The sequence below is a fragment of the Flavobacterium pectinovorum genome (genome assembly GCF_900142715.1).
Taxonomy (GTDB): Bacteria; Bacteroidota; Bacteroidia; order Flavobacteriales; family Flavobacteriaceae; genus Flavobacterium; species Flavobacterium pectinovorum.
The window spans coordinates 461076-518746 of record NZ_FRBX01000002.1 but is presented as its reverse complement, the minus strand read 5'-3'; the positions used below and the strand labels follow the sequence as shown (position 1 = coordinate 518746).

47 protein-coding genes (2 of these 47 cut by a window edge) are annotated in these 57671 nt (G+C 34.0%); 33 read left to right on the top strand and 14 right to left on the bottom strand.

What is annotated here, in order from left to right; all coding sequences use genetic code 11:
* The 3 genes from BUE22_RS08795 to BUE22_RS08785 form a co-directional block, all read right to left on the bottom strand.
* Positions 1 to 616, bottom strand: partial view of a S41 family peptidase gene (locus BUE22_RS08795; RefSeq protein WP_073394616.1) — the 5' end (the start) only. It extends 1043 nt beyond the left edge of the window; only the first 616 of its 1659 coding nucleotides appear in the window; it begins with the start codon at positions 614 to 616; the stop codon falls past the left edge of the window.
* A 121-nt stretch (positions 617 to 737) separates the two neighbouring features.
* Complete coding sequence (locus BUE22_RS08790; protein WP_073394615.1) at positions 738 to 1457, bottom strand: hypothetical protein; 720 nt, start codon at positions 1455 to 1457, stop codon at positions 738 to 740.
* A 2-nt stretch (positions 1458 to 1459) separates the two neighbouring features.
* Positions 1460 to 2044, bottom strand: a complete 585-nt coding sequence (locus BUE22_RS08785; protein ID WP_042563286.1) for an RNA polymerase sigma factor — start codon at positions 2042 to 2044, stop codon at positions 1460 to 1462.
* 129 nt (positions 2045 to 2173) lie between these two features.
* Here BUE22_RS08785 and BUE22_RS08780 point away from each other — a divergent pair, with 129 nt between their 5' ends.
* From BUE22_RS08780 to BUE22_RS08750, 7 genes are all read left to right on the top strand, one after another.
* Positions 2174 to 2473 (top strand): hypothetical protein, encoded by a 300-nt coding sequence (locus BUE22_RS08780; RefSeq protein WP_073394614.1) that lies wholly within the window; start codon positions 2174 to 2176, stop codon positions 2471 to 2473.
* Positions 2474 to 2539: 66 nt separating this feature from the next.
* Positions 2540 to 3124: a hypothetical protein gene (locus BUE22_RS08775; RefSeq protein WP_073394613.1), complete on the top strand. Its 585-nt coding sequence runs from the start codon at positions 2540 to 2542 to the stop codon at positions 3122 to 3124.
* 170 nt (positions 3125 to 3294) lie between these two features.
* On the top strand, positions 3295 to 4284 hold the full coding sequence (locus BUE22_RS08770; RefSeq protein ID WP_073394612.1) for a hypothetical protein: 990 nt from the start codon (positions 3295 to 3297) through the stop codon (positions 4282 to 4284).
* Between the two features lie 186 nt (positions 4285 to 4470).
* Positions 4471 to 6423 carry a PKD domain-containing protein gene (locus tag BUE22_RS08765; protein WP_073394611.1) on the top strand — a complete coding sequence of 651 codons (1953 nt, stop codon included), beginning with the start codon at positions 4471 to 4473 and terminating at the stop codon, positions 6421 to 6423.
* A gap of 141 nt (positions 6424 to 6564) precedes the next feature.
* Entirely contained in the window at positions 6565 to 9231 is a 2667-nt protein-coding gene (locus BUE22_RS08760; protein ID WP_073394610.1) for a CHAT domain-containing protein, read from the top strand.
* Positions 9183 to 9620, top strand: coding sequence for a retropepsin-like aspartic protease (locus BUE22_RS08755; protein ID WP_073394609.1), 438 nt, complete (start codon positions 9183 to 9185; stop codon positions 9618 to 9620). Before BUE22_RS08760 ends, BUE22_RS08755 begins: the two co-directional genes overlap by 49 nt.
* A gap of 129 nt (positions 9621 to 9749) precedes the next feature.
* On the top strand, positions 9750 to 15173 hold the full coding sequence (locus BUE22_RS08750) for a T9SS type A sorting domain-containing protein (RefSeq protein WP_073394608.1): 5424 nt from the start codon (positions 9750 to 9752) through the stop codon (positions 15171 to 15173).
* 172 nt (positions 15174 to 15345) lie between these two features.
* On the opposite strand, the gene BUE22_RS08745 is transcribed toward BUE22_RS08750, so the two are convergent.
* The 5 genes from BUE22_RS08745 to BUE22_RS08725 form a co-directional block, all read right to left on the bottom strand.
* Complete coding sequence (locus BUE22_RS08745; protein WP_073394607.1) at positions 15346 to 18522, bottom strand: efflux RND transporter permease subunit; 3177 nt, start codon at positions 18520 to 18522, stop codon at positions 15346 to 15348.
* Between the two features lie 71 nt (positions 18523 to 18593).
* Positions 18594 to 19661, bottom strand: coding sequence for an efflux RND transporter periplasmic adaptor subunit (locus BUE22_RS08740; protein WP_042563277.1), 1068 nt, complete (start codon positions 19659 to 19661; stop codon positions 18594 to 18596).
* 9 nt (positions 19662 to 19670) lie between these two features.
* Positions 19671 to 21005 carry a TolC family protein gene (locus BUE22_RS08735; protein ID WP_042563276.1) on the bottom strand — a complete coding sequence of 445 codons (1335 nt, stop codon included), beginning with the start codon at positions 21003 to 21005 and terminating at the stop codon, positions 19671 to 19673.
* A 10-nt stretch (positions 21006 to 21015) separates the two neighbouring features.
* Entirely contained in the window at positions 21016 to 21615 is a 600-nt protein-coding gene (locus BUE22_RS08730; RefSeq protein WP_073394606.1) for a TetR/AcrR family transcriptional regulator, read from the bottom strand.
* A 106-nt stretch (positions 21616 to 21721) separates the two neighbouring features.
* A complete protein-coding gene (locus BUE22_RS08725; RefSeq protein WP_042563274.1) occupies positions 21722 to 22243 on the bottom strand; it encodes a YceI family protein in 522 nt (173 codons plus the stop codon).
* 269 nt (positions 22244 to 22512) lie between these two features.
* Between BUE22_RS08725 and BUE22_RS08720 the strand changes: the two genes are divergently transcribed.
* Complete coding sequence (locus BUE22_RS08720; protein WP_073394605.1) at positions 22513 to 23487, top strand: polyprenyl synthetase family protein; 975 nt, start codon at positions 22513 to 22515, stop codon at positions 23485 to 23487.
* A 152-nt stretch (positions 23488 to 23639) separates the two neighbouring features.
* On the opposite strand, the gene BUE22_RS08715 is transcribed toward BUE22_RS08720, so the two are convergent.
* The 3 genes from BUE22_RS08715 to BUE22_RS08705 all read right to left on the bottom strand — a co-directional run bounded on the left by BUE22_RS08715 (position 23640) and on the right by BUE22_RS08705 (position 29441).
* Complete coding sequence (locus BUE22_RS08715) at positions 23640 to 25508, bottom strand: alpha,alpha-trehalase (RefSeq protein ID WP_073394604.1); 1869 nt, start codon at positions 25506 to 25508, stop codon at positions 23640 to 23642.
* Positions 25498 to 26718, bottom strand: a complete 1221-nt coding sequence (locus BUE22_RS08710) for an MFS transporter (protein WP_073394603.1) — start codon at positions 26716 to 26718, stop codon at positions 25498 to 25500. The genes BUE22_RS08715 and BUE22_RS08710 overlap by 11 nt, the downstream gene beginning before the upstream one ends.
* Before the next feature lie 83 nt (positions 26719 to 26801).
* Complete coding sequence (locus tag BUE22_RS08705; RefSeq protein ID WP_073394602.1) at positions 26802 to 29441, bottom strand: TonB-dependent receptor; 2640 nt, start codon at positions 29439 to 29441, stop codon at positions 26802 to 26804.
* A 165-nt stretch (positions 29442 to 29606) separates the two neighbouring features.
* Here BUE22_RS08705 and BUE22_RS08700 point away from each other — a divergent pair, with 165 nt between their 5' ends.
* Both BUE22_RS08700 and BUE22_RS08695 read left to right on the top strand, forming a co-directional pair.
* Positions 29607 to 30632 (top strand): LacI family DNA-binding transcriptional regulator, encoded by a 1026-nt coding sequence (locus tag BUE22_RS08700; protein WP_073394601.1) that lies wholly within the window; start codon positions 29607 to 29609, stop codon positions 30630 to 30632.
* Positions 30633 to 30673: 41 nt separating this feature from the next.
* Complete coding sequence (locus BUE22_RS08695) at positions 30674 to 31027, top strand: hypothetical protein (RefSeq protein WP_073394600.1); 354 nt, start codon at positions 30674 to 30676, stop codon at positions 31025 to 31027.
* Between the two features lie 109 nt (positions 31028 to 31136).
* Here BUE22_RS08695 and BUE22_RS08690 read toward each other — a convergent pair whose 3' ends face one another.
* Entirely contained in the window at positions 31137 to 31688 is a 552-nt protein-coding gene (locus BUE22_RS08690; protein WP_073394599.1) for a hypothetical protein, read from the bottom strand.
* A gap of 117 nt (positions 31689 to 31805) precedes the next feature.
* Between BUE22_RS08690 and BUE22_RS08685 the strand changes: the two genes are divergently transcribed.
* From BUE22_RS08685 to BUE22_RS08660, 6 genes are all read left to right on the top strand, one after another.
* Positions 31806 to 34580 (top strand): 2-oxoglutarate dehydrogenase E1 component, encoded by a 2775-nt coding sequence (locus BUE22_RS08685; RefSeq protein WP_073394598.1) that lies wholly within the window; start codon positions 31806 to 31808, stop codon positions 34578 to 34580.
* A gap of 83 nt (positions 34581 to 34663) precedes the next feature.
* Positions 34664 to 35905, top strand: a complete 1242-nt coding sequence (gene odhB / locus BUE22_RS08680) for a 2-oxoglutarate dehydrogenase complex dihydrolipoyllysine-residue succinyltransferase (RefSeq protein WP_073394597.1) — start codon at positions 34664 to 34666, stop codon at positions 35903 to 35905.
* Positions 35906 to 36097: 192 nt separating this feature from the next.
* A complete protein-coding gene (locus BUE22_RS08675) occupies positions 36098 to 36430 on the top strand; it encodes a hypothetical protein (RefSeq protein WP_073394596.1) in 333 nt (110 codons plus the stop codon).
* 15 nt (positions 36431 to 36445) lie between these two features.
* Positions 36446 to 36748, top strand: a complete 303-nt coding sequence (locus BUE22_RS08670; protein ID WP_042563263.1) for a hypothetical protein — start codon at positions 36446 to 36448, stop codon at positions 36746 to 36748.
* A 1-nt stretch (position 36749) separates the two neighbouring features.
* Positions 36750 to 38303 (top strand): PepSY-associated TM helix domain-containing protein, encoded by a 1554-nt coding sequence (locus tag BUE22_RS08665; RefSeq protein WP_073394595.1) that lies wholly within the window; start codon positions 36750 to 36752, stop codon positions 38301 to 38303.
* A gap of 62 nt (positions 38304 to 38365) precedes the next feature.
* Positions 38366 to 39481, top strand: a complete 1116-nt coding sequence (locus BUE22_RS08660) for a PepSY-associated TM helix domain-containing protein (RefSeq protein ID WP_073394594.1) — start codon at positions 38366 to 38368, stop codon at positions 39479 to 39481.
* Between the two features lie 294 nt (positions 39482 to 39775).
* Here BUE22_RS08660 and BUE22_RS08655 read toward each other — a convergent pair whose 3' ends face one another.
* On the bottom strand, positions 39776 to 40123 hold the full coding sequence (locus tag BUE22_RS08655; RefSeq protein WP_073394593.1) for a toxin-antitoxin system YwqK family antitoxin: 348 nt from the start codon (positions 40121 to 40123) through the stop codon (positions 39776 to 39778).
* 209 nt (positions 40124 to 40332) lie between these two features.
* A complete protein-coding gene (locus BUE22_RS08650; RefSeq protein ID WP_073394592.1) occupies positions 40333 to 41328 on the bottom strand; it encodes a TlpA family protein disulfide reductase in 996 nt (331 codons plus the stop codon).
* A 157-nt stretch (positions 41329 to 41485) separates the two neighbouring features.
* Between BUE22_RS08650 and aspS the strand changes: the two genes are divergently transcribed.
* From aspS to BUE22_RS08565, 17 genes are all read left to right on the top strand, one after another.
* Positions 41486 to 43237: an aspartate--tRNA ligase gene (gene aspS / locus BUE22_RS08645; RefSeq protein WP_073394591.1), complete on the top strand. Its 1752-nt coding sequence runs from the start codon at positions 41486 to 41488 to the stop codon at positions 43235 to 43237.
* Between the two features lie 361 nt (positions 43238 to 43598).
* Positions 43599 to 43793, top strand: coding sequence for a cold-shock protein (locus BUE22_RS08640; RefSeq protein WP_007137066.1), 195 nt, complete (start codon positions 43599 to 43601; stop codon positions 43791 to 43793).
* A 244-nt stretch (positions 43794 to 44037) separates the two neighbouring features.
* The gene (locus BUE22_RS08635) at positions 44038 to 44403 is read left to right on the top strand and encodes an NADH-quinone oxidoreductase subunit A (RefSeq protein WP_042563257.1); all 366 of its coding nucleotides are present in this window, start codon (positions 44038 to 44040) and stop codon (positions 44401 to 44403) included.
* 154 nt (positions 44404 to 44557) lie between these two features.
* Positions 44558 to 45106 (top strand): NADH-quinone oxidoreductase subunit B, encoded by a 549-nt coding sequence (locus BUE22_RS08630; RefSeq protein WP_042563256.1) that lies wholly within the window; start codon positions 44558 to 44560, stop codon positions 45104 to 45106.
* A gap of 1 nt (position 45107) precedes the next feature.
* Complete coding sequence (locus BUE22_RS08625; RefSeq protein ID WP_042563255.1) at positions 45108 to 45629, top strand: NADH-quinone oxidoreductase subunit C; 522 nt, start codon at positions 45108 to 45110, stop codon at positions 45627 to 45629.
* Positions 45630 to 45654: 25 nt separating this feature from the next.
* Positions 45655 to 46893: an NADH-quinone oxidoreductase subunit D gene (locus BUE22_RS08620; protein WP_042563254.1), complete on the top strand. Its 1239-nt coding sequence runs from the start codon at positions 45655 to 45657 to the stop codon at positions 46891 to 46893.
* 75 nt (positions 46894 to 46968) lie between these two features.
* Positions 46969 to 47499, top strand: a complete 531-nt coding sequence (locus BUE22_RS08615) for a complex I 24 kDa subunit family protein (RefSeq protein WP_026982598.1) — start codon at positions 46969 to 46971, stop codon at positions 47497 to 47499.
* A 1-nt stretch (position 47500) separates the two neighbouring features.
* Positions 47501 to 48871, top strand: a complete 1371-nt coding sequence (gene nuoF, locus BUE22_RS08610) for an NADH-quinone oxidoreductase subunit NuoF (RefSeq protein WP_073394590.1) — start codon at positions 47501 to 47503, stop codon at positions 48869 to 48871.
* A 93-nt stretch (positions 48872 to 48964) separates the two neighbouring features.
* A complete protein-coding gene (locus BUE22_RS08605) occupies positions 48965 to 49996 on the top strand; it encodes an NADH-quinone oxidoreductase subunit G (RefSeq protein ID WP_042563252.1) in 1032 nt (343 codons plus the stop codon).
* Positions 49996 to 51054: an NADH-quinone oxidoreductase subunit NuoH gene (gene nuoH / locus BUE22_RS08600; RefSeq protein WP_207384878.1), complete on the top strand. Its 1059-nt coding sequence runs from the start codon at positions 49996 to 49998 to the stop codon at positions 51052 to 51054. Before BUE22_RS08605 ends, nuoH begins: the two co-directional genes overlap by 1 nt.
* A gap of 88 nt (positions 51055 to 51142) precedes the next feature.
* The gene (locus tag BUE22_RS08595; protein WP_042563251.1) at positions 51143 to 51688 is read left to right on the top strand and encodes a NuoI/complex I 23 kDa subunit family protein; all 546 of its coding nucleotides are present in this window, start codon (positions 51143 to 51145) and stop codon (positions 51686 to 51688) included.
* Complete coding sequence (locus BUE22_RS08590) at positions 51689 to 52228, top strand: NADH-quinone oxidoreductase subunit J family protein (protein ID WP_042563250.1); 540 nt, start codon at positions 51689 to 51691, stop codon at positions 52226 to 52228. It begins immediately after the preceding gene.
* On the top strand, positions 52228 to 52548 hold the full coding sequence (nuoK, locus tag BUE22_RS08585) for an NADH-quinone oxidoreductase subunit NuoK (protein ID WP_026982591.1): 321 nt from the start codon (positions 52228 to 52230) through the stop codon (positions 52546 to 52548). The genes BUE22_RS08590 and nuoK overlap by 1 nt, the downstream gene beginning before the upstream one ends.
* 6 nt (positions 52549 to 52554) lie before the next feature.
* On the top strand, positions 52555 to 54438 hold the full coding sequence (gene nuoL / locus BUE22_RS08580) for an NADH-quinone oxidoreductase subunit L (RefSeq protein WP_073395022.1): 1884 nt from the start codon (positions 52555 to 52557) through the stop codon (positions 54436 to 54438).
* Positions 54439 to 54448: 10 nt separating this feature from the next.
* Entirely contained in the window at positions 54449 to 55888 is a 1440-nt protein-coding gene (locus BUE22_RS08575; RefSeq protein ID WP_073394589.1) for a complex I subunit 4 family protein, read from the top strand.
* Positions 55889 to 55952: 64 nt separating this feature from the next.
* Positions 55953 to 57344, top strand: coding sequence for an NADH-quinone oxidoreductase subunit N (locus BUE22_RS08570; RefSeq protein WP_073394588.1), 1392 nt, complete (start codon positions 55953 to 55955; stop codon positions 57342 to 57344).
* 163 nt (positions 57345 to 57507) lie between these two features.
* Positions 57508 to 57671 carry the start of a Bax inhibitor-1/YccA family protein gene (locus BUE22_RS08565; RefSeq protein WP_042563247.1) on the top strand. 610 nt of this gene lie beyond the right edge of the window, so 164 of the gene's 774 nt are visible here — the first part of the coding sequence; the start codon lies at positions 57508 to 57510; its stop codon lies beyond the right edge, outside the window.

The window sequence follows — 57671 nt, the reverse complement described above, 5'->3', positions numbered from 1 at the left end:
GATTCTCTGCTTTAATTACAAGCGGTATTGTTTTTTCTAAAGTGATATCCCATTTCTGATCCATTAAATATTTATCCGGAAAAAAATATTCAACCAGATTCCAATACATAAATACCAATCGAAGTTTTGAATTCTTATTTGTAAAATCCGGATGTTTATTGCTTTCATTTTTCAAGCCAACATTCCCACCTCCTACTAAGCTGTAAACATAAAACTGTTCTCCCTGAAATCTGTTCTCTTCAATAAATTTCAATTTCTTTGAAAGTTTTTTAGAAAACAGCTTGTTATTAAACCAGCTTAAATCGAAGTTTTTATCAAAATATTCAACATCTTTTGGAGTCGCAATTGGTGCTATTTCTTTTATCTGACCCAAAGCGTCAATCCAGTTTTCAAGGACTAATGAAAATTCTTCTTTTGTTTGTGCTTTATCAATTTTAGGTAAAATATCCAAAAGCTGATTATCCCAATTAAATGCTCCGCTGGCTACTTGTGGATGATAATATTTTAAGAACCCCCAAACTTTGCAGGTTGCAGCTAATTTTTCGGTTTCGGTAATTTTAGCACCGAAGATGATTTGAGAAAGAAAAAGAAGAAATAATAACGTAATTTTTTTCATTCGTTAATTTGGATTAAAATTATAAAGGTTTCGTGGTAAATTCTTAATAAAAAAAATCGAATTTAGATATTAAAATCTAAATTCGATTACGGGTTTACGTAAAGAGACAAAAGTTTATAATTTATTCCAATTCTCTCAACAAAATCTGAACTTCTACATAATCTTCATAATCCTCAGGAATTGTAAGCAGGATTTCTCTACAAGCGTTGTAGTTTTTTTGTTTTAATTTAACTAAAGCCAAATTCCACGTTGCTTTATCTTTATAGACCGAAGTTCCTGATTTTAGTTGATTAAAAACATTTTGGGCTTTTATGATTTGATTGTCTTGTAATAATGATACTCCGTAAAAATATTGAATTTCCGGTGTATGATTTTCTTTCAAAATAGATTCAAAAAGCGGAATTGCTTTTTTATATTCCTTTGAATTAAATGCTGTTTCTGCTTGTTTTAGCGTTGCCTCAACATTGCCTCTTTCTGTAAAATAAGCCGATTCCGGATGATTAAAATCTTCAAAAGACGGTTTTTGACTATAATTATAAAAAAATAATCCCATCAAAATTACGGCAGCTGCCGCAGCACCATAATACCAAGGTTTTAGTGCAATTACTTTTGGTTTATTGAAATGTTTATCTGAAACTTTTATTAGATTTTCTTTGAAAGCTTCTCTTTCCTGTTCATATCCAAATTTAGTTTCCAGCTGAAGATGTACGTTCTTAAAAGTTTCAAATTCGGCGGCAAATTCGGGATCTTCTGCCAATTGTTTTTCAAAACTATTTTTCTCTTCAACAGTCATTTCATCCTGAAGATATTGATCGAATGTTATGTAACGTTCTTCGTTCATGACTAATTATTTTTTAGCGATTTAAAGTTGTTGTTTTCCTGAATCCATTGTGTTAACTGGCCAATGCACAACGATTTTTTCTTGCGAACATAACCGTATGTTACATTGAGTTTTTCGGCGACTTCTTCCATCGACTTAATAGTAAAACTCAACTTTAATAATTCCTGACATTTGTCTCCCAATTTTAGAAACATAGCGTCAAAAAGCTGTTGTTTTTCATTAAATTGTTCGGTTTGTTCTACCAATTCCACTCCGCATTCATTTATAGATCCCACATCTTCATGAATTGTTACCCCTTTATTAGATGTTTTTTTCAATTCGTTGAGCCATTTTCTTTTGCATAACAAGAAAAAGTAAGCATCAAAAGGACAAGTGAGTTCCAGCGTTTTGTTTTTTGCCTGATTAAAAAGCAAAATCATGATTTCCTGAACCACATCCTGAGCATGATCCTGATCTCCGGAATTGTTCTTTATATAAAAGACAACCTTGGGAACGAACTTTTTATAAATCTCCTGAATGATTGCCGAGTTATTAGCCGCAAGTCCTTCGATATATTTTTGATCGGGATGAATTTTGATTTTGCCCATAAAAACAACTTTTAAATAGCTAATGTAAAAATAATCTCAAAATAAATTCTCAATAATGGGGTAACAATTATAAAATCAAGTTGATATAGCAATATAAAACTCTTTTAAAACAATTAAAAATTAAAAGAAATGGAAAGTTACCAATTAATAAATCAAAAAAATCTGGATCAATTTCATAAAACCCTTTCTTCTAAAATCAGAAACGGTTTTGTGATTATCGAGCATAACGAAAAATTGCCTTATGCCGTTTTATCCAAAGAAAAAAAAGAAATCAATCATCCGTTTCATTTCTTCCTTACCGTTATCACATTCGGGTTTTGGACTATCATCTGGATCTATTTAATCGTTTCGCTTTCGCGGAAGAAAGACATACTCATCGCACTTGATGAAGACGGAAATTTATTTGAAGAAAAATGTCTTTCGAAATAAATCAAAAATTTAGGGTAACAATTTTTCATCAAAAAACATCTATTACTAAACATAAAATTAGAAATCATGAAAACAATTAAAACTTTGATATTTTGTTTTGCGGCAACTTTAATAAGCAGCTGTGATAACGACAACAACCCAACAAATAATGTATGTGATACAACTTATGTTTCTACATTAATTACAAATGCTTTTACAGCTGCAAATGGCTATAACGACCTTACAACAATGGATTTGGAAACGCATGAATATACGATCCAGATTAACGCCAATGGAGAAATTTGCAGCGTAGGATATCAAAATCCATCCACTTACACCGGCGGTTACACTATGGAGGTCATCAATACAACGGCCAATACAAGTTATAGCGGAGTACATACTTTTTCGCAAACTACTTTAGATTACCAGTCAATAACACCTGTATTAGTAAACTCCGGCGATATTATTACCGTTAAAAGAACCATTCTGCCAGGATATACCGCGCTTAACCAAACCGTAGGGCGCTTATTGAGAAAATCAAATAATACACCCGTTCCCTATCCTGTTACTCAAGGAAATGCAGTCTTTTTAAGTTCCAACTTTTATGGTGCCGGAGGTCCTGCTCCCGATTTTGCACAACCCTATATTGCATTGGGTTTTAAAGTAAATTAAAATTTAGGGTAACAATTTAAACTCTCAATTGATATATCTACAGAAAATAAATTTTAAAAATAAGGGTAACAATATCAAACCTTAATTGATATAAGAATATAAAAACTATAATTAACCAGAATCTGAAACCACTTGAAATAATCAGGGCAGATTTATAAAAATTAGAAATCATGAACACAAATTTTAAAAAATTAGGACTTTTATGCTTAGCACTATTTTCATTTGTAAGTTGCGACAATAACAGCGACGGCGAAGATAATATTGTTCTTCCGCCAACTTCTGGAGCTTTTAAAAGTATTAGCGAAAAAGGGGTTAAAAGAAATACACAAAATTTTACTGCAACTGCCGGAAATGGCTTGATTACACTAACTTCTGCAAAAGGAGTTAAATTAAACATTAACGGAGACTGTTTAACCAAAAACGGAAATGCGGTAACCGGAACTATTGAAATTGAATATATCGAACTTTTTGACAAAGGAAATATGCTGGTAACCAATAAACCAACAATGGGAGTTACAGCCGACGGAAAGAAAAACTTATTAATTTCCGGTGGAGAATTCTTTATCAAAGCTACACAGGGCGGAGTTGAACTACAAACATCTTGCTCAATGAATTTGATTGTTCCGACTGCTTTAACTGACGGACTTGATAATGCAATGACATTATGGAACGGTGCAATTGACGACAACGGAGAATTGGCCTGGAGAGAAAACAAACCAAACGCTGACGGAAATGGCGGAGGAAAAGGAGGCGTGCAAGGCGAAGGTGCAAATTATTATGTAACATTTGGTAATTTTGGATGGACAAATGTAGACCGTTTTTATAGCGATCCGAGACCTAAAACAACACTCCTTGTTGATGTTCCAGAAGGTTACGACAACGAAAATAGTGCTGTTTATCTTTCTTATGATGGTGAAGGAACAAATGCACTTGCAAAATTGGATACTTATACTCCACAAGGATTGTTTAGCGAACATTACGGACAAATTCCGATTGGTTTGGCTTGTCACGTGATTTTTGTAACCGAAGATAATGGTCAATGGCGATATGCAATTAAAGCGGTAACCGTTGCCGCAAACGACATTTATACTTTCACACTTTCCGAAACAACCGTTGGTACCGAAGCGCAATTGGTAGCCGCAATCAATGCTATTCAGTAAGTTAGAAAATACTTTTTAAGAAAAAGTGGTGATTTGCTCATCACTTTTTTTTACATTTAATCCAGTTTTAAAATTAACTCTGATGATTTTCAGAAGCTAATCCTGCTATTCGTTTCAATCTTTTCCTGACTAAAGAAGCCAGAAAAAGGATTTCCACTACTATCAGGGCTAAAAAATTACCTAGTTATGAAACCACTATCATCTATTCTCTTTATTCTTTTTTCTATAATCTCTTTCTCGCAAACCAAAGTAAAAGACACCATAACCCGAAGAGCCAATATTGGTTTTATCCAAAACGGAAACGCCGTTACTTATAAACCCGAAACACCGCCATTGATTCCTATTGCGGGCGCACCAAAACCAAGTTATTCTTATTTATGGGAACTTGGCGACGGTCATTATAGTAAAGAAGCCGAACCTAAACATGTCTATAAAAATAAAGGAACATACACCACAAGACTTGCCGTAACCAACAATTACGACAACGGAAAACCTCCGGCAACACGACCTAAAAAAGTGGCTGTAAACGACATTACAGATACCAATTATAAAGACATTGCATCTATCGCAGACCAAAACGGATTTGCCATTATCAAAAACTGCGACCCAATTCCAGAACAGGAAATGGTAGTTGTGGTTGGTTATCAAAACCTGGAGAATTATGTATCGGGCGGAAAGCTATATTTGTTTTATAATGAGAAACAATTCAAGAACAATAATTTTGAATTGGTCGATTTTAGAACTTATGCAAACGAACGCGAAGTAAAAGAAAACACCATCGCTTCTGTCGACGATCTTGATGATTCTAAAAATTATCTGGCTTGCGCCGAAAACATTCAGAATCTTAAAAAATACCGAAATACAACTTCTGAAGAAGATCTTGACGCTTCATTATTAGACGCGAATAAAACGTATAACAATGTTTCGGTTTTAGAATTTGATGATCAAAATCCCGGTGAAACGCACAATGTTTTTTATACTTTTAAAACGACTCCGGAAATGATTAAAGATACGAGCGCAACAGTTACAATGCGTGGAATTTTTGTTCCGAATCGAAGTTATAAAAACCATAAAATAAAGAATCTGGAAATGGAAATCGTAACTTCTCACGATCCAAACAAAATGGGCTCAAACGGAAGTTTTATGAATTACAGATTGGTTCGTTTTAAAAGAGTGAACTTTAAAACCCGTTTTCAAAACAACGGCGAAGGTCCGGCGAGAATGATTCGCTTAGAAACTGATATTCCGGATATGTTCGATAAAAAGACTTTTCAGATCGAAGACATGTATCCAAAGTGTCCGATTTGTCCAAAAGATGAGGTTCCAACTGTTAGTTGCCTTGATACAATTATCAAACAAAAACAGATTTTCTTTACTTTCAAAAACATTTATTTACCCGGAAGCGAACAGAAAAATGTACATGAAAAAGATTCTACAAAAGGTTTTGTAAAATATTCGATGAAGTTTGCGGAAGACTTTCACAAAGTAAAAACCCGAAGCAGAACGGCTATTATTTTCGACAAAAATGAACCTATAATTACCAATTACGCCACTACCCGGTTTTTACCTGGGATTTCGGTTGGCGCAAAAGCAGGTTATAATCTCTATCCTGATCTGGAAAAATCGACGAGTTATTTTGTGGGCGCAACGATTTCTCCTTTTAAATCGTATCGTTTTTATTGGCAGGCTGAATGGCTCAATGCTTTAAACAAATACGATAATGCTATTAATGTCGTCGATCAGATAAACACAAACGCAAACGGAGTGAGACAATTGGTGCGCACAACCACCACAGCAGAAAACAAGAATGTGAATTGGGAAGTTCCTGTTTTAATTCGGTACAACATCAATAATTATATCGGAATTGGTGCGGGAATTCAGGCCAATATAAATGTCTCTGAAGAACAAAATCAAAACATAAAAATCGAAACTTACGAAGGCGATAAAGAAAACTTTTTAATCAGTACAACGACAACATCCAATACGGTAAAAAACTCCTTTGCTGATTTTAAAACTGGATTATTATTTGATTTAACAGCTGGTTTTGCCAGAATCGGACCGAGTTTTGGTGCGCGTTACGTCATCAACTTTGAGCAAGGTTTTAATTATTTTCAGCTTTATGGAATTTGGAAGTTTTAGGAAGTTATTCCTCAGAGATTCACAAAGGTTTTTCGCAGAGATGCGCGGAGATTATTAAATAAATAGCCACGAATTCACGAATTTTCTTCATTAAAAAGAAGAAGAATAATTCGTGAATTCGTGGCGAAAAATTTTAAACAAATGACAAAACTGTATTGCTATATTTTTATGTTCTCAACTCTAATTTTATTTGGGCAGAAAACTGTTTCCCAAGAAGATAAAATATACAATTCAATTGATGTTTTTGTTGCAAATCCTTCCGCGAAAGCGTTACAAAATTTAACTAATACTGAAACTGAGTTTTGGAGAAATCCTAAACCTAAAACCAAAGATGAATTACTGGCAATTGTGGTTTTAAACTGCAACAAAGCGTATTATGAAAATCAATTCGGTCAAACCGAAAAGGCGATTTCGAGTTACGAAAAAGCCTGGCAAATTTATCAGAAAAACAAACTTTCTAATTACGATATTATAGAATTTTGCCTCAAACCTTTGGGCAATTTATATACGGTTCTGGGCGATTATGATAGTGCAGAAAATACGATAAAGCAATATTTTTTTATCATCAATACTTCGAAAAATTATCCTGACGCGGAGAAACAAAAATTTGCGGCGATTTTAAATTTATCGAATGTTTATCAGAGCTCCGGAAAGATTTCTTTGGCGATCGAATTATTAGAGAGTACTTTGAAAACTGAGCAATTATCGAATGTTCAAAAAGGAATTTTACTGAATAATCTTGGGAATAATTATATATTGAGTTCGGCCGGAAATTTAATGCATCCGGAAATTTATCGAAAAGCTGAAAATACTTTTGAGTTGGCGGTTCATTATCTGAAAAATGAAAAAGAGCAATCAGAAACTTTATCTAATTCTTATCGAAATCTGGCAACTCTTAATAGGCAAAGACAACAATTTGAAGTCGCCGATTCGTATTTAGCAAAAGCTGAAAAGCTGTTTTTTCAAACTCAAAACCAACAGCCCCGAAAAGTAGCAAAACTCTATTATGAAAAAGCTTTATTGCTTTTTGATGAGCAAAAATATGATGAAAGTGAGAAACAGATTTCTGCAGTTTTTAAAATTCTAATTCCCAACTATTCTTCAAAAAACATTTTTCCCAATCAAAATCAATTGTATGCTGAAACGGTTTTAATTGATGTTTTAGATTTACAAGCAGAAATTTTATTCAAACAAAATCATCCAAAAAAGGCTCTTGACGCCTTTAAACTTTCTTTTTATATCGAAGATCTTTTGATGAATGGATTAATTTATGAAAATTCTAAAATTATAACTCAAATCAGAGCGCGCAATCGTACCGAGAAATGTCTTTTGATTTATGATCGATTGTATCAGGAAGACAGTAAAATACAATATTTAAACGACGCTTTTCAATTGGCCGAAAAAACAAAATCCGGAATTTTAAAAGGTTATCGTTCAAATATTAAAGACGCTTCCGCAAAAGAAAAACAAATTATACAGCAATTTCAGAATGTCAATAACACTATTATAAAAGAACAGCAAAAAGGCGATTTAGCCAATATTTCAAAAATAAATCAGCTTATAAAAAAGCAAAATGAATTGATGCTTTTGCTGAAAAATATTCAATCTGAAAACCCGGATTATATTCCTGAAAATATTGATTTAAAAGGATTGTTTTCAAAATTGGAGAAAGACAAAGCCGTTTTGGTTTATTATTTTATCGGAAATGAAAATTTGTTTTATTTCACTTTACAAAACAACAGAATCAATTTTAGACATATTTATACCGCACACAGATCTATGATTGAAATTGTAAAATTTATTGATTATTTCAGTTCTGCAGGCGCGATTACAAATGATATTTCGGGATATAATTATTATGGAAAAAGAGTTTATGATTTGTTGAAATTACCTTCAAATGTCATCTATAAAAACCTCATCATTGTTCCTGACGGAATTTTGAATTTTCTTCCTTTTGAAGCTTTGATCACCACAGAATCAAAAACAACAAATTTTGCCAAAATGCATTATTTATTAAATGATTTTAAGATTGGTTATAATACTTCGGCGAGTTTTTATTTGAATTCAAAACCCATTTCAAACTCAGAAAAAACGGTTTTAGGGATTTTTCCAATTTTTGAAAAGACGGCTTATGAATTGAGTTATTCTAAGAAAGAATTAGAATCTATACAATCGAATTTCAAAGGAAAATATTTAGAGAATTCAACCGCTAATTTTTCTAATTTTAAAAAAAACGCAAACCAATATTCGATTTTGCACTTAAGTACACACGCTTCTTCGGGCGATATTGAAACTCCGGCCAGCATTAAATTTTATGATCAGGAAATATTGTATTCTGAGTTGTATAATCTCAATATAAATCCGGATTTAGTGGTTTTAAGTGCCTGCGAAACGGGAATAGGAAAACTCTATAAAGCCGAAGGCGCAATGAGCGTTGCAAGAGGTTTTCAGTTTGCGGGCGCGCAGAATTTATTGTTTTCGTTATGGAAAGTCAACGATTATACAACGTCGGTTTTTATGGCAGATTTTTATAAAAATATTAAAAAAGATGTTTCTTATTTTGAAGCTAATGCCAATGCAAAACGTGATTTTTTAAACGATAAATCGATTCCGAATGCGAAGAAATCGCCTTATTATTGGAGTTCTTTTGTGTATTATGGTTCTATTTCTGCAGAAGAAAAATCAGGCAATTATATCTTTTACATCATTAGTTTATTGACGGTAATTGGCTTATTTTTGATTTTCAATCATTACCAAAAATGGAAAATCTTCACGCGGTTCTCAAAAAAGAGAAATACAAAAAAATAAAATTCAAAGTTACTAAAACGCAGCATCTTCTAATAAAAGCCAAAATAAATGGTGTCTCAGGAAATTTTATTTTAGATACCGGAGCTTCGAACACCTGCATTGGTTTTGAAAGTATGGAACGTTTTGAAATTTCATCAAAAAAATCAAAAACAAAAGCTTCAGGGGCCGGCGGAACAGGAATGAAAACGGAAGTTTCTGCCCATAATAATTTACAAATCGGAAGCTGGAAAAACACCAATTTTGGTTTGGTAATTTTTGATCTATCGCATGTCAATGAAGCTCTGGAAGCTTATAAAGCAAAGGCTGTTCACGGCATTATTGGTGCTGATGTTCTACTTGAAGGCAAGGCGATTATCGATTATTTTAATCATTATTTGTATTTGAAATAAAATTCATTTTTTTAAATTCCAAATTCCAATTTTGGAAAAGTTCCGTTAGGATTTGGAATTTTATTTATTGGATTCTTTTGTATGTTTTTTGTATATATTTGTTAAAAACAAATTAACAAACCTATACGTATGAAAAGAACTCTACTTTTTTTTCTTTTACTATTTACCACTATTTTTTATGCTCAGGTTAGCAATATTGAGCATTGCTCAGGAAAAACTGCTTTTAATTTAAAAGAACGAGAATCTCTTTTGATTGGAAATTTAAATCCGGCAGAGACTACAGTTAGCTATCACCTAAGTCTTGCAAGTGCAACTAATAATGTAAATCCAGTGTTTGATCCTACTTACTATGTTGTTACATCTTCTTCGACAACAATTTATGCGAGAATTAACAATAATGGAAATATTACCACTAATTATTTTAATCTTATTATACATCCGGACTTCTATGTATCTCCATCGCTCAAGCCAATTGCGTGCAATGGCCGTACTGCAGATTTAACTCTTAAACCTTCGGGCGGAAGTGGTTCCTACAAATATTCTATGAATGGGAGTGAATTTGGCAGTAATAATGTTTTTTTGGGTCTGCTGCCGGGAACTAAGGATATTCAAGTAATTGACAATGTTACGGGCTGTATGGCAACGCTAACTTACAAAATAACAGAACCGGCTGTTATTACCGCTAATGCAGTTGTAAATAAAAATACTATTACGGTCACCGCTGCCGGAGGAACACCGCCTTATCAATATTCTATAGACGGTGATTATTATAAATCCAGTAATGTTTTTACTAATGTAAGTCCAGGAAACTATAATATTATAGTAATAGATGCACCGGCATGCAGAGTAGTTGTACCGGCTACTATACAACCTCCTTTAAGTTCGACTGCTACTATAACGAAACAATTGGATTGTCTAAGTACTGGTACTGCTTCAATCATGGTTAATGGTGTGGGAGGACAAACTCCTTATACCTACTCTTTAAATGGAGGACCTTATCAAACAAGTAATATTTACAATGATTTAGTTGCTGGTACGTATACTGTAACTGTAAAAGATGCTGAAAATACGATTTCAAGTGTGTCTTCAATTACAATACAGCCTATTTCACCTATTGTAATTACAACGTATAATACAACAGTAAGTTGTAACGGATCTAGTGATGGAGCAACAGAAATAAGAGCAGCTGGTGGCGTAGCTCCTTATTCTTATTCTATAAATAATGGTCCTTTTAAAACCAGCAACATTATCGAGAATTTATCTGCTTCAGCGTATAGTATAACTGTAAAAGATGCCACGGGTTGTTTAGCCACATCTTCTTTCACAATGTCTCAGCCGGAGCCTCTTTCAATTACTGAAAATATTGTAAAATCAGGCGTTAATAATGACGGATCAATTACTGTTACTGCTTCGGGAGGAAGTAATTCTTATATTTATTCTCTTAAGGATGATATTGGAAATGTTATCAGACCGCAGCAAGTTTCTAATGTTTTTTCCGGTCTTCCGGTAGGATCCTATCAGATCGAAGTTGTAGACTTTCGTGGATGTTTTTTATCAAAAAATGTTACTATTGCGCCAGTATCAACACTTGCTGCCAATGTAACTGTTGGTAATATAACATGCACCAGTACAAAAGGTTCAATTAGTATTACCGCGACTGGAGGAGTTGCTCCGTATCAATATTCAATAAATAATGGGGCTAACTATTCTTTGTCAAATGTGTTTAATAATTTGGCTATTAGCAGTTATACCATTAAAGTTAAAGATGCAGAAAATACTATTATCACTACTACTGCAGCCGTTACTCAGACAACTTTACTGACCGTTTCGGCCAAAACAGAGGCTGCTTCTATAGCTTGTAATGGAGATAAAACAGGTTTTATTACTGTTACAGCAACTGGCGGTTTACAGCCTTATACATACTCTATTGACGGTACGACATTTCAATCATCAAGATCTTTTTTAAATCTGGGAGCACGAGGGTATAATGTTATGGTAAAAGATGCAAATGAATGTTTGGCAGTGACTTCGATTTCGGTTACAGAGCGACCTCGTTTATCTGCTACTGCAGAAATTATTAATGATCAGAATATAGTCGTTACTCCAACTGGCGGAACTACTTTATATACATTTTATCTTGAAAATACTACAACAGGAATTGAATCCGGACCCGAAGAAACTGGTACATTTACTAAGCTGCCTGTTGGAATTTATACTGTAAAAGTTCTTGATTCTAATGGTTGTGAATATGATATACCAGGAATAAATATAAAAGCTCCGTCATCAAATGCATTATCTGCTGTTTCGGTTGTAAGTCAGGGAGGATGTACATTCAACGGAAGAATAACTGTAGATGCCATGGGAGGTAAACAACCTTATGAATATTCTATAGATAATGGTCTGAATTATCGTTCATCAAATGTTTTTACTAATCTTTACCCAAATATTTATACTGTAAAAGTTCGTGATGCTGAACTTAATACGACCACGCATACAGCTAGAATAAAACAAGCATACGCTCCTTCAATTGACGCTGTTGTAACTAATGTAAGTTGTAAAGGAAATAGTAACGGTTCGATTAGAGTCATTGCTAATGGCGGCGCTGGTCCTTACCAATTTTCGTTAAACGGAGGAACTTATTACTATGATAAGCCTACATTTAACAATTTAGCGGCCGGTACTTATACTATAAGTGTACGAGATAATAATATTTGTGAAAGTAAACTAACGGTCGAAGTAACAGAACCTGAAATTTTAGCCGCTACTGCTAAACCTAGCGCTAATCAGGGAATTGTTGCTAATGTAACCGGGGGAACGGCTCCATATTCTTATACCTTGGAAAACGAAAATGGCACAATAGCAGCTCCGGCGCAAAGCAATAATAGTTTTACAAATTTACCAATTGGTCTTTATAAATTAAAGATTATAGATGCTAATGCTTGCAGTACATCAGTATCTAATATAAATGTTATAGCATCAACACCACTGAATGTTACGGCTGTTCCAACTAATGTAACTTGTAGCGGTCCTGGAACAGTAACTTTTAATGCAGCGGGAGGTATTGCGCCTTATCAATATTCAGTAGATAATGGAGTAAGTTATTCTCTATCCAGCATATTTACTAATTTAGCTTCCGGAACTTATTCTTTAAAAGCTAAAGATGCACTAAATACTGTTATCGATCTTACTGTAGATATTGCTCAGACTACCTCTTTAAAAGTTTCAGCCCAAATTTTAACTCCTATCAATTGTAATGGAGATGATAGTGGTTTAATCTATTGTACAGCAACAGGCGGCTCAAATTTATACCAGTATTCTATTGACGGAAACAATTTTCAGTCCAGCAGATATTTTACTAGTCTTAAAGCTGGTACTTATACAATTACTGTAAAAGATGGGAGTGGATGTTTAGCTGTGTCTTCACCAATTACATTTTCAGCACCACCTGTTTTGTCTGCCACTGCAGTTGTCAATAAACAGAGTATCTTTATTACGTCTACCGGCGGAAGTACAAATTATGCCTACTACCTTGAAAATGATGCTACAGGAATTAAATTAGGACCTATACAGAATGGGAAATTTACGGCATTAGCTGCCGGAACTTATACTGCAATAGCTTATGATTCTAATGGCTGCACTTTTAATATATCAGGATTAAAAATTGAACCTGCATCAACAGCATTAGCTATAGTTGCAGTTGGAACTGATATTGCTTGTAGCGAGTATAATATTGGAAGAGTAGTAATAACAGCCACAGGAGGTGTACCGCCTTATCAATATTCACTAAATAATGGCGACACTTATTCGTCATCAAATCTTTTTGTTGGCTTGCCTGCTTATACTTATCCAGTAACAGTTCGAGATGCTGATCTTAATATAGTTAATGATGTAGTTACTATAAAAAATATATCATCTGTTGTTAGTGCCACTGCCGTTGTTACTAATGTAAGTTGTCAAGGTAACCAAGATGGGGCTATTGAATTAATATCAACGGGAGGATATGCCCCTTACAGTTATACAATAAATGGTCAGATACACGGTGGAGTAAATAAATTTTACGACTTAGGTGCGGGGATTTATCCAATTATAGTAAGCGATAAATATGGTTGTCAATATACATTAACGGTTGAGGTAAAAGAGCCATCACCTATAAACATTTCTACAAAAATTGGTACTGATCAAAGTTTAATCGCTTACGTTGTGGGAGGAACTGCACCATATTCGTATTCGCTAACAGACAAAAACGGAGTAACAGCTCCGGCTCAAACCAATAATACCTTTACTAATATACCGGTAGGTGTTTATACTTTGAAAATTATAGATGCAAATGGATGTGGCGTATCATTTACTGGTGTAAAGATTCTTGCGGCAGAACCACTTTCTGCAATAGCAACTATAAATCAGCCAACTTGTGATAAGCCTACGGGAAAAATAACTGCAACTGCAAGAGGGGGTTCCGGAGGATATCAATACTCTATAGACAACGGACTTCATTATTCTACTGCAAATGTTTTTGCTAATTTACAACCTGGCGCGTACAATATTAGCGTTAAGGATTCTAAAAATACTTTATATACTTCGACCGCAATAATCACTGCAATAAATCCATTACATTTTAATGCAACGATTACTTCTTTACCGTCTTGTACAGATTACGGAGTAATAACCTGTATTGCAACTGGCGGTAAGGCGCCGTATGTTTACTCATTAAATGGAGGTGCATATTCGTCTACACCTACTTTTAATGTATATGGTGGTGTTTATACTTTAACCGTAAAAGACAGTAATGGATGTATTGAAACTTTGTCAATTACAGTAGATTCACCTTTGCAACTGGTTGCCAATTTCATTATAGAAAATCAAACCCTAACAATTAATACAATTGGAGGATCAGGTGAAATCGTGTATTCACTTTCACCTAATTTAGATAAGTTTTCATCACAAAACGTTTTTAGCGATTTAGTACCGGGAAATTACACAGCGATTGTTCGCGATGCAAATGGATGCTCTCTAATTTATAATTTAGTAATTGATCCTCCGGCTCCTCTTATAAATGGCGAAAACCAAGTTACAGTCGAATTTAAAGCCGGACAAACTTTAGCTGATCTTGTTGTTGAAGGTCAAAATATAAAATGGTACAGTAATTCAAATAACGTTGCTAAAAAGACAAATAAATCAAGTGAAGCAACTTTACCACTAACAACTTTATTGGTTGACGGAACTATTTATTATGCTTCGCAAACCATAAACGGAATTGAAAGTACAAAGCGTTTATCTGTTACGGCAAAATTAAATGGTTCACTTTCTACGCCTGATTTTACTTTACCTGATTTCACTTATTATCCAAATCCGGTGCAGCATACTTTAAGTATTCATAATACTTCTAACATTGATGAGGTTGAGATATTCTCTGTTGCAGGAAAATTTATTTTAAGTAATAAAGTAAATAGTGATCATTCTGAAATTGATTTATCTAATGTTTCTTCCGGAGTTTATTTCTTAAAAGTAAAAGCGGAAGGACAGACGAAGACAATCAAAATTGTGAAGAAATAAAGGTTGTTAAATTCCAATAAAAGAAATTCCAAAATCCAATTTAGGAACTTCTTATAAATCAAAAATCCCAAACTCCTTATTAGAGTTTGGGATTTTTTGTTTGTATAAAATTCAATTTCCTTTTTGGAATTTGGAATTTCTCCCGAGGCTTCGGGATTGAGATTTTTAAATCTTAATGCGTATGTTTAGGATTAAAACCGTCTTCGCTTAATTCAGTGTGCACATAATCGGCAACCATTTCTGCTTCATAATCGATTTTTTCTCCTTTGCTAACTTTGGCAATGATTTTTTCCATGATGTTATAAATAACCGGAACTACAATCAAGGTTAGGAATAAAGAAGAAATTAATCCTCCGATAATTACCCAAGCCAATCCGTTTTTCCACTCAGCTCCTGCTCCAGATGCCAATGCAATTGGGAACATACCAAATACCATCGCAATTGTTGTCATCAAGATCGGACGTAAACGAGCGTGATTCGCCTGAATTAACGCCGTTCTGATTGATTCACCTGCTGCTCTTCTTTGGTTGGTATAATCGACAAGCATAATCGCGTTCTTACACACCAGACCAATCAACATGATGATACCCAAAATCGTAAAGATATTTAATGAGTTATTGGTCAAAGCCAATGCCAACATCGCACCAATAAACGAAAGCGGAATTGCAAACAATACTACAAACGGGTGAGCAAAACTGTCATACAAACTCACCATTACAAGGTAAACCAAGATAATAGCGGCTAATAAAGCGATTCCTAAAGTACCAAAACCTTCCGATTGGTTCTCTTGGTCACCACCCCAGATATAGTTTACACCTGTTGGTTTTTTAAGCTTATCTAATTTTGCCTGCCATTGTGTTACAATTGTTCCTGAAGGAACCCCAACGTTTTGTCCTTTTACAGTTACCGAAGCAGATTTGTCTCTACGCTCTAACTGGCTAGGTCCTGATCCTTCTGTAATATCAGCAAATTGAGATAACTTAATTTGTTGTCCTGCAGAATTGATGAAAATCAAATTACTAACGTCAGTAATACTTTTTCTGTCAAATGCATTATATCTAATGTTGATATCATATTCATATTCTCCGGCTCTGTATTTACCGTCTGTATTTCCACTAAAAGCAGTTTGCATTGTTAAACCAACCGTTTGAAGTGTTAATCCTAAAGCTGCCATTTTATCACGATCAACTTTAACATTTACCTCTGGATTTCCGTCTTCAACAGTTAATTTAATCTCTGTTGTTCCAGGAATTGTACGTAATTCAGCTTCAGCTAATTTAGCAAATGCCATAGCGCTTTCTGTAGATGGACCTGTTACAATCAATCCTAAAGTAGCATCCTCAGCAGTTCCTAAGATACCTACAGGAACCGTTTTTACTTTTGCCCCAACTAATACTTTTTCAAGCTTACGTTTAATTTTTGCAGCATAAACGTTGGCGTCATCGGTACGATCTTTTTGCTCGATCATTTTTACGTCGATCTCTGCTTTGTAAGCCGTAGCCTGAGATGCACCAAAACCTTCACTGGTTTGCCCTACAGTTGTAATCTGACTGTGAACATATTCCTGAGATTTCAAATAAGCTTCTGCTTTTTGCGTCATGAAGTTGGTTTGTTCTAATGAAGCATCTTTCGGCATTTCGATTTGAACTAAAAACTCACCACTATCAGAAGATGCAAAGAATTCTCCTCCAATGAAACCTCCACCCATTAATCCAATTGTTGATCCGAAGAACAATACAAGAACAACTAAAATGGTTTTAATATAATGATCTAAACACCAAGTTAATAAATCAGAAACCCAGTTTGTAAAACGAGTTAAATAACTTTCGAAACCAAGAATAATTCTTCCAAATAAATTCTTTCCTTCAATATGCTCTAATTTACCATAACGAGATGATAACCAAGGGATAATTGTAAATGAAGCTAAAAGTGACAGTAAAGTTGAAATAATTACGGTAACACAAAATTGTGTAATAATATTAGAAACCAAACCAGAACTCATTGCAATTGGCAAGAATACCACAACAATTACTAGTGTAATCGAAGTTACAGTTCCACCAATTTCTGCAGTTCCGTCGTAAGATGCACGAATTCTGCCTTTACCCATTTCCATATGTCGATAAATATTCTCGAGGACCACAATCGCGTCATCGACCAGAATACCTACAACAAGAGATAATCCTAATAAACTCATTAAGTTTAATGTATATCCCATTAAATAAATACCAATAAACGTAGCGATCAACGATGCCGGAATCGAAACCATTACGATCAATGAGTTTCTAATACTGTGCAAAAAGAACAACATTACAAAAGCTACCAGAACTACTGCAATTAATAAATCGTGAACTACAGAATCTGCAGCTTCAAGAGTAAAGATTGTACTATCTTTTGCTACTTCTAATTTTAATTGATTTGCTTTATAATCATTTTCAAGAATAGCAATTGTTTTTAATAATTGCTCACTTACCGCTACTGCATTTGCATCAGATTGTTTTACGATTTGTAAAACAATAGCACTTTTTTGATCTACACGTGATATTTTTTCTGCTACTTTTTGAGTATCCTGAACATCGGCAATATCACCTAAACGAACCTGAATTCCGTTTTGAGAAGAAACTACCAGGTTTCTTAATTCCTGAACACTTTTATATTTACCAGCTAAACGAATTAATATTTTTTGATTACGTGTTTGGATATTTCCTGTTGGGAAATCTAAATTCGAAGTCAAAATATTTTGCTGAACCTGTGGAACAGATAATCCGTAACCCTGCATTTTAACAGCATCAAGATTTACCTGAATTTCACGCTCTGAACCACCAATAATATTTACCTGGGCAACACCTTGTACACGAGATAAAATAGGCGCAATTTTTTTGTCAATTAAGTCATAAAATTCAGCTTCGTCCATTTTACCATTAGCACCAAGTGTCATAATTGGTAAATCACTTAGGGAGAATTTTGTCAGCGAAGGTGTTTCTGCATCATCCGGTAAATCACTAATAATGGCATTGATTTTACGCTGTGCATCATTCAAAGAAAAATCGACCTTTGCGTTTGATGTTAATGTAATCGATACAATAGATAAACTTTCGTATGACTTTGAGTCGATTTTTTTGACATTCTCTAAGGATGCGATCGCATCTTCAATTTTCTTGGTTACTGTGTTTTCTACCTCACTTGGAGAAGCTCCCGGATAAATTGTAGAAATTGTAATAACGTTTTGTTCAAATTTTGGGATCAGCTCATAACCTAATTGGCTGTAACTGAACAATCCACCAAGTGTTAGAATTGTAAACAATACAATTACCAACGACGGACGTTTTATGGATATTTCGGCTAATTTCATATTTTTTGCTTTAGGCTGTAGGCTTTAGGCAATAAGCTTAATGCTTACGGCCTATAGCTTATCGCTTTAAATTATTTAATAATTTCTACTGTATTACCGTCTTGTAAGTTAATTTGACCTGTAGTAATTACAGTTTCTCCGTCAGATAATCCATTGATAACTTCTACTTTATCACCTAAAATTCTTCCAGCAGTTACTTTTCTTAATTTTGCAATACCATTTTCAACTACAAAAATCTCGTTGCTGCTCACACTTCCTACGAATGCATTTCTAGGTACAACCATCAAATTTTGTTTTTGTTGGTTTGATGCAAAAATTGCAGTTCCGTACATACCTGCTTTCAGGTCGTTATTTGAGTTGTTTGTAATTTCAATTTCAACAGGAAAGTTCAAAGACTCATCTGCTTTTGAAGCTATAAAAGTAATTTTCCCAGAAAAAGTTTTATCAGGATAAACACTTGCAGTTACTTTAATTTGGTTTCCTAATTTTAAACTGGCAACCTGATTTTCGTTTACTGTAACAACTAGTTTTAATTTCGAAACATTTACGATATCAAATAAAGCTGTTGCTGGCGTTGCTGCTAAAATAGATCCCGGCTCAATATATTTTTTATTGATAAATCCGCTTATTGGCGCTTTAACTTTTGTGTCTCCAACATTAATGTTTGCTTGTGTTAAGCTAGACTGTGCATTTGTTAAAGCTAACTTAGCCTGATCTAATTGTTGTTTTGTAACACCACCTGTTTTAAAAGCATTTTCATATCTTTCATAATCAGATTTTGCATTTTGGTAAACTGCCTGCGCTTGTTGTGCACTAACATTAATTACATCACCTCTAACTGTCAATAAAGTTTGACCTACTCTTACATAATCACCTTCTTTAGCTAAAACGCTGATTACTTTTCCGGATTTTTCAGCAGAGAAAGTTAATTCCTGAATTGGTTGAAAATTTCCATTTGCAACGAAATCCAAAGAAACTTCTTCTGTTTTTACAGGAGAAACTTTAACCGAAACTGCAGCATTTTTCTCTGCTACGATATCTGTTTTTGCTTTGTTCTCCTTCTTATTATTATTTAAGACATATCCAATCACACCCAGTGCTGCGATTATGATTACGATTGTTATAATAGTTTTCTTCATTGTAATTAGTTATTTAATAAGAGTTTTTAGTTCGCCTTTTGATTTGATTAGTGCTATTTCGGCAATTTTATAATTTAAAACTGCTCTGGTATAATTATTTTGAGCTTCAAGTGATGCATTTTCTGCATCTAATAAATCTGTTAAAGATGCCAGTCCCTGAAGATAATTGTTTTTTGTATTGCTTAGAATCTCTGATGCCAATTGCATATTTTCTTTTTGATTCTGAATAGTCACAATGTTATTCTCGATGTCAGCCATTGCATTTCTATAGTCTAAATCAAGAGAAAGTTTTGTGTCTTTAATATCTTCTTGTAAAGATCTGATTTCTACATCGGCTTGTCTTACTTTAGCACGAGTTCCGAAACCTGTAAAAATTGGCACATGTAAGTTTAATCCAATTGCTGAGTAATCAGACCAGTAAACTCCGTCTTTTGGTTTTGCAAACCAAGGCATTTCAGGCCCCTGACCAATGTAATTGTAACCTGCCGTTAATGAAAGCGTAGGATAATATCCAGCTTCAACAGCTTTTTTATTGTATACTAAAAGCTCTTCTTGTTTTTTCAAAAGCAGATATTCTGTTCTGTTTTCAACTGTTGGCTGTTCTGTTAATGCTGCAGGAACTACTTCAAATTCTTCTTTTGGCATATCAATTTGAGTCTCAATAGGCATTCCCATATAAAACTTTAAAGCATTTTCCTGTAAAGTAATTTGATTTTTAATTTGCTGACGCTCTGTATCTATATTTGACATTTTCACAACGATACGGTCTAAGTCAATTTTTTTAGCTAAACCATTATCAAACTGCCCTTTTACGATATCACGAACTTTTGTTGTGTTTACATAATTACTGTCTAAAAGAATCAATCTTTCTTTTTGTACATAAACAGAATAATAGTTATTTGCAACTCTTTCAATAACCTGCTCTTCTGTTAACTGATTGTTTATTTGATAAAACTCACGTGTTGATTTTGCTGCTCTTAATCCTGTAAAAACAGATTGATCAAAGATTGTCTGAGTTAAAGAAAGTCCTGCTGTCGACGTCCATTTTTGACCAAATGCAGCCTGAATTGTAGTTCCCGGCGCACCAAATCCTGCTCCGTCAATAACTGTCGTCTGAATTACGGGATTGTAAGTTAAATTTCCGTTTGCAGAAATTTGAGGCAATGCTCGTGAACGTACTTCCTGAATTTGATACTCACTGTTTTCAACCTGTAGTTTAGCCTTTTTAGCATCCGCTTTGTTTTGAAGCGCATACGTAAGAGCATCTCTTAAGGTTAATGTTTGGACTTGTGCGTTGGCAGCCAAGCCAATTGTACACAAAAATATAAGAATTATTCGTTTCATAGATTGATGATTAAGTAATAATTTTTTTAAGTTGTTTTTCTAATTCTAGTATTCCATCTGGTGTTGCCATTGCTCTGGTGTGATATTCCAAAGCTTCTAATTCTATTTCCTGAGCCTCTCTTTCAGAAATTGTATTTTCGTTAATGTGAAAAATTAAAGTGTAATAAAATTTCACATAAACCTCAATATTTATATCCGGGCGATAAAGTTTCTCGCTAATTCCTTTTTTAATATTTTCTCTAAAATACTGTGTACATTGCTCTATTTCGTGAGACAATACATTTTGATATATTTCGGGATAATGTTTTTTTAACTGATAAATAGGCGAAGTATCCATATTATTTTTAAACATGTCTCTGAACATTTCTCTGATCTCAAAATTTTCCATAATTGCATTGTAATTTTTAGCCACAATAGAATCAATTATTTCGTGTACTTGTCTGTGAACCATCGAGGTACTTTCTTCAATTAAAACCTCTTTGTTACAAAAATATTTGTAAATCGTTTTTTTTGAAATACACATTTCACCTGCAATATCATCCATCGTAACACTTTTAAAGCCTAACTTTAAAAATAAATCGCTTGCTTTTGCTATGATTTTTTCTTTCATCTTAATTTTCAAATTGCCTTACAAATATAATTCGGAAACTTTTTTAAAAAAAATAGTTTCCAATATTTTGTAATAATTTTACATTAACTTATTCATCAAATAAGAATTATATACTAAATTCCAGATTAGCGATCAGCTTAATATCTTTTCCAAGTGCCAATCCACCATTATGATTGTATGAATTATAATCCAGACCAAAATCCTGACGTTTGATATCGCCTTTAATTTCAAAAGCAACTTTTCTTTCTCCGTTATAAGAATTGATTCCAATAAATTCTGCATCAAGTTCTACAACTTTGGTTACGTCTTTTATAGTTAAATCACCTTTAAAGAAATTGATATTATTATTTACTTTTTGAAATGAAGTCGATTTAAAACTAATAATTGGATGTTCGTTTACATTAAACAAATCATTCAGTTGCAAGTGAGTATCAATTTGCTGAAAACTATCTGCCTTGTTATTTATATCTAACGAAAATTCAACCGAAGCATCTTCAATTTCATTGTCTTCAATATTTACATAACCATCGAATTTATTTTCAGTTCCTCCTAAATAAGCAAGTATAGAATGTCTCATTTTAATTAAAACATCTGATTGGCTAGAATTTATGGTCCATGTTGTTTTCATAATTATCTGATTTAATGAGTTTATAATTTACTCAAACCCGCCATGGAAACTTTTCAAGTGTTGTAAGTTTCCATTTTGAAAGTGCAAATATAAACAGGAAACTTTAAACACCAAGAAAGTTTCCAAGTTTTTTCAAAAATATTTTTAACACATTAAAAATGAGCGGCTTTAATACCCATTTTTATGGAAACTAAATTCCTTTTAAATTTTTAAAATTATAATTCACATTTGAATCGTATCTTTGAGGCTCGTTAATCAGAATTTCATTTATGCACGATATTAGTCAGTACCAGGATTTTTTTATTACTTATTTAGAAAGCCAGAGCATTACCAAAGAACCCCAAAACCTTTACGAACCTATTGAATACATTTTAGGTCTTGGCGGAAAACGCATGCGTCCTGTACTAACCTTAATGGCGGCAGAAGTATTTAATACTGATTACAAAATCGCACTTCCCGCGGCAATGGCGGTTGAGGTTTTTCATAATTTCTCGCTGGTTCACGATGACATTATGGATGATGCGCCTTTAAGAAGAGGTAAAGTAACCGTACACGAAAAATGGAATATTAATACCGGGATTTTATCCGGAGATGCCATGCTTATCCTGGCATATCAGTATTTTGAACAATACGAACCAACCGTTTTTAGGGATTTGGCAAAATTATTTAGCAAAACAGCTCTTGAAGTTTGCGAAGGACAGCAATGGGATGTTGATTTTGAAGAAAGAAACAATGTAACAATTCCCGAATATCTAAAAATGATCGAATATAAAACAGCGGTTTTAGTTGCCGCAGCCATGAAAATGGGTGCGATTGTAGCTAAAACTTCTGAAAAAGAAGCTGATTTAATTTATGATTTCGGACTCAATTTAGGTTTAGCTTTTCAATTACAAGATGACTATTTGGATGCTTTTGGAGATCCTAAAACTTTTGGAAAACAAGTTGGCGGCGATATTATTGTAAATAAAAAAACGTATTTATATCTCAAAGCTTTAGAATTTTCTTCTTCTGAAAAAGCTTCAGAATTACAAAAATTATTTAGTTTACAACTCGAAGATAATGCCGAAAAAATAGCAACTGCAAAAGCAATTTTCAACGAATCCGAAGCATCAAAAGCTACGCAGGAAGCAATTGAAATGTATACTTTTAAAGCTTTTGAGACTTTGGAAAAAATGGAAATCAACGCTGAAAAGAAAGGTATTCTTAGAACTTTTGGCGAGAATTTAATGGGAAGAAAAGTTTAAAATTTTATGCCACAGATTAAAGGATTAAAAAAGATTAATCAGTGAAAATCTTTTAATCTGTGGCTATTTTTTGCGCATAGTAAACCCGACAGGTTTTGAAAACCTGTCGGGTTTGTCATTTTAGAAAACTATAAAAAAAGTCGAAGGCTAGTTTATCCAAAAAGTTCATCCGGATCAACTAAATCCGATAATTTTTGTTTTAGATCTTCTTTTAAAATCGTTAATCCGTATTGATACGAAGCGTTCATCCAGCCGAAACCTTCTTCTGTTATATAATTAAACTCCGTTCCTACGTTTCCGTATTCTGCGAAAATTTTGTGTGAACTTATCGATAAATCAAACTTTTCGGGAATTGTTCCGTTATAATCTACGGCATTTCTGGTAATCAGCCAAAGCCATCGATACACCATTTCCTGCGCTTCTTCCTGAAAATTATAATTCAGCAAACCTTCCCACAAAAGCATTTGGTGTGGCGCCCATCCAAACGGATAATCCCATTGGCGTATTGGCGAATTTTCGTCTACAGCAGCAATTGATTCTTTGGTACTTCCTGCAATTCCGCCTTTCATTTTAAATTTTGGAAGCGTATTTTTTACCAAAATTTTAGCTTGTTCCGGCGTACTTATTTTCGCCCAAAGGGGATAAAATGTCGGGGCAGCTTCAAAAACATGTTGCTTTTCGTTTACGAAATCGTAGTCAAAATAGATTCCGTTTTCTTCATTCCAACACATTTTGTTGATTTTCTCTTTTCTCGAAGACGCTTTCGAAATCCAATATTCGCTCGAAAAAGATTTGTCTTCAAAATATTGAAATTCATTTTTAAAATATTTCTCAATCAAAAAAGCAATATCCGTTTCGTATTTATAAAGCAGACTATTAATCGCAACCGTATTTAAATTGGCACAAATTCCGACCAATCTGTTTGTGGTATCGTGACCGCTTTCACGCATACTTCGATCGTGAATAAAATATTTATCGAGTTCAGTGTCAACAACTTCTCTTTCGAGATATTTCTTTTCGAATTCTCGCGTAGACAAACCATATTTTGGCGCATATTGCTCCAGAATATCATCAAAATGTCCTTCTTCAACCTCAAACGGAAGCCCAATTCCTTCTGCTTTATAACGATTTAATCCATTTGCAGTAAGTCTTTTTCCTTCTTCCATCCAAACAGTTTGATATTCTTTTATGGCGGTTTTTAAATGTCTTTCTATCCAGAAAATATCAGGATTCGACTTTTCTAAAACATCCATTATTAAAGACGTATAAAGCGGTGGCTGCGTTCGGGTTAAATAATAACTTCGATTGGCATTAAGGATTTTTCCGTAATGATCGATTTGATATTTAAAGTTTTCGGCAATACCCAAAGCAAGCTCTATCTTATCATCAATCAAAAGTCCTTTGGCAATAAAATAACTGTCCCAACCGTACATTTCATTAAATCTTCCGCCGGGAACAACGAAAGGAACTCCGGAAATTTCATTGTTTTTTATTTGAAGTGCCAATGCTAAAATTCCCGGTTTTTTGTTCAGCGATAAAACATATTCCGGCGAAATATTTTTAGGCATTTGAACTACTTTTAATTTCGGAGTTGTTGCTTCTAATTTTTTGAAATAATCAAAAACAATTTCATCCCCAAACGGCACATATAAATACGCGATTTCATTTTCGATTTTATCATCTTCCAGAATTTTCTTTACACCAATGGCATCAATGGTTCTGGTAAGGCCTTTCCAGTATAAATCTTTTATTTTTCGTGAAATTCTTTTTACAGGGTCTTCGGTAATTTCATTCAGATCTATTTCGGCGAATTCAACGTTTTCTTTTTTGGCTAAAGCCAATTCCTGTAACAAATTCGAAAGCTGATAAGTTCCCTTAATTTCTGCTGAATTTCCGTTTTCATCGTTCAGCAAAAAACTTTTTGGACCGTTGTCATCAATCGTTATTTTTTTATCGCCGTCAGTATCTTCCTGAGCTAATAATTTTTCGATGGTTTGGGTTATATGTAATTTAAATTTCATCTTTTGCAGTTATTTTTTTAAGAATAAAAAAGGAAATCAGTAATAAAGTCATCGGGATTAATGTAAAATAAAATGCTTTTTCAGGCCCTTCATTTTTAAACAGCCAACCTGTAATTCTGGATCCTAAAGTTCCTCCAAGTGCAGAAAAAATCACAATTAATCCTGTCATGGAACTTTGCAGATTTTTAGGCAAAGCGCTCAAAACAATCGAATTTAATAACGGATAAATAGGCGCAATAAATAATCCTATTAAAGGAAAAGCAAAGCCAATTAACGGAATATCTGAAAGTGTATTGATATTTTTTACTTCTAATCCAACGGTTTTTGGAAGTACAAAAATGACCAACAGCATCGCTGAGATAATACAGAAACTCAGAACCCAAATCCAGTTTACTTTTTTGGTTACAATGCCGGCAATTAATCTTCCAATTGCTAATGAAATGGCCAAAATACTCGCCATCATAATGCTAATATTCTCAGGCAAATGCAACACTTTTGTATTGAATGTTGGCAGCCAGGAAAGAATTCCCTGCTCAATCATAACAAACAAAAACACACTAATTACAAAAATAACGGTCAGCAATTTTGCCATTAATTTGAACATTTGCAGAAAATCGTCTTTGATATTTGCGCCTGCTGAAACTTCTGCTTCTTCAAATTTTACAAAGAATAAAAACAAGAAAGAAAGGAACGATAATCCTGCTAAAAACCAATAAACATTCAACCATGAATTTGGATCGTTTTCGTTATTAAAAGCAGGAAATAAAAAATATGCCAACGCAATTCCCACCATAAAAAAACCTTCGATACTACTCATTAATGCGTTGTGTTCTTTTTTGGTTTCGGTCACGGTTCCTATCAACGAATAAACAGAAACTTTGATCAAAGCAAATGAAACTCCAACGGTGGCAAAAAGGATTTTAGCATTGTCAAATGAATTTCCAAAATACATCGAAATACAAGCCAAGGTCACCAAAGCCAAACCTGTAAGCATTGCTTTTCTATAGCCTATCCTTGGTAAAAAAGAAGCTATAAAAAACGAAACTATGGCAATTGGCATGTCTTTAAAAGCTTCTAAAATACTAGCCTGAACTTCATCAACTCCATAGTTTTTTTGTGATTTTAAAATCACAATTCCTACGCTGTTTAATAAAATAGCAAAGACGAAATAATTGAGGTAAAGTGAGATTTTGATTCCTATGTTTTTCATTTTTTATATGTCTATGCTTTGTGGTTACGTTGCGGAGACGCACTGCTGTGCGTCTCTACAATATTGTAACTTTTATATTTTTTTTAAAAATTAACGGCAACCGAAAATCTAAAGGCGCGTCCTAAAATTGGTCTTGCCATAAATACATCGCTTGCTGCAGATGTTGTTTGTCTTGGATCTCCTTCTGTTAAACCAATTTCGTTAAATAAATTGGAAGCATCAACTGCAAAACGAAGATTGTTATAGGTATAATTTAAACCTGCTCCAACTTCTTTGTAAGCCGGTAAAACTTGTCTGTTATCCTGATTCGTGAATTTTTTATCGTAATATGAAAACTGAACATAAGCCGTGAAATCTTTCGTGATATCAACTTCCGGTCTTAGGTTACAGAAAAATTTAGGGATTCTTCTGGCTGTATTTCCGTTAAAATCAAAAGTCGAACCGTCTGCATTTGTTCCGGTGAAATTATCGTATTCCGGTTTTTGAACGGTGAATGTAAAATTCAGTTTTACAAATTCATATCTGGCATTCGTCTCAACTTCAAGACCAATATTGTTTACGTCGGCAAATTTATTTTCTGAAGATCCATCAGATAAAATATCGGTGAAAGCAACGTTTTTTAAATTCATATGAAACAAATTCGCATTTACAGAGAAGAAAGAACCTGAATATTTATAACCCAATTCAAACTGATTTACTTCTGTATTTTCCAGTTTACTTAAATCGGCTGCATTGTCATAAAATGATTCTTCAATTGGTGATCTAAAACCGTGGCTGTAGCGAACATACGAAGCCATATTGTCGTTGAATTTGTAGTTTCCAGCCGCAGTATACGACCATTCGCTTACATCATATCTCCAATACGTGTAGGGATTTCCTTTTACCGTTGTCACCGCATCATCTGCCGTATTGTTATCTAAAATTCCTAAATCTTCGGCAAAAAATCTAGCGTTGTCTCTGTAACCTGAATATTTGTCTTTGTTGTATCTTAAACCTGCATTGAAGGTTAAATTATCTGTTGCTTTAATCTCAGCGTCGGCATAAATATCATTCAAAAGTCCTTTAGTTTGTGCATCTCTTTCTAACCATGTAATTCTTTCTACACCATTAAAAGTATGTTCAACTCCTGTTGTATTATCGGTAACATTCAATAATCTTGGATTGTCTGAAACGCTTACCAAATAAGAATTCCAGTTCCAGTATTGATTCGATTTCCAGTTTGAATAATAGTAACCGGCTGTTAATTGTACAGGATCTAAATCAAATGTAAAAGAGAAATTATTCGCAAAGTTGTTCATCTTTTTCTCAATGTGCCAAAGATCTGCTCTCATAATCAAAGCATTTGGATCTAGAGCCGCTCCATTATCTACATAAGAATAAGCAAGATTTCCGGCAGTTGTATTTTGGATATCTGTTGCATAAGCATCTTGTGTCCAAGGTCCGCCATTTGGAAAAATAGCGTTGTAATTCAAGTCAATTGAAGTTTGTTTGAAGGCATTTTTGAAAGTCACTTTTTCAGAGATTTTCTTTTTAAACTCCGCTCCAATCGAGTTGATTACCGGATGAGAACCATCTTCTAAATCGGCACTAAAAGTTCCACCACCATATTGAGGCACGTTTAAATGACTGAAATTTACTGAAGTCAAGGTTCCGTAATTTGGATTAAATCCATCGATTCCTTCAATTTTTCCGTTATTGCTTTTTAGCGGAATTGGCAAATAGAACGTATTTCTATCGTTAAGATGTTTGAAGTTTATTCTTAAATAATCGCTGTCGTCAAATTTATACGTGATATTTCCTTTTATTTGTCCGCCTTTATTGGCTGTAAAACCTGTGTTTCTTACACCATCATCGGCTCTATAAAATCCTCCAACGTTAAAAAACAATTTATCCTGAATTAATGCGCCCGATAAATTAAGATCTGTTCTGAACATTCCGTAATCTGAAGTCGTGAATTTGGCTCTTCCCATAAATTCATTCTGACCTGTTTTCGAAATAAAATTGATAATTCCACCCGGAGCATTGTTGGCGAAAATCGATGCAGAACCTCCACGAACCGCTTCCATTTTGCTTACCGTTTCATCCAATCTGTAAAAAGTATCTGCGTTGGCAAATTGTAGTGCGCCATCTTCAAAAACCGGCAAACCATCTTCCTGAATTTGCACATATTCATACGCTCCGGCAGAAGGAATTCCTCTTGCAAAAAGGTTATTCCCAATTTCTCCTCCAGACGCTTCTACCACAAATCCCGGAATTGTCTGCAATAAAGCTGCTGTGCTTGACGGCGCTCTGTCTTCGATTGCTTTTGCGCCCATTGTAGTGATTGCTACGCTGGATTCTAATTTCGATCTTGGCGTTGATGATCCTGTAACTACAACTTCTTTAAGGTTTTGCGATTCGCCTTCAAGCAATAAATTTACTTGTAACGACTCGCCTTCTTTTACTGTAATTTCTTTTGTATAGGTTTTGTAACCCACATTTGAGGCTTCTACAGTATAATTTCCTGCGATAACATCAGAGAAAACATAAGCACCGTTTTCATCTGTAACTGTATTTTTTCCCGTGTCTTTCAACGATACGTTTGCACCGGGAACGGTTTGTCCCGTTTCGTCTAAAACTTTTCCGGAAACTGTATTTTTTGCCTGAGCAAATACATTATTTGGAGCAAAAATCAAGCACAATAATAAAAATAGTATGCTTAAATACGAATGTTGCTGTTTCATGATTTTTTGGTTTGGTTAGTAAAGTTTTCTTTTATTGAATGTAAACTTAATTACTATTTAACTTCAATTTAAGAATTCGGAATCGAAAACGTTTTCGAAATGACCTAAAACGTTTTCGGAAGTTAATATTTTACCAATACATTTTATTTTTAGTACATTTATTTCATGAATGACACAAAACTAATTGATATTGCTTCGGCATTAGGAATTTCAGTCACAACGGTTTCAAAAGCACTAAAAGGATATACCGATATCAGTAAATCGACGCGTGCAAAAGTGATCGAAATGGCCGAAACGATGAATTATATTCCTAATTCTGTCGCCGTAAATCTTCGAACCAATGAAACCAAAACTATTGGTGTGATCATTCCTGCAACGGTTCATCATTTTTTTTCCAGCGTTTTGAATGGTATCTTGGAAGAAGCCGAAAAAAGAGGTTATCTGGTTATTATTTTACAATCAAACGAAAAATATGAACTGGAGAAAAAACAGCTTGCTTTATTGATTCAGAAACGTGTTGATGGTGTTTTAATGTCACTTTCGAATGAAACAGACGATTTCTCTCATATTAATGAAGCAATTCGGAAAAATACTCCGGTTGTTTTATTTGATAAAATTGCCAAAAGAGTGGATTGTTCCAAAGTTGTAATCAACGATGCAAAAGCGGCTTTTGATGCGGTTTCGTACCTTATTAATAAAGGGTTCAAAAAAATTGCACATTTTAGAGGTTCTTATGTTCCGCAAAATTCCATTGATCGCTTTTTAGGGTATAAAAGAGCACTTGAAGCAAACGGAATAGAATATGATTCTAAACTGGTTTACGTTTGCGACAACAATACCGATTTTGAAGACGGTTACGAAAATGCCCAGAAAATAATGAATGAGCATCCGGATATCGATGCTATTTTTGCGATCACAGATTTAGTAGCTATCGGAATTATAAAATATTTCAATGAAGCCGGGATAAAAACACCGGATCAGGTGGCTGTTTTTGGGTTTAGTAATTGGTTTATGAGTACGGTTATTTCACCTAAATTAACCACAATTGATCAGCCCGGATTTGAAATGGGACACACCGCGGTTTCTATTTTAATTGATGAAATTGCCGACATAAAAGAACATAGACCGGTTACGCATCAAATTATAGAACTTCCAACAAGAATCATAGAACGAGAATCGACCGTTAAATGATTTTTTAGTTTTAACTTTGTGCCAATCTTTAAAAAGCATCAATGTTTCCGATTCCTGAAAATACCGATATTTTATTGGCTGATGCCGAAAGTGAAAATTTATATTTAAGCTTAATTGAACAAATCAATAAGGACTTTAATCTGGCGAATGAAGGAATCGATTTTCCGTTGAGTATTTCTCCTGATGAATTAAAAATTCAGCTTCACGAAAAAATCTACCGAATGATTCAGTACAAATTTGCTGAATATTTAAATCTCCTTTATATCATTGATGTTTCTGAAATCGAAATCAAAAAACTCGATGGTTCTGATTTGGTGATTCTGGCTGAACAAGTTGCTTTTTTGATTTTAAAAAGAGAATGGCAGAAGGTTTGGTTTAGGAATCATTACAAATAAAGGTGCAAAGGCACAAAGTTGCAAAGCGACAGAGGTTTTCTCTCTTTGCGACAAGTCTTAACCATTATACAAAACTTTGAACCTTTGTTGCTCTCAACCTTTGAACCTCTCAAAAATAAACTCTCACAAAAGGCATAAATCCTGATCCATAAAGACTTTTATCGGGATCATATAATACGTCGTATCGGGCGCCGATTGTGACATTTCCGGTTCTGTAACCAGCTCCAAGATATAAAGCGGTATTCCAATAACTATCAGAAAAAGCCGGTCTGGTGACGTTGGCTTCATATCTTGTATCCACTCTTACTTGCTCTAATTCGGCGGATAATTGAAGTTCTGGAATTGGGTTTACAAGCGTAATTAAACTTCCGCCATAAACATAAGATTCATAATAGTTTTTTGAAGATAAATAACCAAATTGCAAACCAACTCCAACGGCAACAATTTCGTTAACATTGTAAATGGCACTTGGCATAACCGAAATATCAGTATATCCTGAACCAATTCCCAGACCAAGTCCGCCACCAAATTGAACTTTATCCCAAAAATTAGTAGTACTATCTACGGCTGAAATTTCCTGTGCCATTGAATAACTTGAAAACAAGACTGTCAAAATCACAAATAATGATTTGAAAACGTTTGAAATTTGATTTTTATTCATGGCTTAACACTTTTTTTAACAAATTTTTACGTAAAAGTAAGCAAAAAAAAAGATTTAAATAAATGCATTGTTGTACTTTTGCCATTCTATTTAACAAAAAGTATATTCACTAATATTATGGATAGGTTTTCATTTTTAAATGCAGCACATACAGAGTTTTTTGCACAATTATACGATCAATATTTAGTAAACCCAGACAGCGTTGAGCCAAGCTGGAGAAGTTTTTTTCAAGGTTTCGACTTTGGAATGACTACTTATAATGACGAAAATCCGGTGCAGCAAATCGTTGAGTACGTGACTAGCCCCAACACAGATTACAGTCAGGTTTCAGAAAAACTGCAAAAAGAATTCAACGTACTAAAATTAATCGATGGTTACCGTACACGTGGTCATTTGTTTACCAAAACAAATCCGGTTCGTGATCGTAGAACGTCATCTCCAACTTTAGATATCGAAAATTTCGGCTTAACATCTGCCGATCTTTCAACGGTTTTTGATGCAGCTCAGACTATCGGAATCCCGCCTTCATCACTAGAAGCTATCGTAAATCGTCTTAAAGCTATTTACTGCCAGCATATTGGTATTGAATATATGTACATTAGAAATCCTGGTGTTGTAAAATGGATTCAGGAAAAATTGGCCGTTAATGTTAATCAGCCTAATTTTTCTACAGAAGAAAAGAAAATAATCTTAAATAAATTAAACGAAGCCGTTTCTTTCGAAAACTTCCTTCATACTAAATATGTTGGTCAAAAACGTTTTTCATTAGAAGGTGGAGAATCTATCATTCCGGCTCTTGACGCTTTAATCGAACAAGCTGCTGAAAAAGGTGTTGAACAATTCGTAATGGGAATGGCTCACCGTGGTCGTTTGAACGTTTTGGCAAACATCTTTGGAAAATCTACTCAGGATATTTTTGGTGAGTTTGATGGTAAAGATTACGATCAGGAATATTTTGACGGTGACGTAAAATACCACTTAGGTCTTACGGCTGACAAAAAAACAAGATCAGGAAAAAACATCAATATCAATTTAGCACCAAACCCTTCTCACCTTGAAACGGTTGGAGCTGTAATTGAAGGAATTACAAGAGCAAAACAAGATAAATATTATGCTGACGATTTCTCTAAAGTATTACCTATCGCCGTTCACGGAGATGCTGCAATTGCAGGACAAGGTATCTTATATGAAATCATTCAGATGGCACAACTTGACGGTTACAAAACTGGAGGAACAATTCATATCGTAATTAATAATCAGGTTGGTTTTACAACGAATTATTTAGACGCACGTTCTTCTACTTATTGTACAGATGTTGCCAAAGTAACGCTTTCACCGGTATTACACGTAAATGCTGATGATGCTGAAGCTGTTGTACACGCTATGTCTTTTGCATTAGACTACAGAATGCAATTTGGACGTGACGTATTTATCGATTTATTAGGATATAGAAAATACGGTCATAACGAAGGTGATGAACCTCGTTTTACGCAACCAGTATTATATAAAATCATCGCAAAACATAAAAATCCAAGAGATATTTATGCTGAAAAATTATTGTCTGACGGCGTAATTGATGCTTCTTATGTAAATGCTTTAGAAAAAGAATACAAATCTGATTTAGAGCAGAATTTAGAAGCTTCCCGTAAAAAAGATTTGACAATTATAACGCCATTCATGAAAAACGAATGGGATGGATTTGTTCAGGTAACTGATACTCAAATGCTTCAAAAAGTTGACACTACTTTTGATAAAAAAGGATTAGATTCTATCATCAAAACAATTTCAACATTACCGGAAGACAAGAAGTTCATCAATAAAATAAGTAAAATTGTTACAGACAGAAAAGCCGGATACGACAATAATACTATCGATTGGGGAACTGCAGAAGCACTTGCTTACGGTTCACTTTTAACAGAAGGATTTGATGTTCGTATTTCAGGTCAGGACGTTGAGCGTGGTACGTTCTCTCACCGTCATGCTGTTGTTAAAGTTGAAGATTCTGAAGAAGAAGTAATCTTATTAGATGCAATCGAAAACAAAAAAGGAAAATTCGGCGTATTCAATTCACTTTTATCTGAATATGGTGTTCTTGGTTTTGATTACGGATATGCATTAGCAAATCCAAACGCATTAACAATTTGGGAAGCACAATTTGGAGATTTCTCTAACGGAGCCCAAATTATGATTGACCAATATATTTCATGTGGTGAAGACAAATGGAACAACCAAAATGGTATTGTTTTATTATTACCTCACGGATATGAAGGACAAGGTGCAGAACACTCTTCTGCAAGAATGGAGCGTTATTTACAACTTTGTGCAAGACAAAACATGTATGTTGCAGATTGTACAACGCCAGCCAACTTTTTTCACTTGTTGAGAAGACAAATGAAAACAAACTTCCGTAAACCTTTGGTAGTTTTCTCTCCAAAAAGTTTATTGCGTGATCCAAGATGTGTGTCTACAGCTGAAGAATTAGCAACAGGAAGTTTCCAGGAAACAATTGATGATAATACAGTAGATAAAAAGAAAGTAAAAACTTTAGTTTTCTGTACTGGTAAATTCTATTATGACATCGTTGCAGAAAGAGAAATCAACGGAAGAAAAGACGTTGCCGTTGTTCGTATCGAGCAATTATTCCCTTTACCTGTTGAACAATTAAAAGAAATCATTGCAAAATATCCAAATGCTGATGATTATGTTTGGGCTCAGGAAGAACCTAAAAATATGGGGGCTTACAGCTTTATGTTAATGAACTTTGATCTTGTAAAATGGAGATTGGCTTCATTAAAAGCTTATGCTGCTCCGGCTTCAGGAAGTTATACAAGAGCTAAACGTCGTCATGCAGATGCGATTAGAATGGTATTCGATAAAAATTTATTCAGATAAAAAATTAGTTTAACGTTTAAAGCTTAGAGTTAGACCAAACACTTTTACGCCTTAAACAATATAAACCTTAAACAAAAACAAAGATGATTTTAGAAATGAAAGTCCCATCACCAGGGGAGTCAATAAAAGAAGTTGAAATTGCAACTTGGTTAGTAAAAGACGGAGATTATGTAGAAAAAGATCAAGCCATTGCTGAAGTTGATTCAGATAAAGCTACTCTTGAATTGCCTGCTGAAATGAGCGGAATTATTACGTTAAAAGCTGAAGAAGGTGATACAGTTGCAGTAGGAGCTGTCGTTTGTTTAATTGATACAGATGCAGCAAAACCTGCAGGTGACGCAGCAGCTCCGGCGGCTGAAGCACCAAAAGCTGAGGCTCCGAAAGCTGAAGTAAAAGCTGAAGCTCCAAAAGCAGCTCCGGTTCAGGCTCCGGCAGCAACAAGTTATGCAGCTGGAACTCCATCTCCTGCAGCAAGAAAAATATTAGACGAAAAAAACATAGCACCTGCAACAGTTTCAGGAACTGGTAAAGGTGGAAGAATCACTAAAGATGATGCTGTAAATGCAGTACCTTCTATGGGAACTCCAACTGGTGGAAGCCGTGGAAGTGAGCGTACAAAATTATCAATGTTACGTCGTAAAGTAGCGGAGAGATTAGTTTCGGCAAAAAACGAAACTGCTATGCTTACTACTTTCAACGAAGTAAACATGACGCCAATCAACCAAATTCGTAACGAATACAAAGATGCTTTCAAAGCAAAACATGGTGGTTTAGGTTTAGGTTTCATGTCATTCTTTACAAAAGCAGTTACAAGAGCTTTACAATTATATCCAGATGTTAACTCAATGATGGATGGTGATTACAAAATTGCTTACGATTTTGCTGACATCTCAATCGCAGTTTCGGGACCAAAAGGATTAATGGTTCCTGTTGTTCGTAATGCTGAATTATTAACTTTCCGCGGAATTGAAGCTGAAATTAAAAGATTAGCACTTAGAGCTCGTGACGGTCAAATTACTGTTGATGATATGACAGGTGGAACTTTCACGATTACAAACGGTGGTGTTTTCGGATCTATGTTATCTACACCAATCATCAACCCTCCTCAGTCAGGAATTTTAGGAATGCACAACATTATCGAGCGTCCGATTGCTGTAAACGGTAAAGTTGAAATTCACCCAATGATGTATGTTGCTCTTTCTTATGACCACAGAATTATTGACGGACGTGAGTCTGTTGGTTTCTTAGTGGCTGTAAAAGAAGCTTTAGAAAATCCATTAGAATTATTAATGAATGGCGATGCTAAGCGTGCTTTAGAATTGTAATATTTAATATTTTTTAATTTATATCAAAAACCTGCTCTTTAATTTGAGCAGGTTTTTTTTATGTTTTAAATTATTTCAAGAATCTTACTTAGAATAAATAAAAATAATTTGCTTTGTTTGGATTCTTAACTTAGATTTGCGCTATTAAAATCTATTCTAAATAACCTCTGATTTTTTAAATCATTAAGAATTATGATAACAATAGCAAGTCTTATCGTTTTTTTAGCTTTTTATACTTTGTACTACACCTCAAAAAGAGCGGCTTTATCGTATGATTTAGGTTTTGAAAAATGGATGAAGAACAATCCGAAGCAAACCAAAATCACAGGTCTTGGTTTACTTTTAATCGCTTATGCATTTTGGTTATTTACACAATCTTTAGGCTGCGGAACTTTAATGTTCTTTATTCAGTTAATGACAATTGGAAGTTTGATTATCATTTTAACTCCATTAAAAAAAGTAAGTTCTAAAGCACTATTGGCATTATTTGTAATTGTTGCGTTATTAGAAATCTATTACAACTAAACATTCCTCACTTATATGCCTGCTAATCCTAAATATTTAACCCAATCTAAGTGGCAACGATTTGCCAAAATCACAGCTGCTATTTTAGGTGGTTATTTTGTTTCTGTTACTTTTCATCTGGCTTTGGCATCCTGGTTTAATCGCGCCAATGTTTTAATGACAATGGCTTTTAGCGGTTTCATACTTTGGGTAGCACTTATGGTAGTTGCCTTTTTAGCAAAAAGCGGATGGAAAATCTGGGGAATTTACATACTTCTTACCTTAGTTTTTTCTCTTTTTATTTATTTAGGCCAAACCTATAATCCAACCGCACAATAACATGAGTAACCGTAATTACAATATCTATTTTCATACACATACCGTAAGCGGAATCGTTATTAGTGTAGTTCTTTTTGTGATTTTCTTCGCAGGATCTTTTTCTTTTTTTAGAGATGAAATCATCAATTGGGAAAGAAGCGAATCTACTGCAAATACAAAAGAAATTCAATTAAATTACAGCACAGCTTTAGATACACTTGACAAAAAATATGTTTTACACGGAAGAAACATTACGATTTCTAAACCAAGTACCGAAAGAAGAGTTGCCATTTATTTAGAAGGTACCAAAGATACTTTGGCTCCAGCCAAACAAAAAGAGGGAACATTTTTTTATCTGGACACTCAAAATTACAAGTCATTCACTTATGAAGAATCTTATTCTTTAGGTGAATTTTTATACCGTTTGCACTTTTTAGCGCAAATACCTTATCCTGTTGGGTATTATCTTTCAGGATTTATTGCTTTATTCTTTCTATTTGCAATTATAACGGGTGTTTTATTACATTGGAAAAAAATTGTATCCAACTTTTATGTTTTCCGCCCAAAGGAAAAATTAAAAACATTATGGACAGATGCTCACACAGCATTAGGAATGATTGGTTTACCTTTTCAGTTTGTATATGCCGTAACAGGAGCTTTTTTTATGATTAAACTTTTGATTGTTGCTCCGGCTGTAATGGCTTTATACAAAGGCGATCAGGATAAATTATATAAGGAATTAGAATATAAAGACCCTGAGTATAAATTTGATAATAAAAAATTAGCAACTCCTTTTAATATCGATCAGTTGGTTGCAAAAGCAAAAAGCAATTGGTCAGATTTTGAAATTACACGTGTTTTCATCCAAAATTATGGTGATGCGAATATGCATGTTGTTGTAGAAGGTGAAATGCCACACGATAAAAAATTCACAGGAGTTGGAAAAGTAGTTTACCGTATCGCTGATGGAAAAGAAATCGCCAGAAAAAATCCTATTACGCAAAACAATTATTTAGATGTTGTAAAAAACGTATTGTACCGAATTCATTATGGTGATTACGGAGGTTATCCATTAAAAATTGTGAGTTTCATTTTAGGAATTATTACTTGTTTTGTAATCATTTCAGGCGTTATGATTTGGCTGGTTGCAAGACAAAAAAACAATATGCCCGAAAAGAAAAGACGATTCAATGCTGCGGTTGTTCGTATTTATTTGGCTATTTGTTTAAGTATGTACCCTATAACTGCCTTGGCTTTTATTGCTGCTAAAGTTTTTCATCCATTAAGTCAATCTAATTTATTTACACTTTATTTTGGCGGATGGCTGTTGCTTGCGGTCTTTTTTATCATTAAAAAGAATGATGACTTCACGAATAAATTTTGCCTGATTTCAGGAAGTATTTTAGGATTTTTAATTCCAATTGCAAATGGAATTGTTTCCGGCGATTGGTTTTGGAATTCGTTTATAGAAAATCATATTCAGGTTTTCGTTATAGATGTTTTTTGGATTGTTCTGGCTTCGATATCGCTTTATGTTGCTTATCATTTAAAACCTAAAACTGTCACAAAAAGCTAAAAACACTACAAATTATTTGCCCCTTATGGATTAACCGTATACATTTACGGTTTTATTCAAAAATGGGATTCAAAACGAAAATACGTTTTCTACATAAATGGCTCGGATTAATTTCCGGGCTTATTGTTTTTATTGTCAGCATTACCGGCTGTATTTTTTGTTTTCATGACGAAATAAAAGATATTACACGAAAAGAATGGCGTTTGGTAGAACCTCAAAACAAACCCTTTTTAATGCCTTCGGTTCTACAGGAAAAAGCCAAAGCAATTCTTCCGAATTACAAATCAAGCATGGTTTCTTATTATGGTAAAAATCGATCTGCAATTGTTTATACCTATTCTGATACCGAAAATTTATATCTGTACTTTAATCCATACACCGGAAAATATTTAAAAACAGAAAATCCGGAAACCGACTTTTTTATTATTGTCGAATACATTCATTTGTATTTGCTTCTGCCTGATTATATTGGCAAACATATTGTTGGTGGCGCAACAATCATCTTTATTATTTTACTTATAACGGGAATAATTCAATGGTGGCCAAAACGAAAAAGTGATATTAAAAGAAGCTTCTCCGTAAAATGGTCGGCCAAATGGCGTCGTGTAAACTACGATTGGCACAATACATCGGGGTTTTACATTTCGATTATCGCCGTTATTATTGCTATTACGGGTTTAACTTTTACTTATGAATGGGTTGGTGATGGAATTTACAAAACTTTCAATTTTGGCGGAGATAAAGCTTTAGAAACAAAAGCACCAACAATAGACACAACAAAATTCAAAGCAAATAAAATGATTGCTACCGATCGTGCTTTTATGCAAACCATGAAGTTGCAGCCAACAGCCGAAATGTTTTATGTAACTACTCCGCAACAAAAAGGCGATATTATTAATACCGGAGCTTACCCGCATACTTTGCGATACGATCATCAAACGAATTATTATTTTCATCCTGAAAACGGAAAACTAATACAAAGTGAACCTTACGATAAAAAAACTTTAGGTTTACAGGTAGTCGAAATGAATTACGGAATTCACACCGGACAAATTTTAGATTTACCGGGAAAAATTATTGCTTTTACAGCAAGTTTAATTGCAGCAGCTTTGCCTGTAACGGGCTTTGTAATTTGGTACGGACGAAGAAAAAAGAGCTGTAAAAAATTGAAGGCATAAAAAAACCGCTTAATGCTAAATATTGTGGAGAAACATTAAAAATTTTACACTCCTTAATTATTTTTTAACGCAGAGAACACAAAGTTTTTTCGCAGAGTTCGCTAAGATGTAAGTTGTCTTTACACAATCGAAGTTCGCAAAGCTTTGTGAACTTTGTGTTTTTACTAAACTTAATATATTCAAAAAACTTTGCGTTCTCTGTGGTAATTTTTTTTCTCTCTCCAATCGTTTTCGTATTGATCCAAAAAAAAACCGCTCCTAAAAGCGGTTTTGTAAACTATAGTAGAAATTACCTTAGTTTCTATTTGCTAAAGCATTCTTTTGTAAATTTTTAACTGATGCTACCTGGCTGTTTTCAAAAGCCACTTCGCAAAGATTATTCGCATTAAAGAAAATCCATTTTCCAGTTTTCATTCCGTTTGTGTATTCTCCAACGGCAAGTTTATTTCCTTTTTCGTCATAAGATACCCAAGCACCATCTAATTTACCATCTTTATAGAAACCTTCTTGTTGTACTCTGCCATTATCATAATAATAAGTAGCTTTTACTTTGTTTCCAACAGCTTCTAATTCTGGTTTCCCTTCTTGTGCAACTAAAATTCCAGAGAACATCATTGCAACTAAAATCACACATTTTTTCATATCTTCAGGTATTAATGTTATCAAATCGTTATCAAATATAATTAATTGTTTACATTAAACAAACTTTTACTTAACAATTTGGTAACATTGAATAAAAACTTAACATTGGAAATTATATACATACAAAAAAACCAGTGCTGAGGCACTGGTTTTACTGGTTTTTTATAAAAAATATAAATTCACGATAACGTTGTAAATTTGACACTAAATTACTTTAATAATGCATCCAACTGCGTTTGAAGGTCTTGAGAAGAGGGTCTGTCAGCATCTGAATTTAAAATATTACCCTTTGGATCAATCAAAATAAATCTCGGAATTCCGGTTACTTCATAACTCGTTACAAATTCTGATTTCCATTCGTTATCAGAAAATAACTGAATGCCACCTAATTGTTTATCTGTTACAAACTTTTTCCATTTATCATGATCTTTCGGAACATCAACAGAAATGCTTACAAACTCAATATTTTTTCCATGATATTTCTCTTCTATTTTTTGCAAATAAGGAATCTCAGCTCTACAAGGTCCACACCAGGTTGCCCAAAGATCAATATAAACATACTTTCCCTTTAAATCAGAAAGTTTTGTTTTTCCTCCTTTATGATTTTCATAATCAAATATTACAGAAGGTTTTCCGTTCAGCTTTTTAGCTTTTGAGGTTCTTTCATAATCTTGTACGGCATATTGATTAAATTCTTCAAAAGATCTTTTCAAAGCCACTTTAAATTCAGGATCATAATCACCTTTTTCGATATTTTCCAGATCCGTTTTTTTCTTTGTTTCAAGTAATACTGCAAATTCTGCTGCTTCTTTACCAGAAGCGTCATTCATAAATTTTTCGTTTGATAAAGCATATTGCGCAAGAAAGTTACTTTCATTTACGCCCTTACCTTTATATACAATCGTTTCGTCAAATTCTTTGGCATTCATCGTCAGATTTACTTCAGAATTTGGTGTTATGTAAAAATTAGATGATTCTACACCATCAGAAAACATATAAAATCCTTTTGGAGCCTCGAAATTGGCAGCAAATAATTCTTTTTTATTAATCGGAATTACTTGTTTAAAATTATTCGCTCCTTTAATTACTAAGGTATCGCTATTTCTATTGGTAATTTTAGCCGTAAAAGCAATTTGACTTTTGGCTTGACCTATAATATTCAAAGTGCTCAAAATCAACATTCCGGAAACGAAAAATTTCTTCATATACATTAAAGTTTGTTTTTAGTAATTCAAATCTAAAGAAATTCATGGTTTGAAATTTAACAATTAACAAAATATTTCAAATTATTGAACATCAAGTTATCACTTTACTATATTATTTTGAATTTTGTGTTTACTTTTGCAGTCTAAAATTTAGATCATGTATAGAAGTCATAATTGCGGCGAGTTAAACGCTTCAAATATTAATACCGAGGTTACACTTGCAGGTTGGGTTCAAAAATCACGCGATAAAGGATTTATGAATTGGGTTGATTTACGCGACCGTTACGGAATTACGCAACTTATTTTCGACGAAAGCCGTACTGATAAAACCGTTTTTGAACTGGCTAAAACACTTGGTAGAGAGTTTGTGATTCAGGTAAAAGGAACTGTTATTGAGCGTGAAGCCAAAAACAAAAATATACCGACTGGTGAAATCGAAATTTTAGTTTCTGAATTGAATATTTTAAATGCAGCATTAACGCCTCCATTTACGATTGAAGATGAAACTGATGGCGGTGAAGATATCAGAATGAAATACCGTTACTTGGATATTCGTCGTAATCCTGTAAAAAACAGTTTATTATTCCGTCATAAAGTAGCGATGGAAGTTCGTAAATATCTATCTGATTTAGATTTCTGCGAAGTTGAAACGCCATACTTAATTAAATCGACTCCGGAAGGTGCAAGAGATTTCGTTGTTCCAAGTAGAATGAACGAAGGACAATTTTATGCCTTGCCACAATCTCCACAAACTTTTAAACAATTGTTGATGGTGGGCGGAATGGATAAATATTTCCAGATCGTGAAATGTTTCCGTGATGAAGATTTACGTGCAGACCGTCAACCTGAGTTTACACAAATCGATTGTGAAATGGCATTTGTAGAACAAGAAGACATTTTGAATGTTTTTGAAGGTTTGACAAGACATTTACTAAAAGAAATTAAAGGTATCGAAGTAGATAAATTTCCTAGAATTACCTACGATTATGCCATGAAAACATATGGAAATGACAAACCGGACATTCGTTTCGGAATGGAATTTGGAGAATTAAACGAATTTGCAAAACACAAAGACTTTCCTGTATTCAACGCCGCAGAATTAGTAGTTGGAATTGCAGTTCCGGGAGCAGGAAATTATACCCGTAAAGAAATTGACGGATTAATTGACTGGGTAAAACGCCCGCAAGTTGGAGCATCAGGAATGGTGTATTCAAAATGTAATGACGACGGAACTTTTAAATCATCTGTAGATAAATTTTACGATCAGGACGATTTAGCACAATGGGCAAAAATTACTGGAGCAAAACCCGGAGATATGATTTTTGTACTTTCAGGCCCTGCTGATAAAACTCGTGGACAGCTTTCTGCGCTTCGTATGGAATTAGCAACCCGTTTAGGATTGCGTAAACCAGAAGAATTTGCACCTTTATGGGTTGTAGATTTTCCATTATTAGAGCTTGACGAAGAAAGTGGCCGTTATCATGCAATGCACCACCCGTTTACGTCTCCAAAACCAGAAGACATGCATTTGTTGGAAACTGAACCGGGAAAAGTTCGTGCAAACGCTTATGATATGGTTTTAAACGGAAATGAAATTGGTGGAGGTTCTATTCGTATTCACGATAAAGCGACACAACAATTGATGTTTAAATATTTAGGTTTTACCGAGGATGAAGCAAAAGCACAATTTGGCTTCTTAATGGATGCGTTTCAATTTGGAGCACCGCCACACGGAGGTCTGGCTTTTGGTTTAGACAGATTGGTTGCCATTTTAGGAGGACAAGAGACTATTAGAGACTTTATTGCTTTCCCAAAAAACAATTCTGGTCGTGATGTAATGATTGATGCACCAGCCAAAATTGATGATGCCCAATTAAAAGAACTTCATATTAAAGTAGATACAATATAATTTCTAAAGAAATTTAAAATTAAAAAACTGCAGCTAAAAAATTAGCTGCAGTTTTTTTATGCTTGATAATGAAGCAATGCCTATTTTAAAGGAGAAACACGATTTGTAAACTTAAGATTGATGATGAGAAAGCGAATTGTTCTATTAAAAAAATAATTTTGAAGATAATTTAAAAAATTCCTACTTTTTATTCTTACAATAAATGATTCTCAATTAAAGCATATCCATATGTAAATTGATGCAATATAAATAGCGAAAACACTGTGAATCAATAATTTTTACAAAAAATTAACACCTTATTGTCTTTTGTATGAATTTATATGTTACATTTGCTACATTATAAATTATTATTACAATTACAATGCGTACAGGTACAGTAAAATTTTTCAATGAATCTAAAGGTTATGGATTCATTACAGACGAAGAAACAGGAAAAGATATCTTCGTTCACGCTTCAGGAATTAACGCGGAAGAATTACGCGAAGGTGACCGTGTAAGCTATGAAGAAGAAGAAGGAAGAAAAGGGAAAGTTGCTGCTAAAGTAGCAGTAATCTAAGAAAAATATAGCAATTTATTTTTTTTGCCTCTGAATGGTTTTAAAACGTCTCGATTAATTTCGAGACGTTTTTTTTTGCTCAAATCTTAAAAAAAACATAAAATAGGTTGTTGTTATTTATAATCAATAAAAATTACAAACAATCACCCTTTTGTTACCCACTTAAATCCTTTTTTAGCTTGTGATTTACAGAGTTGAAAGCTATCTTTGTGGCTCATTTTTTAAGTAAAAAACCCCCAAGATTATGCAATCTGATCAATACAGTTATCTTCCTATTTTAATGCAGTTTATTTTAGCTGTAGGTTTTGTGGTAGGAACCATCATTGTTTCTGGAAAATTAGGTCCAAAAAGAACTTCAGAAGTTAAAGATAAAAACTTTGAGTGCGGTATCGAATCTGTTGGTAACGCCCGTATTCCTTTTTCTGTAAAATACTTCTTAGTAGCCATTTTGTTTGTATTGTTTGATGTAGAGGTAATTTTCCTTTATCCTTGGGCAGTAAACTTTAAAGAACTTGGTGTTGAGGGAATGCTTAAAATGATTGTCTTTATGGCTTTGCTTTTAGTTGGCTTCTTCTATATCATCAAAAAGAAAGCTTTAGACTGGGAATAATAATTTATGATTTCAGATTTTAAATTTTAGATTGTTTGATTTAGAATTTTAGATTTGAAAAAATAAGTTTCTTAAAATATAATCGATTTTTAAAATTGATTTCGATTTTCAGGTTTACAAAATCTAAAATCAGAAATCTAAAATCTAAAATAAAATGAGCGATTCAAATGTAAATATGGTTGCAGCGCCAGAAGGAGTTGTAGGAGAAGGTTTCTTCGCTACAAAACTAAATGATGTTGTAGGTTTAGCAAGAGCCAATTCATTATGGCCTTTGCCTTTTGCAACTTCATGCTGTGGTATCGAATTCATGGCCACAATGGCTTCACACTACGATTTAGCACGATTTGGTTCTGAGCGTGTGAGTTTTTCTCCTCGTCAGGCAGATATGTTGCTGGTAATGGGAACTATTTCTAAAAAAATGGCACCTATCTTAAGACAAGTTTACGAACAAATGTCTGAACCTCGCTGGGTAATTGCAGTTGGAGCTTGTGCTTCATCAGGCGGAATCTTCGATACTTATTCTGTTTTACAAGGAATTGATAAAGTAATTCCTGTTGACGTTTACGTTCCGGGATGCCCTCCAAGACCAGAACAAATTGTTGATGGAGTAATGAAACTTCAGGAATTGGTAAAAAGCGAATCTGTGAGACGCAGAAGTTCTCCAGAATACCAAGAATTACTAGCTTCATATAACATTTCATAAGATGGCTTTAGAAAATACCCTGATTCAAGATAAACTTACAGAAACATTTGACACAAGTGTTTTTAACTTTCAACAAGAAAGAGATATTTTTTCACTAGAAACTACTGCTGACAAAATCACAGCCCTGATTCTTTTTTTGAAAAACGATTCTGATTTACGATTCCATTTTTTAACCGATTTATGCGGTGTTCATTATCCGGACAACGAAACAGATCGTCAGTTTGCAATAGTATATCATTTGCACAATTGGTACGAAAACAAACGTATTAGAATCAAAGTATTCTTAAACGGTGAAAAACCAGAGATAAAAACCATTTCAAATATTTTCCTAAGTTCAAATTGGATGGAAAGAGAAACATACGATTTCTACGGGATTAACTTTATTGGTCATCCGCAATTGAAACGTATTTTGAATATGGATGAAATGATATCGTTCCCAATGCGAAAAGAATTCCCAATGGAAGACAGCGGAAGAACAGATAAGGATGACAGATTCTTTGGAAGAACAACAACAAATTGCTAAAAAATAAATAATTCAACATTATAAAATGTCAGAACTATTATTACCACCAGAGCATAGATATGCTAAAATAATAAAGGAAAAACTAAACGAAGACGGAAGCGAGCTTTCTGTACTAAATTTAGGGCCAACGCACCCAGCTACACACGGTATTTTTCAAAATATCCTGTTGATGGATGGAGAAAGAATCCTTGAGGCTGAACCAACGATTGGTTACATCCACAGAGCTTTCGAAAAAATTGCCGAAAATCGTCCTTTTTATCAAATTACGCCACTTACAGACCGTATGAACTATTGCTCCTCTCCTATAAACAATATGGGATGGTGGATGACATTAGAAAAATTACTTAATATTGAAGTTCCTAAAAGAGCTCAATATTTAAGGGTTATCGTAATGGAGCTGGCACGTATTACAGACCACTTAATCTGTAACTCGATTCTTGGTGTTGATACTGGTGCGTATACAGGTTTCTTATACGTTTTTCAATTTAGAGAAAAAGTTTACGAGATTTACGAAGAAATTTGTGGTGCTCGTTTAACAACAAATATGGGAAGAATTGGTGGTTTCGAAAGAGATTGGTCACCAGAAGCATTCCGCAAATTAGATGTATTTTTACAAGATTTCCCTGTCGCTTGGCAAGAATTTGTAAACTTATTCGAAAGAAACAGAATTTTCCTTGACAGAACCGTAGACGTAGGTGCAATCTCAGCAGAGCAAGCAATGGCTTACGGATTTACAGGTCCAAACTTACGTGCTGCCGGAGTTGATTACGACGTTCGTGTTGCACAGCCTTACTCTTCTTACGAAGATTTCGATTTTGCTGTTCCCGTTGGAAAATCAGGTGATACTTACGATCGTTTCTGTGTTCGTAATGCTGAAGTTTGGGAAAGTTTAAGTATTATTCGTCAAGCGTTGGATAAAATGCCGGCAGGAAACGAATATCATGCAGAAGTTCCAGATTACTACCTTCCTCCAAAAGAAGATGTCTACACTTCTATGGAATCTTTGATTTACCACTTTAAGATTGTAATGGGAGAAGTTCCTGTACCAGTTGCAGAGATCTACCATCCTGTTGAAGGTGGAAATGGAGAAATCGGATTTTATTTAGTTACAGACGGAAGCAGAACTCCATATAGATTACATTTCAGAAGACCTTGTTTCATTTATTACCAGGCATATCCTGAAATGATTAAAGGATCATTATTATCTGATGCAATTGTTATTCTGTCAAGTTTAAATGTAATTGCCGGAGAATTAGACGCGTAAAATTTAGATTTTAGATTGTAGAATTTAGATTAAAAAATTTGTGACTTTGCGCCTTAGTGGCAAAAAAAGAATAAAATGGAAAGAAAACATTACAAACAAGAAATAAACATGACTGAAGCATTGATGACTCGCATCAATGAATTGATCAGTCATTATCCTGAAGACAAAAGAAAATCAGCTTTGTTGCCTGTTTTGCATGAAGTGCAGGACGCACACGACAACTGGCTAAGTACTGAGTTGCAGGATAAGGTTGCTGAAATTTTGCACATCAAACCAATTGAGGTTTACGAAGTGGTTACTTTTTATACCATGTACAACCAGAAACCAATTGGAAAATACATGTTCGAATTCTGCCAGACTTCTTGTTGTTGTTTAAATGGTGCCGAAAATTTAATGGATTATACTTCTGAAAAATTAGGCATTAAAATGGGAGAAACAACTCCAGATGGAATGTTTACCATTGCCGGAGTAGAATGTTTAGGTGCCTGCGGATACGCTCCGATGATGCAATTAGGCGATTTCTACAAAGAAAAATTGACAGAAGAAAAAATCGATCAGTTAATTGCTGATTGCAGAGATGATAAAATAATATTACACGATAAATAATATGTCACAAAAAATATTATTAGATAAAATCAATATTCCAGGAATTAAAACCTACGAAGTATATCGCCAAAATGGTGGTTATGCTTCTGTAGAAAAAGCTTTGAAAACACTTACGCCAGACGAAGTTGTTGAAGAAGTAAAAAAATCAGGACTTCGTGGTCGTGGTGGTGCTGGTTTCCCAGCTGGAATGAAATGGAGTTTTATTGATAAAAAATCAGGAAAACCAAGACATTTAGTTTGCAATGCCGACGAATCTGAACCAGGAACTTTTAAAGATCGTTATTTGATGGAATTTATTCCTCACTTATTGATCGAAGGAATGATTACTTCAAGTTTTGCCTTAGGCGCTAACTTATCTTATATCTACATTCGTGGAGAATATATGTGGGTTTTCAAAATTTTAGAAAGAGCAATCAACGAAGCAAAAGCTGCAGGTTGGTTAGGAAAAAATATATTAGGAACAGGTTACGATTTAGAGTTACACGTTCACTGTGGAGCCGGAGCTTATATTTGTGGAGAAGAAACTGCACTTATAGAATCTTTGGAAGGTAAAAGAGGAAACCCTCGTATTAAACCACCATTCCCTGCAGTTTCAGGACTTTGGGCAAATCCAACAGTCGTTAACAACGTTGAAACTATCGCAACTGTGCCTTGGATCATCAACAACTCTGGAGATGATTATGCAAAAATTGGAATTGGACGTTCAACCGGAACTAAATTAATTTCTGCTTCAGGACACATTAAAAATCCTGGTGTTTATGAAATTGAATTAGGGTTGAGTGTTGACGAATTCATGAATTCTGATGAGTATTTAGGAGGAATGTCTTCGAGCAGACCTTTGAAAGCGTTTGTACCTGGAGGATCTTCAGTGCCAATTTTACCTGCTGAATTAATTTTCAAAACAGCAAATGGTGAAGATCGTTTAATGACTTACGAATCTTTAAGTGATGGTGGTTTTGCTACCGGATCGATGTTAGGTTCAGGAGGATTTATCGTTTACAATGATACTGCTTGTGTAGTAAGAAACACTTGGAATTTTGCACGTTTTTACCACCACGAATCTTGTGGACAATGTACACCTTGTCGTGAAGGAACAGGCTGGTTAGAAAAAATATTGTGGAGAATCGAAAACGGTCAAGGCCGCGAAGAAGATATCGAATTATTGTGGAGTATTCAAAGTAAAATCGAGGGTAACACAATTTGCCCGCTTGGAGATGCAGCTTCTTGGCCGGTAGCAGCAGCTATTCGTCATTTTAGAGATGAATTTGAATACCATGTTCGTTTCCCTGAAAAAATTAAACATAGAGATCACTTTGTTGCTGAACCTTTTTCACAAGTTAAGCATTTAGTAGGCGGTAAAGTAATCGTATAAAAAATATAAGCAGAAAGTTATAAAGTTAACAATATAAAAAAGGACAGCAATTCTTTTCAATATTCCGACTTTCAACATTCAAATCAATAAGAGATGAAAGTAACCATAGACGGTCAAAGTATAGACGTAGAGCCAGGAACAACGATTCTACAGGCTGCACGTATGATTGGTGGAGATTTGGTACCGCCAGCCATGTGCTATTACTCAAAATTAAAAGGCAGCGGCGGTAAATGTCGTTGTTGTTTAGTTGAAGTTTCTAAAGGAAGCGAAGCTGACCCAAGACCAATGCCAAAATTAATGGCATCTTGTGTAACAGGATGTATGGACGGAATGGAAGTAAACAGCAAATCTTCTGACAGAGTAACGGAAGCCCGTAAATCTGTAACAGAATTTTTATTGATCAATCACCCATTAGATTGCCCCGTTTGTGATCAGGCCGGTGAATGTGATTTACAAAACTTAAGTTTCGAGCACGGAAATCCGAAATCACGTTTTATAGAAGAAAAAAGAACATTCGAGCCAGAAGATATTGGTCCGAATATTCAATTACATATGAACCGTTGTATTTTATGTCAAAGATGTGTACAAGTTGCAGATCAGTTGACTGACAATAGAGTACATGGAGTATTAGATCGTGGAGATCATGCTAATATTTCTACTGGTATCTCAAAAGCTATTGATAATGAGTTTTCTGGAAATATGATCGATGTTTGCCCGGTTGGAGCATTAACCGATAAAACTTTCCGTTTCAAATCAAGAGTTTGGTTCAACAAACCTTATAATGCTCACAGAGAATGTACAACTCCGGGATGTTGTGGAAAAACAACAGTTTGGATGTTTGGAGGAGAAATTCAGCGTGTAACTGGCCGTAAAGACGAGTATCATGAAGTGGAAGAATTCATTTGCAACTCTTGTCGTTTTGATCATAAAAATGTAAACGATTGGACAATTGAAGGACCAAGAGAATTTGAAAAAGATTCTGTTATCAACCAAAATAACTACACTCAAAAATTAGAGAAAGTAGAAATCGATACTGAAAAAACTATCCTTATGGGTAGAGACATAGACCGTAAAAAAATTAGTATGGCTGAAATTCCATTAAACACTAACAACAAAATTTCTTAATGATGGTAGATGGTACGTTTATTATAGAGAAAAGTGTTGTAATTGTTGTGGTTTTTGCCATAACAATGATCATGGCAATGTATTCTACCTGGGCTGAACGTAAAGTTGCGGCTTTTCTTCAGGATCGTGTAGGACCAAACCGCGCCGGATGGGGAGGGTTATTACAACCGCTTGCAGATGGTATGAAATTATTCTCAAAAGAAGAGTTTTTTCCAAACACACCTAACAAATTTTTATTTGTTGTAGGACCGGCAATTGCCATGAGTACAGCTTTAATGACAAGTGCGGTAATTCCTTGGGGAGACAAATTACACATTTTTGGTCGTGATGTTCTTTTACAAGCAACTGATATTAATATTGGTATTCTATATATTTTTGGAGTACTTTCTATTGGAGTTTATGGCATCATGATTGGTGGATGGGCTTCTAACAATAAATTCTCTTTAATGGGAGCTGTTCGTGCAGCATCTCAAATGGTTTCTTACGAAGTCGCAATGGGATTATCAATGATTGCTTTGTTGATGATGACCGGAACTTTAAGTTTAAGAGAAATTTCTCTTCAACAACAAGAAATGAACTGGAACGTATTTTACCAACCTTTATCTTTCTTGATTTTCCTGATTTGTTCGTTTGCAGAAACTAACAGAACTCCTTTTGATTTAGCAGAATGTGAAAATGAATTAATTGGAGGTTATCACACAGAATATTCATCAATGAAAATGGGATTCTATTTATTTGCTGAATATGCGAGTATGTTTATCTCAGCTACTATCATATCTGTTTTATTCTTTGGAGGATATAACTATCCTGGAATGAGCTGGATGGTAGAACATGCAGGAGTAAATATTGCTAATATATTAGGAATTGCAGCATTGTTTGCAAAATTATGTTTCTTCATATTTTTCTATATGTGGGTACGTTGGACAATTCCAAGATTTAGATACGATCAATTAATGAATTTAGGGTGGAGAATTTTGATTCCGCTTTCAATTATTAATATAATGATTACGGGTGCTGTCATTTTGAGACACGATATAGCTGCCGCTTTAGGATTCTAAAACCGTATTGTCAGCTTCAAATAAAAATAAATAGATTTAGAATTTGATTTTACCGTCAAATTGCGAATCGTAAATCATACATTATAAAATGTCAATAGAAACTATATCATTATCGGGTAGAAAAAAGATGGTCTCTAATAAAGAGATGACTTTTTGGGAGCGATTGTATCTTGTGGCGATTGTGAAAGGATTATATATCACCCTTAAACATTTATTCAGAAAAAAAGTGACGATTCACTATCCTGAGCAAGTGCGTGAAATGAGTCCAGTTTATCGTGGTCAACACCAGTTAAAACGTGATGAACAAGGTCGTGAAAACTGTACAGCTTGTGGATTATGTGCTTTATCATGTCCTGCTGAAGCAATCACGATGAAAGCTGCAGAACGTAAAGCAGATGAAAAACATTTGTATAGAGAAGAAAAATACGCATCTATATATGAAATCAATATGTTGCGTTGCATTTTCTGTGGTTTATGTGAAGAAGCATGTCCGAAAGATGCAATTTACCTGACTACTTCAAAAGTTTTGGTTCCATCAAGCTATGAAAGAGAAGACTTTATTTTTGGAAAAGACAGATTAGTGATGCCTCTTGATGTGGCAATCAAAAATGCTCAACTTAATAATGCTAACTAAATGATACATATTCCTGATTTTGCACACGCAACAACTGTACAAATTATATTTTGTTTCTTAGCGTTTATTACGGTAATCACCGCTTTCCTGACCATTTTTAGCAGAAACCCAATTCATAGTGCTATTTATCTAGTGATTTGTTTTTTCTCAATTGCTGGCCACTATTTACTATTGAATGCTCAATTTTTAGCTATAGTACATCTTATAGTTTATTCCGGAGCAATTATGATTTTGTTCCTGTTTACAATTATGTTGATGAATCTTAACGAACGTCATCAAGTACACAGACCTAGAATTACACGTTTAGGCGCAATTGTGTCTTTCTGTTTGATTTGCATTGTATTGATTGCAATTTTCATTAATTCAAAACCAATTGTTGGTGATTACGATTCGACCGGAGAAGATTTCCAATCTATTAAAGTATTGGGTAAAATATTGTTGAATGAATATATGGTTCCGTTTGAATTTGCTTCAGTTTTACTTTTAGTAGCAATGATTGGAACTGTACTATTGTCTAAAAAAGAAAAATTAAATAAATAATGGGTAATATATTAAATCAAATAGGTATTGAAAACTACATCTTTTTAAGTGTTGTACTTTTCTGTATTGGTGTTTTTGGTGTATTGTATAGACGAAATGCAATCATTGTATTCATGTCTATCGAAATCATGTTGAATGCTGTTAACCTTTTATTTGTTGCTTTTTCAACTTATCATCAAGATGCGCAAGGACAAGTTTTTGTATTCTTCTCGATGGCAGTTGCTGCGGCAGAAGTTGCAGTTGGATTGGCTATTTTAGTTTCGATCTTTAGAAATTTAGGTTCGATTAGTATCGATAATTTAAAAAATTTAAAAGGATAAATGGAAATGGATACCAATTTAGCTTTAGTTTTAGTATTAGCTCCTTTTTTAGGATTTTTAATCAATGTTTTCTTTGGAAAAACTTTAGGAAAAACAGCCTCCGGAATTATTGGAACTGTTTCTGTTTTAGTTTCTTTTCTTGTTACAATTTTCTTTTTCAATCAACTTACCCAAACTGAAAAAGCCATTCAGATAACTTTATTTGACTGGATTCAGATCAGTAACTTACATATCAATCTTGGATTTTTATTAGATCAATTATCTTTGCTTTGGTTGCTTTTTGTAACAGGTATTGGTTCTTTGATTCATTTATATTCTATTAGTTATATGCATGATGATGAAAATATGCACAAATTTTTTGCTTATTTAAATCTGTTCGTGTTTTTCATGATTACTCTTGTAATTGGAAGTAACTTACTAGTTTTATTCATTGGTTGGGAAGGTGTTGGACTTTGCTCGTATTTATTAATTGGATTTTGGTATAAAAATCAGGATTATAATGATGCTGCGAAAAAAGCTTTCATCATGAACAGAATTGGAGATTTAGGTTTATTAATCGGAATGTTCATTATTGGTTCAATGTTCTCAACTTTAGATTATGCTACTTTAAAAACTGCAATTGCGGGAGCAACAAATTTAAATTTACCATTGCTTTCATTGGCTGCATTATGCTTGTTTATTGGAGCTTGTGGTAAATCTGCACAAATTCCGTTATACACTTGGCTGCCTGATGCGATGGCAGGACCAACTCCGGTTTCAGCATTAATTCACGCTGCAACCATGGTTACTGCCGGTATTTTTATGGTAACGAGATTAAACTTTGTATTTGATTTAGCTCCGGATGTTCAAACTGTTATTGCTGTTATTGGCGCTATCACTTCATTAGTTGCCGCAACAATTGGTTTAGTTCAAACAGATATTAAAAAGGTTTTGGCCTACTCTACCGTTTCTCAATTAGGATTAATGTTTTTGGCCTTAGGATTTGGTGCTTATGAAGTAGCTGTTTTTCACGTAATCACGCATGCTTTCTTTAAAGCTTGTCTTTTCTTAGGTTCAGGATCTGTAATTCACGGTTTACACGGAGAGCAGGATATGCGCAAAATGGGTGGATTGCGTAAAGCAATGCCAATCACTTTTTGGACAATGTTAATTTCATCATTAGCAATTTCAGGAGTTCCGTTTTTCTCAGGTTTCTTTTCAAAAGATGAAATCTTAATGACAGCTTTCCACCATAGTATTCCATTATATATTGTTGGATCTATCGCTTCAATTATGACTGCTTTCTATATGTTCCGATTAATGTTTTTAACTTTCTTTAAAGATTTTAGAGGAACTGAAGAACAAAAACATCATTTACATGAAAGTAACGGTTTAATTACTTTTCCTTTAATGATCCTTGCAGTCTTAGCTACTTTTGGCGGATTGATTAGTTTACCTGGAAACAGTTGGTTAAACGAATATTTGGCTCCACTTTTTACAAAAGCTGCAGGCGAAGAACATCATTTGGGAACTACAGAATATACTTTAATGGGTATTGCTGTTTTAGGCGGATTATTAGGAATCTTAATTGCTTACATCAAATACTTCAAACAAGATAATGTTCCTGAAGCAGATGAAAACATTACTGGTTTAACAAAAGTACTTTACAACAAATATTATGTAGATGAAATTTACGATGCCATATTTGTTCGTTCTATCAACGTATTGTCAAGATTCTTCAGAGACTATATAGAGACTGGTTTATCTGCACTTGTATTCGGATTAGGAAAAGTAACCAATGAAATAGGTTTTCAAGGTAAAAAATTACAAAACGGAAGCATCGGATTATATCTTTTTGCCTTTGTTTTAGGTCTTTGCGCCATTGTTTCCTATATATTTTTAGCTAAATAATTTAACAACTATGAACGTTTCTCTTATATTAATTATTCTTTTAATTGGTGCATTTGCCACTTATTTTGTTGGTGACAAACTAGCTTCAAAAGTTGCTTTGTTCTTTAGTTTAGCGGCTTTAGGCTGTTCTTTAGTATTGTTAAGTCATTTTAATGCAGGCGAAAACATTAGTTTTATCAACGCCTGGATTACACAACCTAAAATTTCATTCGTTTTAAATGCTGACGGATTAGCAATTGCAATGCTTTTGTTAACTGTTGCGCTAACGCCAATCATTATATTTTCCTCTTTTGGAAATGAATATAAAAATGCAAAAGGTTTTTATGCCTTAATTTTATTTATGGCCTTTGCCATGACAGGAACTTTCCTTGCGGGAGATGGACTTTTATATTATATTTTTTGGGAATTATCTCTTATTCCTATATATTTTATTGCCCTTATTTGGGGTAATGGTGATGCTGAAGAACGCAGAAAAGCAGTTGTCAAATTCTTTATTTACACACTTGCAGGATCGTTATTCATGTTAATTGCTTTTATCTATTTATATACAAAAGCAAAAAGCTTCCTTATCGAAGACTTATACAAGTTGAATTTATCTGCTTGTGAGCAATTATGGATTTTCCTTGCATTCTTTTTAGCTTATGCTATTAAAATTCCGATTATTCCTTTCCACACATGGCAGGCAAGCGTTTATCAAAAAGCACCAACTGTTGGAACAATGCTTTTATCTGGGATTATGCTAAAAATGGGATTATACAGTGTTATTCGCTGGCAGTTGCCAATTGCGCCACTTGCTGCAAAAGAATACATGAATATTTTTATAGCTTTAGGAATTGCTGGTGTTATTTACGGATCAATCGTTGCTTTAAGACAAAAAGATTTAAAGAAATTATTGGCTTATTCATCTTTGGCTCACGTTGGGTTAATTGCTGCCGGAACTTATACTTTAACAATCGATGGTTTACGTGGAGCAGTTTTGCAAATGATCGCTCACGGTTTTGTTGTAGTTGGTTTATTCTTTGCTGCTGAGATTATCTTTAGAAGATTTGAAACGAGAGAAATTGACGCAATGGGCGGAATTCGTATTCAATCTCCTAAATTTACTTCAATGTTTTTGATTTTGGTTTTAGCGTCAGTTGCTTTACCAAGTACTTTTAACTTTGTTGGAGAATTTACCGTTTTATATAGCCTTTCTCAAATTAATGTATGGTTTGCTGTTTTAGGCGGAACAACAATTATTTTAGGAGCTTATTATATGCTTAAAATGTTTCAGAATGTAATGTTGGGAGATACAAATTCTAAAACTTTTGCAGATGTTTCTGTTAATGAAGGAATATCATTTGTAGTAATTATTGCGGTTTTAATATTCTTCGGATTTTATCCAAAACCAATTACAGATTTGATAACACCAAGTTTAGAAACTATCTTAAACGTTATCAATAAAAATTAATATTTTAAATAAAAATAAATTAGGGCATCATTAGTTTTCGGTTTCCTAAATCAAAAAAACAAAAATGAATACATTAATAGCTATAACAGGATTGGGTATTTTCTGCCTATTATTTGAAATTCTTAATTTAAGAAAAGCCATTATTCCATTTACCATAATTGGATTACTGGCTGTTTTGGCACTTAATTTTTCAGAATTCGGCACAACAGAAAGTTATTATAATAACATGATTACAGTGAGTAAATTCTCTACTGCTTTTTCATCGTTGTTTATTATTCTGACCATTTTCCTGGTAGCGCTAAGTCATAATTTTTATGAAAACCATCCCACTAAAATCTCAGATTTTATTGCTATAAAAATATTTTTATTAGCTGGTGGTGTAGCAATGGTTTCTTTTGGCAATCTGGCTATGTTTTTCTTAGGAATCGAAATTCTATCTATTGCATTATATGTTTTAGCAGCGAGTGACCGTTTGAATTTAAAGAGTAACGAAGCTGGTATGAAATACTTTTTGATGGGATCTTTTGCATCAGGAATTATTTTATTTGGAATTTGTTTGATCTACGGAGCAATGGGAAGTTTTGATGTTGCCGAAATTCACGAAAGTTCATTATCTGCAGAATTACCAATCTGGTTTCCTATCGGAATGATCTTGATGATTATTGGTATGTTCTTTAAAATAGCAGCAGTTCCATTTCACTTTTGGGCTCCGGATGTTTATGAAGGTTCTCCTGCCCTGACAACTGCTTTGATGAGCACACTTGCAAAAGTTATTGCCATTGCAACATTATACAAATTAATTGAAGGATTGAATTTAATTCCGTCGCTTGAAAATCAGGAACTTTTAGGAACCTTTGAAAATATCGTCGTAATTGTATCTATTGCATCAATGACTGTTGGAAACATTATGGCATTACGCCAGGTAAATGTAAAACGTATGCTGGCATTCTCAGGAATTTCGCATGCCGGTTTCATGTTGATGACTTTCTTGAGTATTTCAACTTCTGCGGGTGTACTATTATATTATACTGCAGCCTACGCTTTAGCGGGAATTGCATCTTTTAGTGTTATCTTATATGTTTGCAAAAATCAGGATAACGAAGATATTACCAACTTCCACGGTCTTGGAAAAACGAATCCATTATTGGCTGCTATTTTAACAGGATCATTGTTATCTATGGCTGGTATTCCAATTTTTTCAGGTTTTTTTGCTAAATTATTCTTGTTTGACCAAACAATTCAGGCTGGTTACATAGCATTGGTAATTGTAGCAGTTATTAATTCAATTATTAGCGTTGGATATTATTTTAAACTAATTCTGGCAATGTATTCTAAAGATGCAAACGAAGAACGTACCGGAAAACCATTCCTTATATATGCTGTTGCCGTGATCTCTATTACATTAAACATTGTACTTGGATTATTTCCTTCATTAGTTTTAGATTTATTGAGATAAAAAAATCATTAAAAAATATATAGAAAATCCATTCTCTTAACGAATGGATTTTTTATTTTATGATGAATTTATTCCGAAGAAAAAATCATGTTAAAAAAAATCAAGAACTAATAGCACATCAAAAAAACTCCATATATTTGGGATTAATTAAATGTATTAAAATATGAACTTCAATTCAAAAAATCCATTTTTAAGCAACAAGCGTTTTTCATCAAATGCTGTGTCAAAAGCTGAAGAGGTACACCAAGCACAAATTATTGATTACAATCAGGAAATGAGTGTTTCGGGTACAATCAATAAAACAGCTATTTTATTTTTAATTTTATG

Bases quoted from the DNA above. Each gene is read 5' to 3' on its own strand.
- BUE22_RS08570 (WP_073394588.1), top strand. From the start codon at position 55,953: ATGAATACATTAATAGCTATAACAGGATTGGGTATTTTCTGCCTATTA.
- BUE22_RS08640 (WP_007137066.1), top strand. From the start codon at position 43,599: ATGCGTACAGGTACAGTAAAATTTTTCAATGAATCTAAAGGTTATGGA.
- BUE22_RS08695 (WP_073394600.1), top strand. From the start codon at position 30,674: ATGTTTCCGATTCCTGAAAATACCGATATTTTATTGGCTGATGCCGAA.
- nuoF (WP_073394590.1), top strand. From the start codon at position 47,501: ATGTCACAAAAAATATTATTAGATAAAATCAATATTCCAGGAATTAAA.
- BUE22_RS08615 (WP_026982598.1), top strand. From the start codon at position 46,969: ATGGAAAGAAAACATTACAAACAAGAAATAAACATGACTGAAGCATTG.
- BUE22_RS08635 (WP_042563257.1), top strand. From the start codon at position 44,038: ATGCAATCTGATCAATACAGTTATCTTCCTATTTTAATGCAGTTTATT.
- BUE22_RS08655 (WP_073394593.1), bottom strand. From the start codon at position 40,123: ATGAAAAAATGTGTGATTTTAGTTGCAATGATGTTCTCTGGAATTTTA.
- aspS (WP_073394591.1), top strand. From the start codon at position 41,486: ATGTATAGAAGTCATAATTGCGGCGAGTTAAACGCTTCAAATATTAAT.
- BUE22_RS08780 (WP_073394614.1), top strand. From the start codon at position 2,174: ATGGAAAGTTACCAATTAATAAATCAAAAAAATCTGGATCAATTTCAT.
- BUE22_RS08790 (WP_073394615.1), bottom strand. From the start codon at position 1,457: ATGAACGAAGAACGTTACATAACATTCGATCAATATCTTCAGGATGAA.
- BUE22_RS08690 (WP_073394599.1), bottom strand. From the start codon at position 31,688: ATGAATAAAAATCAAATTTCAAACGTTTTCAAATCATTATTTGTGATT.
- BUE22_RS08715 (WP_073394604.1), bottom strand. From the start codon at position 25,508: ATGAAATTTAAATTACATATAACCCAAACCATCGAAAAATTATTAGCT.
- BUE22_RS08745 (WP_073394607.1), bottom strand. From the start codon at position 18,522: ATGAAATTAGCCGAAATATCCATAAAACGTCCGTCGTTGGTAATTGTA.
- BUE22_RS08740 (WP_042563277.1), bottom strand. From the start codon at position 19,661: ATGAAGAAAACTATTATAACAATCGTAATCATAATCGCAGCACTGGGT.
- BUE22_RS08575 (WP_073394589.1), top strand. From the start codon at position 54,449: ATGAACGTTTCTCTTATATTAATTATTCTTTTAATTGGTGCATTTGCC.
- BUE22_RS08605 (WP_042563252.1), top strand. From the start codon at position 48,965: ATGAAAGTAACCATAGACGGTCAAAGTATAGACGTAGAGCCAGGAACA.
- BUE22_RS08705 (WP_073394602.1), bottom strand. From the start codon at position 29,441: ATGAAACAGCAACATTCGTATTTAAGCATACTATTTTTATTATTGTGC.
- BUE22_RS08670 (WP_042563263.1), top strand. From the start codon at position 36,446: ATGCCTGCTAATCCTAAATATTTAACCCAATCTAAGTGGCAACGATTT.
- BUE22_RS08770 (WP_073394612.1), top strand. From the start codon at position 3,295: ATGAACACAAATTTTAAAAAATTAGGACTTTTATGCTTAGCACTATTT.
- BUE22_RS08735 (WP_042563276.1), bottom strand. From the start codon at position 21,005: ATGAAACGAATAATTCTTATATTTTTGTGTACAATTGGCTTGGCTGCC.
- odhB (WP_073394597.1), top strand. From the start codon at position 34,664: ATGATTTTAGAAATGAAAGTCCCATCACCAGGGGAGTCAATAAAAGAA.
- BUE22_RS08590 (WP_042563250.1), top strand. From the start codon at position 51,689: ATGATACATATTCCTGATTTTGCACACGCAACAACTGTACAAATTATA.
- BUE22_RS08755 (WP_073394609.1), top strand. From the start codon at position 9,183: ATGGAAAATCTTCACGCGGTTCTCAAAAAAGAGAAATACAAAAAAATA.
- BUE22_RS08725 (WP_042563274.1), bottom strand. From the start codon at position 22,243: ATGAAAACAACATGGACCATAAATTCTAGCCAATCAGATGTTTTAATT.
- BUE22_RS08665 (WP_073394595.1), top strand. From the start codon at position 36,750: ATGAGTAACCGTAATTACAATATCTATTTTCATACACATACCGTAAGC.
- nuoL (WP_073395022.1), top strand. From the start codon at position 52,555: ATGGATACCAATTTAGCTTTAGTTTTAGTATTAGCTCCTTTTTTAGGA.
- BUE22_RS08710 (WP_073394603.1), bottom strand. From the start codon at position 26,718: ATGAAAAACATAGGAATCAAAATCTCACTTTACCTCAATTATTTCGTC.
- BUE22_RS08650 (WP_073394592.1), bottom strand. From the start codon at position 41,328: ATGAAGAAATTTTTCGTTTCCGGAATGTTGATTTTGAGCACTTTGAAT.
- BUE22_RS08750 (WP_073394608.1), top strand. From the start codon at position 9,750: ATGAAAAGAACTCTACTTTTTTTTCTTTTACTATTTACCACTATTTTT.
- BUE22_RS08700 (WP_073394601.1), top strand. From the start codon at position 29,607: ATGAATGACACAAAACTAATTGATATTGCTTCGGCATTAGGAATTTCA.
- BUE22_RS08630 (WP_042563256.1), top strand. From the start codon at position 44,558: ATGAGCGATTCAAATGTAAATATGGTTGCAGCGCCAGAAGGAGTTGTA.
- nuoH (WP_207384878.1), top strand. From the start codon at position 49,996: ATGATGGTAGATGGTACGTTTATTATAGAGAAAAGTGTTGTAATTGTT.
- BUE22_RS08625 (WP_042563255.1), top strand. From the start codon at position 45,108: ATGGCTTTAGAAAATACCCTGATTCAAGATAAACTTACAGAAACATTT.
- nuoK (WP_026982591.1), top strand. From the start codon at position 52,228: ATGGGTAATATATTAAATCAAATAGGTATTGAAAACTACATCTTTTTA.
- BUE22_RS08760 (WP_073394610.1), top strand. From the start codon at position 6,565: ATGACAAAACTGTATTGCTATATTTTTATGTTCTCAACTCTAATTTTA.
- BUE22_RS08785 (WP_042563286.1), bottom strand. From the start codon at position 2,044: ATGGGCAAAATCAAAATTCATCCCGATCAAAAATATATCGAAGGACTT.
- BUE22_RS08720 (WP_073394605.1), top strand. From the start codon at position 22,513: ATGCACGATATTAGTCAGTACCAGGATTTTTTTATTACTTATTTAGAA.
- BUE22_RS08775 (WP_073394613.1), top strand. From the start codon at position 2,540: ATGAAAACAATTAAAACTTTGATATTTTGTTTTGCGGCAACTTTAATA.
- BUE22_RS08620 (WP_042563254.1), top strand. From the start codon at position 45,655: ATGTCAGAACTATTATTACCACCAGAGCATAGATATGCTAAAATAATA.
- BUE22_RS08730 (WP_073394606.1), bottom strand. From the start codon at position 21,615: ATGAAAGAAAAAATCATAGCAAAAGCAAGCGATTTATTTTTAAAGTTA.
- BUE22_RS08765 (WP_073394611.1), top strand. From the start codon at position 4,471: ATGAAACCACTATCATCTATTCTCTTTATTCTTTTTTCTATAATCTCT.
- BUE22_RS08595 (WP_042563251.1), top strand. From the start codon at position 51,143: ATGTCAATAGAAACTATATCATTATCGGGTAGAAAAAAGATGGTCTCT.
- BUE22_RS08685 (WP_073394598.1), top strand. From the start codon at position 31,806: ATGGATAGGTTTTCATTTTTAAATGCAGCACATACAGAGTTTTTTGCA.
- BUE22_RS08675 (WP_073394596.1), top strand. From the start codon at position 36,098: ATGATAACAATAGCAAGTCTTATCGTTTTTTTAGCTTTTTATACTTTG.
- BUE22_RS08660 (WP_073394594.1), top strand. From the start codon at position 38,366: ATGGGATTCAAAACGAAAATACGTTTTCTACATAAATGGCTCGGATTA.